The sequence below is a fragment of the Epilithonimonas lactis genome, assembly GCF_900110605.1.
GTDB lineage: Bacteria > Bacteroidota > Bacteroidia > Flavobacteriales > Weeksellaceae > Epilithonimonas > Epilithonimonas lactis.
The window spans coordinates 115,343-173,013 of sequence record NZ_FOFI01000006.1 but is presented as its reverse complement, the minus strand read 5'-3'; the positions used below and the strand labels follow the sequence as shown (position 1 = coordinate 173,013).

Below are 57,671 nucleotides of genomic sequence, written 5' to 3'. Positions count from 1 at the left end.
AAGTTTCGCAAAGTGATTTTATGCCTTCTTTTATTTCATTAGTTGTCATTAGCTTATCGTAAATTTTGTCAGAGTTTTATTATTTACAAAAGATTTTTGAAGATTATTTACAGTATTAAGTTTTCAATTTGAGCTCTCCATGCATCTGGGAAATATGGTGTCAGAAAAAACACATGTACTAAATCTTTCATCAATGGAAATCCAGCATTATCAGTTCTATAAGAATATTCAAACTCATCTTTTGAACTTAGCACATATTTTTTAAACTCATCAAAACTCAAATCCCCGTTCAAATTGAAATTTTTATAATCAATTTTTTTTAGAGACAGGTCTCGCTGATAGCCTTCATTAAAAAAGGGTTTTGAAAATAATTGTTCTTCAAAATCATTTTCAACATCTTCAATTAGATGTTTTGAAATAGAATTAATTCCAAAATGTGGAACAAAATAACCAAGGTCAATTTGTTTTTCTAAAACGAATTCTCGTAATTCCTTATATTCTTTTTCTAGATCTAAAATAGCAATATAGATAAAAATGGTCGCCAATAGTGGGGATGTAGAATCAGAATAAAAGATAGGTTTTGTCCCGGTCATTTTAAATTTAATAACATTCTCAATACTATTGTTAGCATCAGGTAAAAAATTATTGTCTGCTTTCCTTCTGCGTAAATTACTAATTGTAACCTTTAAATAGTTTCTCGCACTTTCTAAGTCATCTAACTCTATAAATAAATTAATAACAGAACAAATAATATTAGAATGATAATCAAGCAAAGGCTTCATACAAACTTTATTTTGATTTATAATTTCAGCTAACATCAGTCTTGTACTTTCCTTATTATAAATATTGTTATTGCTCGTTAAACAATATTTAATATAAATCACATAAAACTCTAAAAAATCAAATGATCTGAGATTATATCCAATTTCCTCATACATTCCACCGTTCTCAAAATAAAGACCGTCTTTCTTAAGCGCAATTGGTAAGGTCTTTTCAAAATAATCCAGCAAAACTTCGTCAAAGTAAAACTGGTATAATTGCTCAAAATACTTTAAAGCGAATTTATTTTCTTCTAGTTTATTTTTAAGTGTCCAATGCCAAACTTTAATCAACAAGCACAGAAGGTATTTCTTAGCAATATTTAGATTGTTATATCTTTTTGACTCAGTAAAAACAATGAATGAGATTAACTTGAAAGTCTCAAATATCATCTGATTATTTCTATTTGTACAAAGCTTTTTCTTATCAAATTGAAATACTGACAACAAGTTCTCTAACAATTTTACAAACTCAGCCGAAACATGTTCATCCGCATCGAGATTTATAAGAGTTTTGTTGAACAATCTTACATTAACATCATCTGTCAAAAGGTAAGCGTTGAAAAGGTTTTCAGTGAATATTTTAGTTAATCTTGAAATATCCCATCGCTCAAAAGATGTTTCATGTAGAGATTTTTCCAGAATTAAAAACATCCCCTCTAACGTACTTTGAATTTTACCTTCAATTGTACCATTATGAACAATAATCACCTTCAACGGGAGTTTATCAAATTGAGGATATGCTGATAGAAAAGGATTGTATGTTGCTTGAGAAAGCGAATCCTGAATACCGTCTTTTCCATAAAACTTTTTTTCAGTTATATTTCTATCTACACCACCTTTTAATTCAAAATAAAATCTTTTTTTTATATTATCTTCAGGATCATCGCCAATAGCTACTATATCTTTTCCATATTCTTTAAGTCCTAAATTTTCAGTTGGTTTAGTTAAAATTTCGAATCCTTGAGCTTCCAAGAGAATTGGAAATATTTTATTCAATTCATCTTTTTCGGTTAGCGATTCTAAATATTCTTTAACTATTAAATTTCTAATTTCCATTTTCAAAATTATTTAAAGACATTTCAAAAGCTTCGGGATCTTTATAAGCCCTTTTATCAATCATTGCGCTAACACTTACTTTTCCCATTGAATTAATTTCTTTATCTCCTATCTTAAAAGAGTTACCTCTCACAATAATTTTGGTGCTTGCAAACTGACCAAATATTGATTTTTTATCAGCGTTTTTGCTAGCTTTAGATTGACTTTCATTTTGTAATCTATAATATAAGTTTAAGTGTTCATCCTCATTTAAATAAGGATTAAATTCATTTATACTTTCTCGCTCAACTTTATCAATCAGGTATTCATCTAATGCAATACTTATTTTCTCTAAAAATATCTTATCAGCTTTAGACTTTGTGATTTGTGATTCAATTAACTCATATAATGTTTTACCATATGCTTCTTTTATCAATATTGATAATTGTAAAATCAAACAATCTTTAATTTTACTTGATTTGGAGTTTCTCAATGGTAATATTAACGGCAGAAGTAATTCAAAAAAGATTGGATATTTACTACAAGCCACAATCGCATTTAGTTGCTGAATATTTGTTGATTTTTTTAAGTCAACATTATATGGTTTGGAATAACCAGACATTATTACTTGCACACCTAATAAACTATGCTTTCTACTGTTAAATAGCTCGAATATACAACGCTCCATCTCTTCATTCTTGATATTCCAAAAATTTTGCAGAGCACTATCATAAAGTTCAGTAGCAGAGCGCCATCCTGTTGTAGTAGATGTCATGACCATAAGATGGAACAAATACTTTGGATCACTAAAATTGTGAAAGAAACTTTGTATTACTGAAAAATTTTGTGTTCTTGACAAGTATTGATGGAGTAATTTATACTTTTCTTCATCATTATCTTTCAAATGAAAAGTAATAGTATGAAAAACTGCATTTAAAAGATTGTCTTCGATTGACGCTATTAAATCACTTAATCTTTCAAAATATTTATTCTTTATCAGTTCTGGTGTAGATTTATTCATTATAAGCTTGCAGAGATAGTAGCTGTATTCAGAAATCTGATTATCGGAAAATTTTGAATTATCTACAATCTTATCAACTTCTATAATATCGTCCTCATTGGTAAATGGTATCCTGCCAAAAATAAATAGAGCTGTAGTGGGTAAGCTCACAAATATTTTTTTTGCTTCTTCAAAAACAAAGTCTAAATCAATATTTATAAAATTGTATAGTATTTTCGCCAAAAAGAAATGTTTCATATCAGTACTTTCCTCGAGTACGGAATTATATAATTCCATCGCCAAATTGGGATTTAATCTTGGCAAATCTCCTACAAAAGCATCAGCTTCATAATTTTTGGAGGAGTTAGCAAGTTCTATTATGCATTTTTTTAAATCACTTAAACTTGCAAATTTTGAGATTGCAAACAAATAGGACAATCTAAAATCTATAATGTGCGGCTTTAGTTCCTCCTCTTTTTCTAATATTTTAAAGATTTCATGAATATCTAAACCATTTTCCAAAAAATTTTTCAAAATGTAGGATAATAAGCCTTGAGTTATTTCTCTAGCTCCACTCCAAAGATAATTTCCATTATATATATTAATCTTATTGAAGAAGTCGTCTACAAATTGATATGCTTCAGGTAGATTTGTAGGCACTTTTTTACACAAAATATCTTCTGAGTAGACTGAAAGTTTTTTGTTGAAAAAATCTGAGTGAAAATTAATCTCATACACTTCTAAAGTTTCGCTTTCAATTTTTATAAGAACTCCAGAATCAATTAATTTTTTTGTGACGACAGTATTTGTTGAACTATATTGGGTAGTGTGGGTTGTGAAACAATGATTAATAAGTATATTAAGATCTCTTTCCATAAATATTAATTTACTAGCTAATTAAATAATAGTGTTTGCTCGTAATTTACCCATTGATTCAAATTCAAAATATTTGGTATTACAGTATTGCTCTGGAAGTTTATTTTGCAGTAATTTGAAAAATTTTTCGTCATGTGTAGATATGATGATTTGTTTGTTTTGTTCAGTTATTAATGTTCTTAACAAATCAATAAATGACAATACATTTATATCACTTAGATTTTGAATGGGATCATCCATAAAAATGGTTTCTATTTCTTTATTTCCATATTCAAAACATCTAGCTAAAAAAATACTTAATGATAATACATTAACTTGCCCAGCACTTAAAAATAAAATGGGATTAACTTGTCCTTCTTCATTGCCAGTTGTAATTAAAAGTCTTGGTTCGCCACGATCATTAAAATCTGTGAAAAAATCAATTTTTGTTAACTTAGGATGAGGCTCTATTCTACCATATATTAGGTTAATTACATCCTTGTTAAAATAATCATTGATACCAGTTTGAATATATTCCATGCAATCTTTCCTAACCGAAGAGACTTTCTCAGTAGTTCTTATCAGTGGAGGAATCTCACTTTCTAACTCTAGAATCCCATTCGATAAATCATTTGCAATTACATTATCCTTGATAAGTTCCAAGTCTATTCCAAAAGAGTTTAATTCGTTTTTTAAATTAGTAAGTTTTTCATGTTCACTATTGATATTTTTTATAAAATCGGAAATGACATCACTTGAAATAGTTTCACTATTTATATATTTATTAAAACGTGCTAAGTAGTTTTCTAGAAAATCTTTAAACAATTTAATTTGTGATTCCGAATTACTTATTTCTCCATCAATATTTGGCTCGGAAATTTTTAATTCTTCAGATTCTAAAACTTCTAGAAAATCTCTTACTATAACTGAAATCTCATTATTTTTGGCACTTTTTTCTTTTAGATTTTCTTCAAATTCTTTAATAATTCTGTTTAGATATTCAATATTGACATTAGAATTATCAATATTGAGTAGTAGAATTAAACTTTCAAATCTCTTTAAATATTCTTGAGCTTCAATATATTCTAAATTATTCTTATTAGTTTCTATAACAGAACTATTTTCAATCAATTTTAAATTGATAGCTTTAAGTTGAGCTTCTTTTTTTTCTATGATAATTTTCAATCGATTTTCCTTTTCACTTAACTTAATTATTTCCTCTTTGATATTTTTTTCAATTATCTTAATATTATTGTTATCAATAACTAATAAAGTGGAATCTATTTCTTTGAAGAAAGTTAAATGCTCATTAAAATCAAAACTTAAACTTTTAATAGATTTTTCGCAATCAATAATTTTTGTAGATAGTTTATTTTTGGTTTCTTGTAAAGACGATATTTCATCAATGAGTTTAGTTCTTTCTATATTTATCTTGGAGATAATACTTTTCTCTATTTCAGCTGATTTAGAAGTCAAATCTTTAATTTCTCTTTCAATATCATCAACTATTTTCTGTTGTTCAACAATCTTTAAAGCTCCTAATCTTTCTAAATCAATTTTTGACAATATCTCTTGGAATGAATTAAAAGTTGTCTTACACAAAGGGCAATCTGAACTTTCTGTTTTAATTAGATAACCTTTACCATACATTATTACTTTATCTAGATCATCATTAAAGCTGAGTAGCGTATTTAATTCATTCTTTTCTGATGTTAATTTGCTATTAAAATCGATAAGTTTATTGGTTATGATTTCAAATTCGTCACAAGAAGCCTTTATATCAATATTGGCATTTAAAAGTGTATTTGAAAAATTTTTTTTATCAATTATTAAAGAATATGATTGATTTAGCTCTTGTAATTCGTTAATCTTTTTATTATTTTTTTCAAAATGTTCTTTGAATTCAATTAATTCCTGTTTACGCTTTTCTAAATTGTCATAAGTAGATTCAAATTCAGAAAATACTTTTTGAAGATCCTTCTCTTTAGACTTCTTATCTGAAAGAACTGAATTGTGTTTTAGCAAAGATTCATTAAAATTAATTATTGAATTTTGTGCATACTTTTTATACTCTAAAAATTTAGAATTTTCTTTTAATAGGGTTTGTTCAACTAATCTTAGTTGGTTTATTTTTTCTACATCTAATAAATAATTATCTAAATGATTTAAAAGAAAATGATAATCTCCAATTTTTACTTTTAAAATTTCAATTTCTTTTAATATTTGACTTTCAAGCTCTTTCGATTTACGTAGATTTAAATAATTTGATTTTCTAGTTTGAAGCTGTTTTACACTAGCTTCAAGAGATTTTAACTTACTTGTACTATTTATATAATTCTCAACTTCTTTAATTAAGTAATCAAGATCACTCTTCGTTTTTTCAAGATTCTCAATATCTATGTGAATCTGTTTAATATTTCTAGAGTTTTCTTTATGAATTTTTTCAAAATTCTCTTTTGAAATACTTTTATCTATTTTTTCAACTGAATATTTTGTAAATTTAGTATAGTCTACCTTAGTCAATTTATCAAGCCATATATTTACTTTAGAAATATTCTCTTCATTGCCATTAAGTTTTGCAAGTTCCTCGTCATTTTTTTTAATAGCAAAATCAATAGACTCTCTTTTTTTATTTAATGTTTTAAGTAAATCAGATAATTGCTTCAATCTCTCAGTTGCTTCAAAACTCTGAGGCCAAAAATCTTTTAATTCATTAAATCTTTCTTCAGGAGTTTTGAATCGTAAAAAACTATCAATTTGATCTTGAGTTAAAACATTACTAGATGGCACAGCACTAAAATCAGAAGTAATTGATCCATCGGATAAATTGCCCTGACGATAATCGTTATAATAGATTGTACCCGGTTTTTTATATCTACTTACTAATTTTCCGACAAATTGACTATTATCAAGTTCAATATTAACTTTTCCCTGGATTCTTTTTTTATAACTATCGCTATTAGTTAACAAAATAGTATTTTCTGTTTCACTTTTGATAGCTTTTTTTGTAAAATCATTTTCAAATCTTTTTATTTTATTACTAAAAGTCCACTCAATTGCATCAAAAAATGATGTTTTTCCATAACCATTAGGAGCATATATCGCCACTAGATTCGCTACGTAATCTTTTTTCTCCAGATTAAACTCTGAGGTTCCCTCATATATCCTAAAATCAGAAATTTCAATTTTTTTAATTTTACTCATGATCTAAAGTAGTTATTAGTTCTTCTGCAGTTAGTTGTTTACCTAAGATTGCGATGACTTCATCATGCTTTTTATCTACTAAAAAGGTATCGACAGAATCGCTCGCAAGACTCCTCCTACTAATTGTAAAATTAAATAGTTCTTCATCAATTATAGAAATAACCTCGTCATCACTAAGTTCTTTCTCCAAATCATCATGAATAATTTTCCGAGTAGAAAACTTATCTTGCTCAATCAATTGTTTTGTCACTTCATCAATCTTATCTTTTATAAAGAAAAACTGGTAAATATTCCATCTTTCTACATTTTTTTCTAAGAATTGACTTTGGAAGTAGATTGCTATATAATCTCTAAGCTCCTCATGAACTTTTAATAGCTCATCCTTATCTAAAAATTGAATACAGAATATATAAATATTGTACTCCTTTTCTTCTTTAATCCAACATTCAAGTCCTTCAAATGTTATGCTTTCATCCTTCTCTTTTAAGGAAGTTATTATGTGATTTGCTTTATTTAATGGCATCTTCAAAAATCTTTTTTAAATTGATACTAACATCAGCTAATGAATTGCTATCTATGACAGCTCTATTTATTTGATTCAAACTAAGAGCTCCGATTTTTATATTTGGAATACTTGGCCCTGAATGTTCAGGATTACTTATATCAACTACAAGTTTATTTGTATTACCAAACTGATCTATATTTGAATTGAAAATATTACAGGTGTGCTTTGCAATTTGATTCTTTTTATTTTCATGAATAGACATCTTAGCTATATTGAAATAGTTTTTTTCTTCAGTTAAGTAAAAATTAAGATATAATTCGATAGGTACGTCTCTTTTGCGACTGAAGATTCCAAAAACATTAGATAGTTCTTTTGATGTTACATTGATACTTATATGATTTGCGTCACTATAATCTCCTTTAAGTATTTCAACGTATGTTAGTATTTGTATCCAACCTTTCCATAGTTTATCATTAACATTTTTATCCTTTCTTAAATGTTTTATTAGTTCTTTTAAATCAAAATTTTTCCTTGGATAAAATATATCATCTCTTTTTGATTCAATGATTACCTTTGGGGAAAGATTATTAATTGGATTATTCGATTCTACCACGCACTCGCTCTCCCTATCACCAAAACCTACAAATACATCATTCTTAAATAAATCAAATGATACAATTTGATCATGCTTTACATTGATGCCATTTCTCTCTAAAAATGTTTTAGCCTTTCTTATACTCACAGAACTAAGATTACGAACTGCCTGATACTTAACAATAGATGTAACTTGGAAATAATCGTTAACTACAGCAGATCCTGAGAAAGCATCATAATTAGAGTTTTGTGCATAATTTAATATGCTCAAAGAAACATCTTGAATTAAGTTTTGACCTTGTATTTCTCTATCTATTGATCCTTTAAGTCTTTCCCCTGCACTTTGACCTTGATTATCTATTGAATATCCGAATATTGTAATGTTTTCTTCCTCGACAATTTCTGAATCACATAACTCTAAAAAATATTCACTTTCAAAAGCCTCATTTAGCTCTAATAAAGCATAGTCAGTTAGTTCACAACTATCTATTACTTTAGCTGTCAACATTAAGCCATTTTGATTATGACAATTTTCCAAAATAATATTTCCATCCACATTTTCAATTACATGTTTACAAGTTAAAATTTGATATTTACTAATAAAAAAACCAGTTCCTTTTTCTGTGTAAATTCCTTGTTGTGTTTGTACAGTAATCTTACAAGTGGAATTTTCTATTAAATTCATAATTCCGTAACTAATTGATTTTTGATTTTATAGCTAAATTCTTCTTCTAATTCCTTCGTCTTGAAATCATTCAAATGCTCTAAATCATAATTAAAAATAAGTTCCCTAAACTCAACATCTTTTGGTAAATTTCTATTGATTATGCATGAAATAGTATCTATATCTGGATGAACATGTTTAGGGTGTTTTCCATTTGTTGAAAATAAAAATTTATCCGAATCAATTATTTCGAAAAGCTCTGGCTTATTATTTCTAAAGCTACCATGATGAGAAACCTTTATTAAATCAAAAAATATTGGATATTCATCTTTGTTCGGATATATCATTTCTAATCTACTAATAACATCTTCTGCAAATGCATCAGCTAAAAAAAGCATTTTTTTACCTTCCGCTTCTATTACAAAGGATATAGAACTGCCATTACCTACAGAATCATCTTTTAAATAGTTTCCACCTTTACTAAAAGTGTTGATATTATTAGAATTGATAACATAACTGCTTGAACTTATATTTCCTTCGTTAGAATTTTGTACATTATTTTCCCTAGTCAATAATTCAAAAGCATCATCAAAAATTTCATCAGCATTTGTTTCAAATCCTAATTTTTTAAGGTCTTTAATAAACTCCTTTTCTAAGTTTTCTAACCTTTCTTTACTAGGGGTCAATAATGTAAATTTTACTGAATCATCCTTAATATTCTCAGGCATATTTTCAATACAAATCGCTTCTCCTTTTGAATCAAAGTTCCAAGGATAATCATACTTCAGAATTGTTTTACCCAATAGTGTTGCTTGCTTTGCGCCAATATCACCTTCATTATCTTCAATAGGCAATTCAGAAAGTTTTTTAGTAATAAGTTCTTGGATCTGTTCTTTTGTGTCCTGATTTAATACTTGATTTGCCCTTTTTGAGAATTGTAAATGTTTAAAAGTATTTAGCCAAATCTGCTCTATCTTAACCATTTGAGGATTATTGTAATCTCCATTGTCTTCAAGAAATTTTGATGCTGAAGTTATATGATCACTATCGTAATGAGTAATAATGAATTTATTAATTTTTTTATCTTTAAATTTTGTGTTGACAAAGTTTAATAAGCCATCCTTATATCCAAATCCACAATCAATTAAGAGATTATATTCATTTGTTTTATTCTCAATTTGAACAAGTATAGTATCACCGTAACCAGCTCTGAACATAACTATTTTTATCATAACTGCTATATTTCTATTGTCCGCTTATATCAAAAAACCTATCAAAATAAGCCTTCAATTTTTCCAAAACAGTTTCCTTTTTCTTCATCAAATCTCCGGTGGGAGAAAATCGGGAAACAGGAGGTAAGATTTTTGCGAAAGCAGTTCCTGCTGATTGGATTTCACCATTTTTGAAGGAGTTACTGATAAAAGTTTTCGTTTCTTCTTCTTTTAGTTTTTCTTCAATGATAATTTTTTCAAGCTCAGCTTTTTTCTCTTCTTCAACATAACTGCTCCATTCATCGTCTACATTAGACGTTGGCGTAAGGGAAGCGACAAACTTTTCAATGAGCTCTTTTTTGTTTCGCAGATCAACACTGGAATCGATGGCTTTGCTGATGTTGACAACAATTTCTTTGTCCTGTAAATGACTTTCATGATATTTGCGAATAAGCATCAGAATGTAATCAATATTGATTTCAACTTGCTTGATCAATTCCATTTCAAATTCAATGTCGTCGTTTACATTTTCCCTATCTCCACCGCCTTGTGTTCTAAACTCATTATATAACTCGATGTACATTCCATGGTAGTCCTGGAAATCTCTGTCACTGAGAACTTCTTTACCTTCGAATTCATCAAAAGATTTTAGAATGTTCATCAGCTTTAGAATAGCACCGTACAAACGAATGAAGTCTTTTTTATCCTCTTCACCTATGATAGCAGTTCCAATAGGGAATTTCTCCAACAGTTCATTTACCAAATCGTAGTAACCTATAACATCTTTTTTACCATCATTATATCCGTAATAATATTCCTCAAATGTTTTTAAAAGTACAATTCCTCCAGCTTCTTTGTTTCCAAATAGTGCTAAACTTTGGTTTGTAGCTTCTTCCAAGTTTCGGAAACAAACTATGTTACCAAAAGTTTTAATTGAATTCAATATACGGTTTGTTCTAGAAAATGCTTGTAGCAAACCATGCATTTTCAAGTTTTTATCTACCCAAAGAGTATTTAGCGTTGTCGCATCAAAACCTGTTAAAAACATATTAACCACTATTAAAAGATCTATCTCTCGATTTTTCATTCTTAAGGATACATCTTTATAATAATTCTGGAATTTCTCCGGAGAAGTATCATAAGTGGTTTTGAAATCCAAGTTATAGTCAATTATTGCACTATCTAGAAAGTCTCTATCACTAGCGCTTAATCCTTCTGTAGATTCTGAGTTGTCATCTTCTACACCATCTTGCTCGGCATCATTTTGCCCAAAACTGAAAATCGTTGCAATTTTCAATTTACGTAATTCAGGAATATCTTTTTGTTGACGTTTAAACTCCTGATAATACAATTTTGCTGCTTCGATGGATGAAACTGCAAATATAGAATTGAAACCATTTCTTCTAATTTTTTCTCTGATTTCCTCTATTTTATTGCGGTCTCTAGCGGATGCTACCTCCTGCACATTCGCCAAAGTAGTCATGTAATACGGTTTGGTGTTCCGACTTGTCTTCTGGTCGAAATGCTTCAGGATGTAACCCACTGTATTGGTTAAACGAACATGTGAGAGTAATGCTCGTTCTCGGTCTATATCCCGAACCTGCTGTTCTGTAATGTCTTCCTTTTCTTTCATCGTACTAATGTAATCTACACGAAATGGAAGAACATTCTTATCAGCTATTGCATCTATAACGGTGTATGTATGTATTGCTGATTGATGATTTTCTTGAGGACAGTTTTTTGGATCACCGTGAAAAGAACAACCAAAAGCTTGTACTGTAGTTTTCAAGTGTGCTTTTCCACCACTACTAGAATTTTTTGCAAAAATTGGCGTACCTGTAAACCCAAAAAGAAAATATTTTTTGAAGGTATTGGTTATCGCCTCATGCATATCACCAAATTGTGAACGATGGCATTCATCAAAAATGAAAACAATTGGCTTGTTGTATGCCGAGTGAGTTTTTTGTTTTTTAATTAGGATTGATAATTTCTGAATCGTGGTGATGATGATTTTAGCATTAGGATCATCAAGCTGCTTTTTTAGAACAGCAGTATTAGTATTACTATTAGCTGCTCCTTTCTCAAATTTATCATATTCTTTCATGGTTTGATAATCCAGATCTTTACGATCTACCACAAATATTACTTTCTTGATAAAATCTAATTTGCTTGCAAGTTGAGCTGTTTTAAAAGATGTCAATGTTTTACCACTGCCTGTTGTATGCCACACGAAGCCACCTGCTTCTATGCTTCCATACTTTTTATAATTGTTTGACGTGTTTATCTTCGTTAAAATACGTTCAGTAGCAATGATTTGATACGGCCTCATCACAAGTAGTAGCTTATCCGAAGTGAAAATGCTATATTTTGTCAAGATATTTAGTAATGAATGTTTAGTGAAAAATGTTTTACCAAAATCCATCAAATCTAAAATAGGTTTATTGCTCCCATCCGCCCACCAAGAAGTAAATTCGTAGCTGTTGCTCGTTTTTGATTTCTTGGTTCCTTGCTTTTCTTTTTCTTTGATGTGCGTGTAACGGGTTGTGTTGCTATAATACTTCGTTAAAGTCCCATTAGAAATAACAAACAGCTGAATGTATTCATACAAACCACTATCTGCCCAAAATGATTCTCTCGTATATCTGTCAATTTGATTAAACGCTTCCTGCAGACTTACACCACGCTTTTTCAGTTCAATATGAACCAAGGGTAAACCATTGACCAATATGGTTACATCATAACGGGTAGCACGTTTACCTTCTTCGGTTTCATATTGATTAATAACCTGAAGCTGATTGTTGTGAATGTTTTTTTTATCAATTAAATATATGTTGCGCAATGAACCATCTTCACACTTCAAGGCCTGAATGTAATCTTCCTGAATTAAACGTGTTTTGTCTTCTATATTACTGTTGGGATTCGCTATTTTACTTTCAAAAAAATACTTCCATTCCTTTTCAGTAAATTGATAATTGTTTAGCTTTTCTAATTGCAAACGTAGATTATTGACTAAATCTTTATCTGTTCTGATGTTAAGAAAAGTATAAGCCTGTTTTTCTAACAGCTCAATAAAGGCTTTCTCCAATTCTGATTCAGATTGGTAGGAAGTTTCTTTTTTATACTCTGATTGATATTCTGCAACTACGGTTGATTCTGTATTTTCTGAAATGAGTTTATAATGGGTCATAGTTTTTTAGAGTTTTTAAGAATGTACTAGTGGTTGAAAGGTCAACAGTTTTCCTCTGTAATATTCGTACTGCGCTCTTCTTGCCTTTATTTCTGCCGGTAAGCCAACTGAAATATCATTGACCAAAGCATCAAACTGGTCTAAAATCTTAACGATACGTTCTTGTTCTTCAAAGGATGGGATTGGGATTTTAATTGAACTATATTGTTTTGCGTTTATATTTGGTTGAGAACCCGTACTCTTATTGTTTTCAACAAAAGAGGTAAATAAATTTGATTTTGTAAAATGATAAACATATTTTGATAAAACTTGCTTTTTATCAGCTACAAATCGAATTAGATAGCCAGCATATATCGCTTTCTCCTCTGTTTTTTTATAATGAAAAGTTTTTCCTACAGTAGCTCCACTTCGGGCAATTAATATATCTCCATCATTTAGAATATATTTTTCCTCAATTTCACTGGGAGATTTTTTGTCGACAATTAAATTGCCATCATCTTTAATATCAGTAATTCTTATATAGCGGATATTATCAAAATAATCAACTGCTGATGCCCCGGAGCCATAAGCTAACTGAGAGGATGCTACTTGTCCCAAAGTTTTCCATTCTACTTTTTTCCCTTCAAAAGCAAGCAATTGGTTTCTATAATATTCATATTGGCGAGTACGCGCCTCGAGCTCCGCCTCGAGCTCCGCCTCGAGCTCCGCCTCGAGCTGAGTGAATTTGTCAAGAATTTTTACAATTTCTTCTTGAACTGGAAGTGGTGGGATTGGAATTGAAATTCCTGCAACTTTCTGTGTATTAATTGTAGGAACACCACCTTCACTCTGCATGTCAATTATTTTATCTTCATAATTTTTCAGATAATAAAAGAGATATTTTTTATTAAGTACATCTTTCGGAATAACCGAAAAACATTTGTCATTTAAATAAAATTTATCTTTTATAAAACTAACAAATCCAGCATTTGCTCCGACTCTGGATATTGTTACATTGTTTGCGTCCCTATTGTAAAAGTCGAAATATCCCATAGGTTGTTTACCTCCGCTTATAATAGGATACAAACCGTTGATATTTCCTTGGATTTTAGTGATACCTTTACCTGTTTTTATCTCACAAAATTCGCCTAGTTGTTTCCATTCCGCTCCATTGGGACAAAATTTAGCAATCAACTTCTCAATTTTACTCATACCTCAACATTTTCTAAATCATTAACAATAGCATCAATCGCTTTTCGCAATTCCGTTTGTCTTGCCACAATCTCACCAATGTGCTGGTTCAGCATAATAATGTCAGTGGCGACCGACGTATTTTGCTGCTCGATGTAACTGCTTACGGCAATGTTATAATCATTTGCCTCTATTTCTTTATTATCTACCAGTTTTGCAAAATGATCAACCCCTTCTCTTGCAACAAAAGCGTTTAAAATCTTTTTGCGTTGAGTGTCAGATAATTTATTTTTATTTCCACCACGTGTAAATTCGGCAGACGCATCTATAAATAGAGTAGCATTGTCTTTTTTACTTTTTTTAAGAACAATAATGCAGGTGGCGATGGTGGTTCCAAAGAATAAATCTGGAGGCAACTGGATGACAGCATCAACATAATTATTATCAATCAAATACTTACGGATTTTCTGCTCTGCACCTCCACGGTACAACACACCAGGAAATTCTACAATAGCAGCCGTTCCAGATGTAGCCAACCAAGACAACATGTGCATGGTAAATGCTAAATCAGCTTTAGACTTTGGTGCTAAAACGCCTGCGGGAGAAAAACGGGGATCATTGATCAACAAAGGATTGGCATCACCTTCCCATTTGATAGAATAAGGAGGATTAGAAACAATAGCATCAAATGGTTCATCATCCCAATGCATAGGATCCATCAAAGTATCACCGTGACCAATATTAAATTTCTCAAAATTGATATCGTGTAAAAACATATTGATACGGCAAAGGTTATAAGTTGTGATATTTACCTCTTGACCATAAAAGCCTTGTCGTACATTTTCTTTTCCTAAAACTTTAGCGAATTTCAATAGAAGTGAACCTGAACCACACGCAGGATCATAAACTTTGTTTACAGAAGTTTTTCCTACAACAGTAATTTCAGCAAGTAGCTCAGAAACTTCCTGAGGTGTAAAGAATTCTCCTCCAGACTTTCCTGCATTACTAGCATACATCGTCATCAGATATTCGTAAGCATCACCAAAAGCATCAATATTGTTCTCCTGATAATCACCTAATCTAAGACCCGCAATCGCCTTTAAGATTTTTCCTAATCGTGTATTTCGTTGTTCAACAGTTCCACCAAGTTTGTTACTGTTCACATCCACATCGTCAAACAATCCTTTTAAATCATCTTCACTGTCTGTTCCGTTAGCAGATGATTCAATATCTTTAAATATTCGGTGTAGGTCTACATTCAAATTTGAATTCTTCTCCGCATTAATCTGGATATTGAAAAAAAGTTCTGATGGTAAAATGTAAAAACCTTTTTCGTTTACAGTGTCTTTACGACCAAATTCAGCCTCTTCATCAGAAAGCTTAGCATAATCGAAATCAGTATTTCCTGTTTCCCATTCTGCTTTATTGATATGTGTCTGAAGATTCTCCGAGATAAATCGGTAAAACAAGATTCCCAAAACATAAGATTTAAAATCCCACCCATCTACACTTCCTCTTAAATCATTGGCAATCTGCCATATCGCACGATGTAACTCGTCACGTTCCTGCTCTCTAGTCATTAATTTTTATATAAATATTTTAAAACTTTTAAATATAAGAAAAGCAATTAAAGCAAAAAAACGGAAAACCGTAAATATGTGAATTAAATTCATTACTGTAGAATCTTTGTTAAACATTCCAATGATTTGCAAAATTCAAGTTAATTAACTTCATCAAATGAAAGCAATCAATTATATTTGCGTTAGAAAATATTACATAAAAGCATAAGCTATTATTTTGGTACATAAAGCCGCGAACTTTATTAAATGATAACCAAAAATGATAGACTTATGCTCGTGTCGCTTTGGCACGAGCTGAGTCTTTCTGGTTATCTGGTTCTTCGCGGCACCTATGTACGGATTGGCTTTCAGTCTCGTGCTTTTTCATTTATAATCGAAGTAATTGGACTGATTACTTCAAAGACACAAATGAAATCACAATCATCTCTTGGAAACCAAGACTATTTTGTAGTTCTTGAAAAATTCATCAATTTTTATCTTTTTGGTAATTCAGCAAAACCAAAACTAATTTCGGAAAAAGCTTACCAATTCAATCTTGAGTTTGTAAAACATATTGAAGGAATTACCGCTGATGGCAAATCTGACATTAAGTCGGCAATCTCTTATTTCGAAAATATCTTTAGAAAATTTGTTGTAAAATCAACGAAATCTGACCGTATGAATTTGGTTTTGTGCTATATGGAAAGTAATATCAGAACAGCCAAGAAAATCCTCAAACTTCTGAATCCTAAAAATAATATTAAAGATGATGAGGAATTCCAGGAAATTGAAATGGCGCAGAAGCTAGTTCATCAAAAGGAAATACCTGAGGAGATATTGATGTTTATGAAAGGACATTTTTCCGAAATTCTGAATTTCATTCCAATGAATTCAAGCTATCTCTCAAAGGAGCAGTACAATAAAATAGTACAAAATTTTCTTCGACATACCGACTATGAAGAAATATTGAATCAATACGCTGCTAGAGACACGAAAGCATCTTAAAATTTAACTTAAAAACGTAAATAATGAAATCAAAATTAATTTTAGTATTATCTGCATTTTCCCAAATTCTATTTGCTCAAAAATCAGATTGCTCCGATTTGAAAAATGAACTCAAAAATAAAAAAGACCAAATTACAGAACTCAGCAAGCAAGTTGATTACTATAAAGAAACTTTGAATCTTTTGAAACCAATTCGAACTGTCGATATTGATGGGATGAAATTAGACATTGTAATGGTAAACGGTCATAAAAAGGACAAGACAATCTCTGTCACTTTCATTTATCAGAATACTGAATCTACTGCGAGAAAATCTTTTCAATGTGAAGAAGCTTTTATAATTGATCCACAAGGAAATCAATTCCAAACCTCCGAAGTCCTTGTTGCTCCAAAAAGAATAAGAGCACAAAACATATTACCTGAAGTACCAACTAAAGCGACTATGACATTTGCAGCAGCTGATTTAGCGGAAACTGCTTTCCCACTCATAAAGGTTCTAACAATTAAAATATACGCAAAAGATAGCAAAAATAATCCATACAATGCTGTTTTTGAAAGCATCCCGGTGATCTGGGAATAATATGTTTTCTCTGTCTATAAAATTATAAGTTCAAAATTATGAGCAAGATTAATATGAAATTGGAAGCCGAATCTGATGAAAAAATCATTTTGCTAGCAGTGCGTAGAATTGGATGAAAGTTTTATTTTGTTCTTGCTTCAGTCTCAATATTTCTTTCAGTATTAAATTAAAACTGTCAAAATCGTTCTTCGATAAAAATTTTTGACTGTTTGCTATCCGTGCAATTTGATTGATGTTGTTTTCTACTTTTGCGAAACTGTTATCTTGTTTTTCAATATATGATAATACTTTTCTTCTTTCGTAATTTGGTAATCTTTTTTCTACAGAATCGATAATCATTTCTGATAGAGAAATATTTCTTCTTGTACATATATTTTTCCAAGAAATTTTTCTTTTTACTTCGATTCTGAATTTAATTATTGCTTCTTTATTTGCCATTTTATCAATAAACGTTTTTCTAATGCTTACGCAAAAATGAAGCGTTATTTTATCATTGGCAACAATTAGTTCACTATGCAGTCTAAAGACTAATAATTAATGCTAAATACTACTTTAGGGTTAATTATCATTATGTATTTTGAATTGATTAATTGTTTAGAAATTCCCAGTTTTAATAAAAATACGAGTTCCGAAGTTTTTTTCCCTTTTTGAAAAAAAGGCAAGAAGGTAATTGTGACCAAACTTGAAAAGTTTGTGGGTACAAAGACACATCTTGCTATTCACACCGATTTTTTTATAAACTATTCGCAAAAAAAATTAAGAGATAAGAAAATAATCATAACACAATGATAATCAGTGTAATAATTTTCTATTTTTATTTTATAAAATGTCGGAAATTTAAAATAAGATAAAAAGAATGCGGAAAAAAGAAAAAATAATTAATTGGTTTTTTATAACTCTAAAAAACACATCTACTTGGCTATTAAATTGTTAGTATTGTAACCTTGCACTTTTTTAGGCAGGTTGGGGAGTATCAACCTGGTACTATATTAGGCAGGTTTTGTAAGAAACCTTGTACTATTTTAGGCAGGGTAGGGATTAGCAACCTTGTACTATTTTAGGCAGGTTTGAGATTAGCAACCTTGTACTATTTTAGGCAGGTTTGAGATTAGCAACCTTGTACTTTTTTAGGCAGGTTAGGGATTAGCAACCTTGTACTATTTTAGGCAGGTTTGAGATTAGCAACCTTGTACTATTTTAGGCAGGTTAGGGATTAGCAACCTAATACTCTTTTAGGCAGGTAGTGAATTACAACTGTGTACTTTTTCGAGCACGCTTTGAAAATAAATTTTACTTTTTTCGGCTAGGTTAATAAATTTGCACAGCGAATTTTTTCGAACATTATTATAATTATGCAATTATTTTTTTTCTTCCGCATCTTTCTTTAGAGTTGCGCCTCGAAGTTTCTTAGTATAAAAGTTATCCACAGTAGATTTTATCCACAATTTCCTTTTATTAAAAAAAAAAACTTTTTAATACTTTTATAATTACTTTTATAAAGTACGGAAAATACTTTACTGGAGGTGGCTAGAAGCTTTTTCGGTAGGAGTGCAATTCCGAATCAGCAAGGAGTTGTAATCCTAGTATCCAGAGTGCAAATCCTAAAATGTGATGCAAAGCAAAGGAGTGCAAATCCCACTTCCTGTGTGGAAAATAGAATTTTGAATAAATGAAATACTTTTTCGAAAATTGAGATGAGTTGGTGCGCAATTCAGATAGCACAAAAGTAGTTTTTAACCTGTTTTTAGTAGTATTTAGACTTTAACCAATTGATTCTCTTGTGTATTATATTATCAATACTGACTTTTGTCTCATTAAAACAAACAAGTGTTAAAATGAGCAAAGACGAAATCATCATGACAATACTCAATCAACTTCTTCAAGAAGTCTCAGAGTTAAAGGAAAGACTTTATTTATCAAAAAAGGTTTTTAATGTTAAAGACTTTAGTTTTTACAGCGGATTCAAAGAATCACATATTTACAAACTTACATCCAAAGATGAAATTGACTATTCCAAGCCTAATGGCAAAATGGTATTTTTTGATAAAGAAAAGATTGATGAGTATTTATTGAAAAATCCAGTAAAAGCAAAAACATCAATTGAAAATATTGCCCTTGAATATTCCTTCAGAAAAAAAATCTAGATATGAATTCTAATTCCGAAAATAGAAAAGTTAGGAAGACATACTTTTGGAAAAATTCTAGCGTAGATTATATTTATTTTCCAAATGAATTCTATGATGATTATTTGATGAAAGACGGGAGTTTTGTCGACATACCTATTACGGCATTACGTATAATTTTTAGTATTGTTTTCTCAGTTAAAAATCAACAATTTAGACCGGAAGATAGACCCAAACAGCTATCTTTATTTGAGAATGAATTTGAAACAGAAAATAATGTATTTGTACAATTGAGTATTAAAAATGCTGAAATATCGCCATCTCAAAGTAGCGATCAAATTTTAAAAGCTTATGAATTTTTAGTCAAATACAAGATGAAGTGGTATAAATCATTAAATTCCAAAGGTATAGAAATAAAAAGTTATGGAGGATTAATATCAAACCCATCATACAAGCAGAGAGGATATACTGTATTTTTAATAAGCCAATATTGGTTTAGAAAAATAATTGTTATGTCGGAGTATAATACAGTTTTATATAAACTGGCTTATAATTTAAAAAATAGTAAGCCCGTTTTATTTGCATTATGGTTGAATAGAATACCTGATAAGAATTTACCTATAAATGGGTTACCTATTCTTCTCAGTACTTTTAATAAAAAATTTAATTTAAATTATTCTACAGCTGGAGATTTTTGTACCAAGTTTTTATATCAGGTGAAGAAAAACCTGGATAGAACACCGTGGATTTCTTTTACCTATAGCTTTACAAAGAATAAAATCTACATTAAGCCTATAAGGTCACAAAAACCTAAAAGTGAGAATCTGATTGATGATATGCAAATTGTCAGCAATGTCAAATACAGATTAGGATATTTTCAAAGAAGGTTTGATATTCTTGATACGAGTTTTGAAAAATTCACACGTGAGTACACTTTGTTTCCAATACACAGGAAACTAATTGAAACATCTTACAAACAATTTATTAAAAATTGTAGAAAGCAAAAATTAAATTCCACAAGTTTTAAAGACAAGCTTTTTCTAGAGGAGCTACAGAGTATTTTGATTGAAGAATATCTGAAGACACCAACGGGAAAAAAATTCCCGAATGGCATACCAGTATTATTTTAAAATCAATACTTAGTTTTCGGATTTGCACTCCTTGATTTTAATATTTTTGTAGATGTAATGTTCTATGCCTATTAATATTTATAATCCTAATAAAAATTAAATTTCAATATTTAATTCCGGTATCATCTCAGCCGCTTCTTTCATTTTCTTATCCACTATTTTGGCATAAATAGCAGTTGTTCTAATTTCACGATGTCCCAATCTTTTTGACACCGTATAAATATCTGCTCCGTTTTCTAATAGCAACACGGCATTCGTATGACGAGCGGAATGGAAAGTAATATGTTTAGGAACTCCTGCACGATTGCACCAGCGAATAATTTCAGTATTGTAGGTCATTCCATATTTTAAGCCTTTGAAAACTCTGTCTTGTTGACCTTGCCTTTCTCCGAGCAATTCTCTCGCTTGTTTTGATATATATAAATATTCAACACCATCAGTTTTTTCTTGGCGGAAATTCACTTTAGTCACATCTCCTTCATCACGTACTTCTGACCAAATCAATGTATTAATATCCGACCAACGTAATCCAGATAAACAAGAAAATAGAAAAGCTTTTTTCAAAACCGGATATTTACATTTCGCTTTTGCTAAACGTTGTAATTCATCAAAAATCAGATATTCTCGCTGGCTTTCAGCTTGTTCAAATGATTTTATTTTAGAAGCATAATTGATAGTCAAATAACCATCGTCAAAAGCATTTCTAAGCGCAGCTTTGAATTTATTAAAATATGAATATTTGGAATTCTGAGAGAGTGGTAACTCACTTTTTGTGCGAGCTACATTATCAAAATAGTTCCTTACTTTCTTAACTAGATTTTCATCAATCTCATCGAAGGTCAGATTTTTTGAAATAACCTTTTTTAAATGTTGGTGCGTTGAAAACCAATTGCCGTAATTATTGGAAGAATCTTGCTGTTGTTTCTCTTCAGTTTTCTCAGCAAAATAATTGAGAAAAGTCCTTTTTGATTTGGTCGTATTCTTCAAATCATATTTGCCCTGCACATAATTTGATTTTCGAATTGCAAGAATATTTTCAGCTAATTCTAAAGTTTCCTTATTCTCTTTTTTCTCTTTAGCATTTTTGGGTTCGGCAATCAAGTACATTTTCAGGTACTCAAATTCTCGAAGATGTATTCTTTTGCCATTATTGTCAGTTGATGAACCTTTGTAGAATTCCAAAAAAAGACTGATTCGTCCGTCTTTTAGATTTTTTTGTTTTAAACTTATTTTCATACTATATCTTTAGAGATGTACACTTGTACAACTTTGTACTACTTATAAAAGTAAAGGTGTACAAAAGCTGTAACAAAAGTATAAACAAACTCTGACAAAAGAAAATAAAATTTACATAAAATGCTGTAAATCAAATAAAAGAAATCAAACGAAACTAAAAGAAAACATATTTATTTGCCGATACAAAACTTAGAAAAAATATTCCCCAACACTTCGTCATTGCTGAACTCCCCAGAGATCTCACCGAGATATTCCAAAGCATTTCTAAGTTCGTAGGCTAGGAGTTCCGTCGTGATTTGAGAACTCACAGCTTCTTCCACCTTTCTCACAGAGTCAAGGGATTTATTTAATGCTTCGAAGTGGCGTTGGTTGGTGATAACCACATTACCTTCTTCAGATTTCATGTGTTCTACGAAAGACGACAACTCGTTTTTCAGGTCTTGGATATTCTGATTTTCAACCGCCGAAATTTTTATAAAATCAAATTCAGAATCAATTTCTTTTCGTAAAACCGATTCTACCAGATCATATTTCGTAGGCAAGACTTCATCAATTTTTGTGGCACAGATGATCAGCTTCAGGTCATCTCTGAGCAAAGATTTGATCATGTCGATATCATCAGAAAAATCCGTTGTCGAGGCATCAGCCAAGTAGACCAAGATATCTGCTGTGTCCACTTTTTCCTTCGCTTTCTTCACGCCGATCGCTTCGATTTCATCCTCCGTTTCGCGCAGACCTGCAGTGTCTATCAGGCGGAACGCGTTGCCTTTGATGTGCAAAATTTCCTCGATGGTATCTCTCGTGGTTCCCGCAATGCTGCTTACGATTGCCCGCTCTTCTTTCAACAGAGCATTCAGCAAGGTCGATTTTCCGGCGTTTGGTTTTCCAATGATTGCCACAGCAGTTCCGTTTTTGATTGCGTTGCCATATTGGAAACTATCGATGAGCGAAATTAATTTGACTTCGATTCTGTTGAGTAATTGATTCAAAGCTGTTCTGTCAGCAAATTCCACATCTTCTTCTGCAAAATCGAGTTCCAATTCTATCAGGGAAGTAAAGTTTAGCAGGTCACCGCGCAAGAAAGAAATCTCTTTGGAAATGCCACCTTTCAGTTGGTTCAAGGCTACTTTTCTAGAGGCTTCATTATCAGAAGCGATGAGGTCGGCTATGGATTCCGCTTGCGAAAGGTCGATTCTGCCATTCATAAACGCGCGCATCGTAAATTCCCCAGCTTTTGCCATCCTCGCACCGTTTTTGATCAGGACTTCCAAGATCTTTTTAGCAATGTACGGCGAACCATGGAAAGAGATTTCCACAGAATTTTCTGTCGTGAAAGTTTTTGGAGCCTGGAAAATCGAGACCATCACTTCATCGATCACCTCATTTTCCTCCTTTATAAAACCGTAATGCACCGTGTGGGTATCCACTTTTTCAAGGTTTTTTCCCTCAAAGATTTTATTCACAATTTCAAACGAACGTTCTCCCGAAACTCGAATGATCCCGATTGCGCCGATTCCGTTGGCGGTTGCTAGTGCACAAATTGTATCCTGATTCATCCTGCAAAATTACGTAATTTTAGCACACTCACAGAGTCATCGACGCTTCAAAATTAAAACGATAAAACATTTTAGGAGCCGGGAACCTGCTTTCCATTGCAATTCCTCACAAGCCTGCCTTTCCTTGGCCCGTCGCAAGGCTTGCTGCGGGATTTCCATTTCAATCAGGGCTAGGGATTTCGGTGTAGAAGGGGATTTTAGTCTACAGCAGGAAATGATCGACACATAATATGATTGGATTCAAAAACAAAGAAGGTCTCAAAAATGAAAATCTTACAATAAAGATTGGTTCCAATTCTAGCAACATGAGAGAGCAGGATGCTGTAATTTTCCAAAAGATATACTTTTATAAAAGTGAAATAGTAGAATCATCTCACCAAACAACTAAAAAATAAAATATGATATTTCGATATAGATCAACTTGTCTTTGTTCACTTGTTCTCCTTTTTTTCTTTTCCATAGAAACAAAGGCTCAGGATGTTTGGCCAGACGGAACCAAAATCGATAGGTGGTTTAAAGAAATCAAACCTACAGACATCAACAGATTAGGCAAAAAATACATCTTGACAGCCAACGGCGTGAAGAACGACAGTACAATTCTTCAGACTAAAGAACTTCAGGCAGTGATTGATTTGGCTGCTAAAAATGGCGGCGGAGTTGTGGTGGTGCCAAAAGGTACTTTTCTCATCAGTTCGGTTTTCTTCAAGCAGGGAACACATTTGTATCTGGAAAGTGGAGCAAAATTAAAGGGAAGCGACGATATCAATGACTTTCCAGTTGTTACTACAAGAATGGAAGGTCAGACGGTAAAATATTTTCCGGCTTTAATTAATGCTGACGGATTGGACGGTTTTACGATTTCAGGAAAAGGTACTTTGGACGGTAACGGACTTCGTTTCTGGAAATCTTTCTGGAAAAGACGTGAGTGGAATCCAAAATGTACCAATATGGATGAAATGAGACCTAGAATTATCTACGTTTCCAATTCAAAAAATGTGCAGGTTGAAGGAATTACCATTAAAAATTCTCCGTTCTGGAGCACGCATTATTACAAAAGTGATTTCGTTAAACTGTTAAATCTGACGATTCTCGCTCCGAAAGAACCTGTGAAAGCACCAAGTACGGACGCGGTTGACATCGATGCGTGTACCAATTTCCTGATTAAAAATTGCTATATGTCAGTGAATGACGACGCCATCGCTTTGAAAGGCGGAAAAGGTCCGAAATCCGATAAAGACCCGAACAACGGCGAAAACAGAAACATCCTTATCGAAGACAACAGCTTCGGATTTTGCCACAGCGTTTTGACCTGCGGAAGTGAATCAATTCATAATTACAACGTGATTTTTCGTAACTCTAAAGTGAACGATGCATCGAGATTATTACATTTAAAAATGCGTCCCGACACGCCTCAGCATTACGAATTTCTTACGGTTGAAAACATCACAGGGAATGTAAAAACTTTCTTATATGTGAAAGGCTGGAATCAGTTTTTTGATTTAAAAGGCGAAGAAAGACCGAGAAAAGGTTTGGCGAACAATATCACCATCAAAAATATCGACATCAGTTGTGAAACGGCATTCTCTGTTGAAAAATCTGATTTGTTTGACTTAAAAGATTTTACATTTGAAAACTTCAAAATTAAAGCTCTGAAACCTGAAATGCAAAACCTGAATCACATTCAGAATTTAAAGCAAAAAAATATCAATGTGACGCAAGTCGCTTCTCTCACGCAATCTTACGACAAAAAAGACGATTCCGATATTTCTGCTAAATGAGTTTTTATTCCAAAATATTCGTTCTTTTATGCTTTTGCTCACAGTTTCTGCATTCTCAATCTAAGGAAATCCAATTCCTGAGCGGGACAGATTCTGAGCATACCAAAGAGTGGGATTTTTGGATAACCGGCGGACGGAAATCCGGAAGCTGGGATAAAATAAAGGTTCCTTCACAATGGGAACAGCAGGGATTTGGCTCGTACAACTACGGGCGTGATTACGTTACCTACGGCAAGAATTTTAAATTCAATGATGAAGTAGGTCTGTACAAACACAAATTTCAAGTTCCCAATTCCTGGAAAGGAAAATCAGTCAATATCGTTTTCGAAGGTTCGATGACCGACACAGAGGTGAAAATCAACGGAAGATTGGCCGGAGAAATTCATCAGGGTGCTTTTTATGAATTTAAATATGATATTTCCGACAAAATATTATTTGGGAAAGAAAATATTCTGGAAGTTAAAGTTTCCAAAATGTCTGCGGATAAATCAGTCAACAACGCAGAACGTCTCGCAGATTATTGGGTTTTGGGCGGAATTTTCCGTCCGGTTTATTTAGAAGCTACACCCAAAGAAAATATTTCATCAACATCCATCGATGCCAAGGCAGACGGAACTTTCAGTTCGAATATTCATTTAAAAGGAATCCAATCTGTTAATAGTTTAAAGGTCGAAATTTTTGATGTTAAAAATAATTTAGTTGGAGAATCTCAAGTGACCGTTCAAAAAGGTGATACATTAAAACAGATTCAATTTTCGATTAAAAATCCAAAACTCTGGACGGCCGAAACGCCTAATGTATACAAGGTGAAATTCAGTTTAAATAAAAACAGAAAAAACATCTTTCAAACCGAAGAAAAATTCGGTTTCCGAACAGTTGAAATCCGAAAAGGCGATGGCATTTACATCAACGGAACCAAAATCAAAATGAAAGGCATCAACCGTCACGTTTGGTGGCCTGAAACGGGAAGAGCGGTTAACAAAAACATCGATTTGATGGACGTTCAGCTCATCAAGGAAATGAATATGAATGCCGTTCGCTGTTCTCATTATCCGCCGAATAAATCCTTTCTTCAGATTTGTGATTCTTTGGGTGTATATGTTTTGGATGAATTGGCGGGATGGCAAAAAAAATACAGCACGGAAGTTGGCAAAAAACTCGTGAGAGAAATGGTTACGCGAGATGCCAATCATCCATCCATTATTTTTTGGAGCAATGGAAATGAGGGCGGACATAATTTTGATTTAGATGCAGAATATGCAAAATATGACCTGTCCAACCGTCCTGTCATTCACGCGCATCATAAGCCTGGAAACGCTTTCAACGGCATCGACTGCAATCATTACGAAGATTATTACAGCACCAAAAAAATTCTCGAAGGAGAAAATATTTATATGCCGACCGAGTTTCTGCACGCGCAGGATGACGGCGGTGGTGGAACTTCCTTGGCCGATTACTGGGAATTGCACTGGAATTCCACAAAAGGCGCGGGTGGTTTTCTCTGGGCGTTTGCAGACGAAGGTTTGGTACGAACCGATTTTAATAATCAACTCGATGTGAACGCAATCAACGCTCCGGATGGAGTGGTGGGTCCGCATCGTGAAAAAGAAGGAAGTTTTTACGCCATCCGGGAAATTTACAGTCCGGTAAAAATTGATTTGAAAACGATGCCGGATGATTTTAATGGAACAATTCCTGTTGAAAACCGATATCATTTTACGAATTTGAATGAATGTCAGTTTGAATGGAAATTGGTGAAATTTAAAACACCATTTTCATCTGAATCTGGTTTTGATTTGATTCAAAATGGAAAAGCAGAATCTCCGAATATTAAACCGAATGAAAAAGGAAATATTAAATTAAATCTTCCTCAATACTGGAAAGAAAGTGAAGCTTTAATGCTGACTGCAACAGATTCTTTTGGAAAAGAAATTTATACCTGGACTTGGAAAATTAAATCGAACGATGAAATTTCAAAACAGTTTTCAAAATCATTAATTAAAGAATTTCCGGTTTCAGTTATCGAAAATGATTCCTTATTTGTTTTAAAATCAGACGAAAAAGAATTTTCATTTGGAAAAAAAGATGGATTATTAAAGTCTGTCATTTTAGATAAAAAAGGCAAAAAAATGACCTTCCGAAACGGACCGGTTTTCGTGAATGGAAAAACAGAATTATCAACCATAAAAGCTTTTGCAGAAGGACAAAGTCAAATCATTCAGATTTCCCACAAAGACGGGGAAAAAGCCGTTTGGAAACTGAATCCGAATGGAATTTTAGAATTGAATTATGAATATTCGCTTGCCGGAGATTATCAGTTTGCAGGTGTAACTTTTGACTATCCTGAAAATTATGTCATCGGCGCGAAGTGGCTCGGAAAAGGTCCATATCACGTTTGGAAAAACAGAACTCAGGGACAGACTTACAGCGTTTGGCAAAATCTGAAGAACTCAACCAGAATAGGTTTTTCACCTTGGATTTATCCTGAATTTAAAGGCTATTTCGACGATATTTCGTGGTTGCAACTAAATACTTCTGAAGGAAAAATAACAGTCGGAACGAAAGAAGAAAAATTGTTCGTCAGACTTTTTGATTTTTACGGAATTTACGGAGCTGAAGGGTATCCGAAACTACCGACGGGAAATATTTCTTTCCTCGATGCCATTCCGCCGTTGGGAACCGCCTTGGCGTTTAATATTAATAATGACACTTCGACTTTAGGCCCGGAAAGTGAGCCGAATCATTTGAATGGAACTTTTAAAAGAACCTTATATTTCTACTTTGGTCTGCCTGATTTGGGCGACGAAAATAAGCAGTTTACAATGCCGAAAGAAAATATTTTAACAGATTAAGATGCAGAACTGGATAAAATTTTTGATGCTGTTTTTAGGTTCGTTTTTGTTTGCGCAACAAACGAGTTTCAAGTTTGATTTTGGTACAGACAGAACCGAAAACGGATTTATTCCAATCACATCAACATCGAAATTTGACAAGAAAATCGGCTACGGTTTTATGGATATTTCCGGTTTGAAATCTGTTGATAACGGCGGAAATGCTTTGACGGGAGATTATATTACCAGCGACAAACCATTCTATTTTTCAGTCGCGATTCCTGAAGGAAATTATAATATTACATTGAATCTTGGCGATTCTAAAGGAAGTTCAGAAACAACCGTAAGAGTAGAAAACCGCCGTCTGATGTTAAATGACATCAAAACAAAAAAGGGAGAAATCATTGAAAAACAAATCACGGTTCACGTCAAAGACAGCATTATCCGAAATCAGGAAGGAACTCAAATCGGAATTGTAAAACTGAAACCGAGAGAAAGAAAATATTTACATTGGGACAATTTGCTGACGATTGAATTCAATGACAAAGCTCCGAAAGTTTGTTCGGTCATCGTTCAGCCTAACAAAATGGCGAAAACGATTTATCTGACTGGCGATTCTACAGTTGTGGATGCGCAGTACGAACCTTGGGCGTCGTGGGGACAGATGTTGCCGTATTTTTTCGTTCCGAATGAAGTCGTGATTGCCAACTACGCCGAAAGCGGAGAAACCCTGAAAGCCTTTGAAGACCGCCACCGAATCGATAAAATCTGGAATAAAATAAAGCCCGGAGATTATCTGTTCATTCAGTTCGGGCACAACGACCAAAAAGCGGGCAACAGTACAAAATCCGGCTATAGAAAGAGATTAAAGGAATGGATTTTAAAAGCAAAAGAATTGGAAGCAATTCCGGTTTTGGTTACTTCAATGAACCGCAGAGTTTTTGACGAGAACAATAAAATCGTCAATACTTTAGATGATTTTCCTGATGCAATGCGTGAGATTGCGAAACAGGAAAAAGTCGATTTAATCGATTTGAATGCATTGAGCAAAACCTTATTCGAAGCGATGGGACCGGAAGAAGCAAAAAAAGCATTCGTGCATTATCCAGCAAATTCCTATCCCAACCAACCAACTGCTTTGGCGGATGATACGCACTTCAACACGTATGGCGCTTACGAATTGGCAAAATGTGTCGTGAAATCAATCGAAGACCAAAATTTAACTTTAAAGAAATATATTTCAAAAAATTATAAAAGTTTTAACCCCAATAAACCTGATAAAATTGAAGACTTCCACTGGCCGGAATCTGTTTTTATGGAATCTTTGAAACCAGATGGTAATTAGGATTTAAGAGTGATTCGAAAAGAAATTTTGTTTGCTCCAGCCCTAAAGGAAGCAAAATTTCTAAGAGAGTTATGAGAAAATAATTCCTTTCATTCTGAGTATACTCAAGGAAAAAGTTAATAGAAATAATGTATATGAAATTGGTAGTCCTGAAAGGACGTTATCAAAAGCATTGGGTGAAGCCCAATGATAAAGTGAAAGAAATAGCAAACAAGCCCTGAAAGGGCAAATCAGAAACGTATCAAAAAAATCTTTGATTTTTAAAAACTAATGTGCTCTTTTCAAAAGCCGAATCGCCTACTATAAAATAACTAATGTGTCTAAAAAATCTTTTGTGACTTTTGTGGTGAATTAAACAGTCAAAAATGAAAATTAAAAATATAGTCAGCCTCAGTCTCATCTGTTTTGCCTTCGGAAATATCTCCGCACAAAACCCGTGGCCACAAACCACCGAGACCGCAAAACCGTGGACCCGATGGTGGTGGATGGGAAATGCAGCCGACGAAAAAGGTTTGGACAAACAACTGACCACTTTAAATAAAGCAGGTTTTGGAGGTGTGGAAATCGTGCCGATTTATGGCGCAAAAGGTTTTGAAAAACAATACCTCACTTACCTTTCTCCGGAGTGGATGAAAATGCTTCAATTCACGACCAGCAAAGCCAAAAGCCTAAGTATGGGCGTTGATATGTCGGTCGGAACAGGTTGGCCGATTGGCGGACCGCAAGTTGATGAACAGGATGCCGCGACAAAAATGATTGTTCAGACCTACACGATTTCATCAGGTGAAAAATTTTCAGATAAAATCGTTCTGAAAGATGAGAAACAAAAGAATTTAAAAACAGTAAAACTCAATATTGTTACAGCTTACAATGAAAAAAATGAAGCTGTAGTTTTAACTGATAAAATCAATGCTGACGGAACTTTGAACTGGAAACCAGGTTCAGGAAAATGGACGGTTTACGCAGTTTTCGTAGGTAAAACTTTACAAAAGGTAAAACGTGCTGCGCCAGGTGGCGAAGGTTACACTTTAGACCACTTTTCGCCGGAAGCAACAAAAGATTACCTGAAAACTTTTGATAAAGCTTTTGGAAATTCCAATTATGGAATCAGGTCTTTTTTCAATGACAGTTATGAGGTTTACAACGCTGACTGGACGCCGGATTTTTTAAATGAATTCAAAAAAAGAAGAGGATATGACTTAAGTCCGTTCATAAAATATCTCGTGAGCAACGAGGAAAATGAAACTGCAGGAAGAGTAAAATCGGATTACAGAGAGACTCTGAATGAATTGATTTTAACCAATTTCACCAAAGATTTTACCAACTGGGCGCATTCCAAAAACTCAAAAAATACCAATCAGGCACACGGTTCGCCAGGGAATTTGTTGGATTTGTACGCAGCGGTCGATATTCCCGAATCTGAAACTTTCGGAAGTTCGATTTTTGAAATTCCGGGGTTGAAAAGAGATACTGCGGATATTCAAAAATCAGATATGCCTGATTTTAATATGTTGAAATTTGCATCTTCGGCAGCAAATGTGACGGGCAAAAAATTAACTTCCAACGAAACTTTTACCTGGCTGACAGAACATTTCAAAACCTCGTGGTCACAGGCAAAACCGGAAGTAGAGCAGGTGTTTTTATCAGGAATCAATCACGTTTTTTACCACGGTACGACGTACACGCCAGCGGACGTGAAGTTTCCGGGATGGCTGTTTTATGCGTCGGTAAATTTCGTTCCTGAAAACAGTTTGTGGCCAAATATTAAAGGCTTAAATTCTTACATCGAACGCACGCAATCTGTTTTGCAAAGCGGAAAATCGGATAATGAACTGCTGATGTACTGGCCAATTTACGACCAGTGGGCGAGTCCGAAAGGGAAGGATGTGACGTTCAAAGTTCATAACGTGGAAAAATGGTTGGTGCCGACTCCGATGTACGAAAATATGAATAAGCTCAGTAAAATGGGGTATTCTCTCGATATGATTTCGGATAAAATGATTGGTGAATCAAAGTCGGAAAATCAGAAAATTCAGGTTTCTAAGGAAGGCTCGGCTTATCAGGTTTTAATTATTCCTGAACTGACGTATCTGCCGGAATCCACTTTAAAAAGCATAATAGATTTAGCTCAAAACGGCGCATCTGTCATATTTCAAAACGAACCCATAGATATTCCCGGAAACTTTGAAGTGGATAAAAGAAGAATGCTGTTAAAGTCTTTATGGAATCAGATTCCGTTTCAAAACCAGGCTGGAAATATGAAATTTGCCAGCATCGGAAAAGGAAAAATTGTTTTAAGTTCTGATGTTGTAAAAGCTTTGGAATATTTAAAAATCGAAAGAGAAAAACTGACCGACACCGGATTGAAATTTGTCAGAAGACAGTTCGACGGCGGAAAATATTATTACATCGTCAACCATACTTCAAAGGAAATCAATCAAAATATTCCGTTGAATTTTGTCGGAAAACAAGTGACGTTGATGAATCCTGAAAATGGAAATTATGGACTTGCAGAGACTCAGAATAATTCAGTTAAAGTTCAGTTGAAATCAGGACAATCCTTAATTATAAAAAATACCGAAGATATTTATACCTCGATTCCCAATTGGTATTACGCTGAAAAAACCGATGCTCCGATTCTCTTAAATCAACCTTGGCAACTCACTTTCAAAGAAGGCGGTCCCGAACTTCCGAGGACCAAAAATTTGAAGAAGCTGGAACCATGGACCAACTTCACAGAAGATGCTTCAACCCAAAGTTTTTCCGGAACCGGAGTCTACACGACGACGTTAAAATTAAAAAAGAAAAACGCCGACGATTATCTTCTGAAATTTGATAAGCTTTACGAAAGTGCAAAAGTGATTGTCAACGGTCAGGATGCCGGAATTGTCTGGAGTCTGCCTTATGAAATCAACATCGGAAAATATCTGAAGAAAGAGAAAAATACAATCCAAATCGAAGTCTGCAACCTGATGGCGAACCGAATCCGTGATATGGACCAGAAGAAAATCCAATGGCGAAATTACCACGAAATTAATTTTGTGAACATTAACTACAAGCCGTTTGACGCATCCAACTGGAAAGTTCAGCCTTCCGGTTTGGACGGAGAAATTCAATTAATCCCAATTCATTATTCAAAATAAAAATTAATTATGACTAAAAATATCATAAAAACATTCGCATTAGGAACATTGCTGACCTTCAGTTTTTCCAATGCTCAGCAGAAACCTAAAGTCGTTTTAGACAACTTTTTCAACAACGAAAAAAAGGAAAATAAAGAAACGAAAGTTCTGGAGTTGTGGCATTACACGTGGAATGACACCAGCAATGGTGGGTTTTCTTTACTGGGAGAAATCTTCACAAAACAAGGTGCCGAAATCAGTACTTTGACAACTGCTCCGTCCAAAAAAGATTTGAAAAATGCCAATATTTACATCATTGTCGATGCCGATATTGACAAAGAAGCATACGGCGGAAAGGCGAATCTGATTGACCCGACAAGCATCAAAAACCTGACAGATTGGGTGAAAAAAGGTGGTGTTTTGGTCTTGATGAGCAACGACAAGGGAAATTCTGAGTTTGAACATTTCAATAAACTGGCAGGAGAATTTGGCATTCATTTCAATGAAGACAGTTACAACCGCGTTCAGAAAAGAGAATTTGAGCAGGGAAAAGTGATGGTTACGGCAGGCAATGAAATTTTCTCCGAACAAAAATTATATATGAAGGAAGTGGCAACGGTTTCCGTGAAAAGTCCGGCGAAAGAATTGCTTTCTGCGGAAGGCAAAAACATCGCAGCCATAGCAAAAATAGGCAAAGGAACTGTTTTCGCACTAGGCGACCCGTGGTGCTACAACGAGTATATCGACGGCAAAAAACTTCCTGCAGATTTCACCAATTATCAAGGAACTGAAGAGTGGGTGAAATGGTTGTTGAAACAGACTTCTAAAAAATAATTTTTTTAAAGTGCAATCGGTTGAAGTTGTTTAGGAAGATTTATTTGGGCAGCTTAATCCGCCTTCCACTCCCGCTTTTTTGCTCGTCGTTCCTCCTCACAAAAAGAGCTCCGTTCAAGTCGGGCTGCGAGTGATTCAACGTTTTAAAATTGCTTTTAAATTTTGAAAAACCCTGATAGGGTAATATCAAAAGCATTGGGTGAAGCCCAATGATAGATTAAAGGAAGATTTCACACAGCCCTGAAAGGGCGAAATCAATTAAAGGAACCTTTGGAAATGGCAACCATTAGCCAAAACTTATAAAATCAGAATTATGAATGTAAAATTCAAATTTATTTTAGGTGCAATTCTTTTTTCAGAGCTCCTGTCTGCACAAAGACAAATGGAGTATCTGAAACGTGGAATTGTTGCCATACCTTCAGATTCAGGTATTTTTGTAAGTTGGCGTTTGCTTGGCACAGAAGCTCAGAACACGCATTTTGATTTGTACCGGACTGAAAATAATTCAACCAAAAAGCTGAATGAAAAACCACTTTCAAACGAAACTAATTTTTTAGATAAAACAGCAGACAAAGCAAAAAACTACACCTATTTCGTTAAATCAAATACGCAGGATAAATCAGTTGACAACGATTTTGCAAACTATGTCGCGAATCAAAAACCTTATTTTTCAATTCCTTTAAAAACACCCCAAGGTTATACTCCAAATGACGCATCAGTCGCAGATTTGGACGGAGATGGTGAATATGAAATCATCCTTCATCAAACCGGAAAGTCGAAAGACAACAGCCAGAAAGGAGAAACCGACCCACCAATTATTCAGGCTTACAAAATGGATGGCAAGCTTTTATGGGAAATCAATTTAGGTAAAAACATCAGAGAAGGAGCGCATTACACGCAGTTTTTGGTTTATGATTTAGACCAGGACGGCAAGGCGGAAATCGTAATGAAAACCGCTGACGGTAGCAAAGACGGCAAAGGAAAATTCATAGGCGACCCGACAAAAAATTACGTCAACGAAAACGGAATGATTCTCTCCGGACCGGAATTTATGACTGTTTTTGACGGAAAAACCGGAGCAGAAATTCACACCGTGAATTATGAGGTTCCAAGATTTGCCGGCAGTTTAAATCCAACCGACGAAGAAATGACCGAGACCTGGGGCGACGCGAAAGGAAACCGACTAGACCGATTTTTGGGAGCTGTTGCTTATCTGGATGGAAAAACCCCGAGTGTGATTATGTCGAGAGGTTATTACACTAGAACTGCTATTGCAGCCTGGGATTATAAAGATAAAAAACTGAGTTTACGATGGCTTTTCGATACCGAAAGTTCGGAAGAAAATAAAAAATACCGCGGACAGGGAAATCATAATTTGAGCATTGCAGATGTCGATAACGACGGAAAAGACGAAATTGTTTTCGGAGCAATGACTGTAGATGATGACGGAAAAGTGTTGAACAGCACAGGTTTCGGTCACGGTGATGCTTTGCACGTTGGAGATTTAGACCCATCCAATCCTGGATTGGAAATATTTGATATTCAGGAAAGATTTGATGATGCGGGAGCGCATTTCAGAGATGGGAAAACTGGAAAAGTTTTATGGAAATTACCATCAACGGTTTACAGTGAATCCAGTAAATTTCAAGGCCCGGGACGGGGTTTATCTTTGAATATTGACCCTCGTTATGAAGGTTCGGAATCGTGGGCTGCAGGAGCTGGATTAAAGGGAGTTTATAACACGAAAGGAAAAAAAATAAGCAACAAAAATCCGCCAGCGAATATGGGAATTTATTGGGATGGTGATTTTTTAAGCGAAATTTTGGATGGAACAAACGTATCAAAATGGGACTGGAAAAAAGAAAAATCCAATCTGATTTTTGATGCTAAAAATTTCCAGTGCGAGTCGAACAACGGGACAAAGAAAAATCCTGCTTTGGTGGCTGATTTATTCGGAGACTGGCGTGAAGAGGTGATGTACAGAACGGCCGATAATCAGGAATTGAGAATTTTTTCTACAACAATTCCAACGAAACACAGGCTGTACACTTTGATGCATAATCCGCAATATCGGTTGAGCATTGTCTGGCAAAATGTAGGGTACAATCAGCCTCCGCATACCGATTATTATCTGGATGAATCGATTAAAGAAATGCCAAAACCGAATGTTGAAACTATAAAATAGATTTACTGGAGAGATTTTTAACCACAAAAGGCACAAAAGATTTTGGACACATCAGTTATTTTAAGTTAGTTATTCGGCTTCTGATAAGAACACATCAGTTTTGAAAATCAAAGATTTTAAGCGAAGCGGCTCCGTGAAACAAAAAAAAATAAATAAAAACTCTGCGAACTTCGTGTTCAAAAAAATAAAAGTATTATGAAAATAAAGTTCATGCTTCCAATTTTAGCTTTGATTTTAATTATCGGAGCATCTTTTCAAAAACTTCAGGACAGACCTGTTCTTTACATCATAGGAGATTCGACCGTGCAAAATGGTTCTGGTAAAGGTGCAGACTCACTTTGGGGTTGGGGAAGTTTTATGAATTTATTTTTAGATACAACAAAAATCGAGATTCAGAATCATGCGAAAGGTGGCAGAAGCAGCAGAACTTTTATCACAGAAGGAAGGTGGGATTCGATTATGAAAAGCATTAAAAAAGGCGATTATGTTTTGATGCAGTTTGGTCACAATGATGGAGGTGAACTGGCCGATACTTTAAGAGCAAGAGGGACAATTAAAGGAATTGGAGAAGAGTCTAAGGATATTTACAACCCCATCCGTAAAGTGGACGAAACGGTTTATACTTACGGTCATTACATGAGAAAATATGTGAATGAGGCGAAATCTAAAGGTGCAATTCCCATTGTCGTTTCGCCAATTCCGAGAAATAAATTTAACGAGAAAGGTAAAATTGAAAAAGACCATTACGGAATCTGGTCACAAGAAGTTGCCCAACAAACCGGAGCTTATTTTTTAGATTTAAATACAATGGTCATCAAAAAATATGAAAAAATGGGAGCCGAAAAAGTAAAAGACTTTTTCCCGAAAGACCATACGCATACTAATGAGGCTGGAGCAATTTTTAATGCGGAACTGGTTACAAAAGGTATTAATGATTTAAAGAAATGTGAACTCAGGAATTATTTAAAAAGAAAATAAAAATAAATATATACTTATGAAAAAACTGTTAACAACAGGTTTTTTTGCACTGATCATTGGAGGTTTGACTTCCTGTTCGGTACAGAAGAATGCTTCAGCAAGCAAAGTGGAAATTCCCAACAAAAAAGAGGTTTTGGAAGTTTCAAGAAGAGCGAATCAATATTTTATGAACAAGTGGCCAGATACAGGCAAAGACATCGTCGGTAGAAAGGTTTGGCCAAGTAATCTTTGGACCCGCGCGGTCTACTACGAAGGTTTGATGGCTTTGTACAAAGTGGACCCGAAGAAAGAATATTATGACTACGCAATGTCGTGGGCAAACAATCACAAATGGGATCTGATGCGCGGAACCTATACCAGAAATGCCGATCACCAAGCTTGCGGACAAACCTACATCGACCTGTACGAAATCGATGGGAAAAAACATCCGGAAAGAATTAAGAATATTAAAGCCTCCATGGACAGCATGATTGCAACCTCCAAAGTAGACGACTGGTGGTGGATCGATGCGCTTCAAATGTCGATGCCGATTTTTACCAAATTAGGCAGAATCACGGGTGAGCAAAAATATTTTGACAGAAATTACGAAATGTATGCCTACACCAAGTACAAACATGGCGGAAAAGGATTGTATAACCAAGAGGATAAGATCTGGTGGAGAGATAAAGATTTCGTCCCACCTTACAAAGAACCGAATGGCGAAGATTGCTACTGGAGTCGTGGAAACGGCTGGGTAGTGGCTGCTTTGGCGAAAACGTTGCAAGATACACCAAAATCTGACCCTCATTATAACGAGTATTTGCAGGATTACAAAGATCTACTGGCGGCATTGCTTCCTATCCAAAGAGAAGATGGTTTCTGGAATGTGAGTTTGCATGACCCAACAAATTTCGGTGGAAAAGAAATGACCGGAACCGCACTTTTCGTTTACGGAATGGCGTACGGCGTGAACAATGGACTGATCGACAGAGAAATCTATTTACCAGTTTTAGTCAAAGCATGGAACGCCATTGCAAAAGAATCTGTTCAGCCAAACGGATTTTTAGGTTGGGTTCAGGGAACTGGGAAAGAACCTAAAGATGGTCAGCCACTTTCTATCAGCAAAGAGCCAGATTTTGAAGATTATGGTCTAGGTTGCCTGTTGCTTGCGGGAAGCGAGGTTTATAAATTGAAATAAGCACTAACTATCATTAAAATAACTGTCCCATGAAAACAAAAGAAAATTTAAAGCACATTCACTTTTCTTCAAACAAATTAAATGTTTCGGATAGAAGTTCTTTGAAGGACAAAGGTTTTTCAAATGTTTTAAGAAGGATATTTCTTGCGACAGTTATTTTTTTGTTTAATATTTTTCATTCTCAGCAGTTCTCAAATTCAACTCTGATTATTCCGGCCTCAGATTTTTTGGATGAAATTCCGAAAGGTAATTATATCACTTCGGCCACCGAACAAAAACAGGATTGGCTGTTCAACAATACCGGAATCATCCTCAATTCTCCGACAAATATTATGACAAAAGTAAATGCTCCGGAAGCGGGAGATTACCATTTGTTTGTTCGCAGTAGGGGAAATGGCAAAAGTTCTTTCAAAGTAGCGGTTAATGATAAGGTTACGGATGTTTTCTTTGGTAAAGATGAAATGAGCTGGGCAAATGGAGGCATTTTTAAACTTAAAAAAGGGATCAATGACATCAAAATTACAAGGATCACAAAAGGTGCTGTGTTTGATGTTTTGGCGTTGAGTAAAAATGCTTCTCTTACCGAAAAAGATATTAGTTTAAAGCAATTGCCTGATGATGTTAAATTACTTAAAGAATATAGAATTCCAGAATGTAATGCGGTAAAGTTTGGTGATGTAGATGGCGATGGCAAAACTGATTTTCTGGTATTGGAAAGGGATTTTTCCGCTCATGTTTTTGATCATGAGGGTAAAGAACTCTGGCAATGGAAAGCGCCGGAAGAATATGCGAAGGAACGTTCAGAATTTGAAGCACCCGGCGTTATCTGGGACTTTGATAAAGATGGAAAAAGTGAGATCGCACATTGGCGTCTTATCGATGGCAAAGAATGGCTGGTGATTGCAGATGGAAAAACCGGCGAAATCAAACATAAAACAGAATGGCCTACACAGCCGCTGCCACATGTTTACAATAATTTCAGATTGGCCATTGGGAAATTCAGCAATGCTGTTCCAAACGAACTGGCGGTATTTACAGACATGGGAAACACCATCAATGTGAATGTTTACGACAGTCAGTTAAAGCAGCTCTGGCAACACACAGAGACAAGAAAAAAAGACAATCTCGGTCATTATATTTATCCTGTTGATCTGAATAAAGATGGAATTGATGAAGTATTGGTCGGGTCACTGCTTTTAGATTCAAAAGGAAAAACCATTTGGAACAAGTTTGATCTGATTCCCGATAACCACGATCACGCCGATAGCTATAAGTTTGCGGACATTAATGGCGATGGTAAGTTGGATATCATTACGGCAAACAGCGAAGCAGGAATCTTCATGTATGATGGCATGACGGGTAAAATTATCTGGCAAAATGTCGCAGAACACAGCCAGCAAATACAGGTCGGTCATTTTCTAAAAAACAATCCTGGTTTGCAGGTCGTTGTTGGCGGCAGAACCTATGGCAATCGTCAGCTGGGTGAGCCTTATCTATCGAGTCAATTATATTGGTTCAGTCAGTCCGGAGATTTTCTTTTCAAATGGCCAGGAAATCCCATCAACGGCAATCCCGATTTTTTAAAAGGTGCATGGAATGGAAAAGATGATCAGCTTTTTTGGTATAAATTTAAAATGGAAGACAACGGAAAAGGTAAACTTTATTTCCCCGATCCTGTCTATCACATGTTCGATTTTATGGGTCAAGGAGCCGAGGAAGTTATCACGCTTAGCGACGGTAGCCTCAAAGTTTGGGGCAGCAAAAGTGCTGTTCATAATAACAAAGACCGAAAAAAAGATGTGATGTATTTGAAAAACACGGTCGTTAATCACACACATTATTAAAGTTTTTCCAAATTTTCAAAACACTTAAGAATATAGAGATCAGAGCAATAGTTCTGATTTTCTGTTTTATAGGATAAGTGATCCAGGTCTTTGAGATTGATCATCAAACAAAAAAAGCAATATCAAAGAATCATTTGATACATTGCGAAAATGCCAATATCTTTGAGTTTTTGCTGTGCATGACACTACAAGATGCGCAACCGATTACATCTTGCTAATTTTCAGTTTCAACCAATACAATAATTATGAATGCATTATTAGGAGTTTTATTTCATTTCTTGGGAGGCTTTGCTTCGGGCAGTTTTTATATGCCTTACAAAAAAGTGAAAGGATGGGAGTGGGAAACATTTTGGTTGATCGGAGGAACTTTCTCATGGATCATTGTTCCGCCATTGGCAGCGTATCTTACGATTCCAGGATTTTGGGATATTATTCAGAATGCGAGTTCATCCATCATCGGACTCACGTTTTTGTTCGGTGCCCTGTGGGGAATTGGCGGCTTCATGTATGGTTTAGGTGTTCGTTATCTGGGCGTGGCTTTGGGAAGCAGCATCATGTTGGGTCTTACAATGGTCATTGGCTCACTCGTTCCATCTATTTTTTATGAATTTTCTCCGCAGGCCGGAAAAGACAATATCGGTTTGATGCTTTCCGAAACATGGGGGCAATTTGTTTTACTAGGACTTTTCGTTTGTGTCATCGGGATTATTATCAGTGGAAAAGCTGGTGTGATGAAGGATAAAGAACTTCAAAATGAAACCACAATAGACACACACGGCGCAGCCGTAAAAACAGAATACAAATTTGGTTTAGGTTTGACGGTAGCCATTATTTCAGGGATTTTAAGCGCTTGTTTTAACTTCGGTTTGGAAGCAGGAAAGCCAATGGCGATGGTGGCCAACGAAGCTTGGAAAGTTGCCAATCCGGATCAGGGCGAGTTTCTTTTTCAGAATAATGTGACTTACATCGTAGTTCTCTGGGGCGGAATGGCGTCTAACCTAATTGGTTGCCTTTATCTAGCCTTTAAAAATAAATCTTATACAGATTACACCAAGAAAAATGTGCCTGTAGCAAAAAATATCATTTTCTGTGCATTGGCCGGAACGATGTGGTACTTGCAATTTTTCTTCTACGGAATGGGTGAGAGTAAGTTGGGGAACGGCCCAAGTTCATGGATCTTACACATGGCATTTATTATTTTGATTGCCAACCTTTGGGGCGTGATCATCAAAGAGTGGAAAGGCGTTTCCAAAAAGACGATCACGACCATTTCGGTCGGTATGTTTGTTTTATTGATCTCAATTTTGATTGTTGGATACGGTAATTCATTAAGATAATGATGACAAGGAAGGCCTTCAAAATGTTTCTCAACAAAGGTTCAGAAGCGGAATATCAAAAACGTCACACCGAGATCTGGCCAGAACTTCAAGACTTGCTGAGAGATGCAGGCGTTGCCAATTATTCTATTTTTCTTGATGACGAAACAGGCGTTTTATTCGGTGTTTTAGACTGTCATGATGAGACCAAATATCAAAATCTTCCACTTCAACCGATCATGCAGAAGTGGTGGAATCACATGAAAGATCTGATGCAGACCAATGAAGACAACTCTCCGGTAAGCATTTCTTTGACAGAAGTTTTTTACTTAAAATAAATATTTAAGAGCAATGAATGTTAATTTTAACGATAAAGTAATAGTCATCACGGGCGGTGCCGGAATTTTAGGCGCCGGTTTCAGTAAGGCCTTTGCAAAGCAAGGTGCTAAGGTCGTGATCTTGGGAAGAGATGAGGCCAAAGCTCAAAACTTAGCTTCTCAGATCATAGCCGAAGGCGGAACAGCGATAGGTTTAAGAGCCGACGTGACCAATTTGGATTCTCTCAAAGAAGCGCGAGATTTCATTAATGAAAAATTCGGAAAAACAGATATTCTGATCAACGCCGCTGGAGGAAATCATCCCGACAGCGTTACTTCACACGAGGTTTTTGATATCGAAAACGCTGTGGATAAAGACTTCTTTTCATTAACGGGAGAATCCATCCGGTTTGTAATGGACCTAAATTTTATGGGAACGCTTTTGCCAATCCAGGTTTTTGCAAAAGATATGATCGGGAGAAAAGATTGTTCGATTGTCAATATTTCTTCGGTCGCAGCTTTTCATCCGTTAACGAAAATTCCTGCATACAGCGCAGCAAAAGCAGCGATTGCGAGTTTTACACAGTGGTTGGCTGTTTATTTTGCTAAGGAACAGATTCGTGTCAATGCCATTGCACCTGGATTTTTCTTGACAGAACAAAACCGTTTTCTACTGACGAAAGAAGATGGAAGTCTTACCGAACGAGGCGAGAAAGTGATGCGAAATACACCAATGGGAAGATTCGGAAAACCCGAGGATCTGCAAAGCACTCTGCTTTGGTTATGCCACTCGGATGCGGCATTTGTGACAGGTATAACGGTTCCCGTAGACGGAGGATTTACTGCTTATGGAGTTGTTTGATCATAAAAATTTGGGCATGACGCAAACCTGGAGATGGTTTGGTCCACAAGATCCGGTTTCACTTTCGTTCATCAAAATGGCGGGAGCAACAGGCATCGTGACAGCATTACATCACATTCCAAATGGCGAAATTTGGAGTGTAGATGAGATCTTGAAAAGAAAAAAGATGATTGAGGAAAGCGGATTGATTTGGGAAGTCGTAGAAAGCGTTCCCGTTCATGAAGATATCAAAAAAAGGAAAGACGATTATCAGCTTTATATAGAAAATTATCAGCAGTCAATTCGGAATTTAGCACAATGTGGCATCAAAACGATTTGCTATAATTTTATGCCGATTTTGGACTGGACGCGCACCGACCTGGAATTTGAACTTCCCGACGGCAGCAAAGCGCTTCGTTTTGACCAATTGGAATTTGCAGTTTTTGAATTGTTCATTTTAAAAAGGAAAAACGTAGAAAATGATTACAGTTCAGAGCAGATAGAGAAAGCTGAAGCATTGTTCGGGCAGATGTCTGAAACTTACAAGACCCAACTTTCCAACAACATCATTGCCGGACTTCCCGGTGCCGAAGAAGGTTATCAATTGGACAAATTCAATGATCTCATTGATGAATATTCGGAAATTGGAGAACAGGGATTGCGGGAAAATTTGAGATCATTTTTAAAGGAGATCATTCCAATAGCAGCGGAAAATCAAGTGTTGATGGCCATACATCCCGATGATCCACCTTTCCCGATTTTAGGTTTACCAAGGATTGTCAGCACAGAAGCAGATGCTATGGAAATCCTTCAGACGGTCGATTCTATTTTTAATGGACTCTGTTTTTGCACAGGTTCATTCGGCGTTCGGCCAGATAATGATCTCGTGGGAATGATCGAAAGATTAGGTGATAAAATCAATTTCGTCCATCTAAGATCTACAAAAAGGGACGAAGAAGGAAATTTCTTCGAAGCCGACCATCTTGCTGGTGATGTCGATATGTACGGCGTGGTCAAAGCCTTGCTGATCGAGCAGAAAAATAGAATGATCTCAGGACGAACCGATTATAAATTGCCCATGCGACCAGACCACGGCCATCAAATGCTGGATGATCTGTCGAAAAGATCCAATCCTGGTTACAGTGCCATCGGCAGACTTCGCGGTTTGGCAGAACTCCGCGGTTTGGAGCTGGGAATTCGAAATAGTTTTTAATTAAATAAATTCTTCGACATGAAATATTTTTCAATCAAATCCTCAATTTTATTTTTAATGATTTTGAGTTTATCGTCGCGCATTTCTGCACAGATAAAATTTGACCCCGAAATTCAAAAATATAATTTCAACAGTCAATGGTTGCTGAATGTCGGCGATGTGAATGATGGAAAAGCAATTTCATTCCAAGATCAAAACTTGAAAAAGGTCACCGTTCCACGCGCATTCAATGAAGATGAAGCTTTTAAAGTGGCGATTGACAGCCTTTCAACGTCGATTGTCTGGTACAGAAAACACTTTAAACTTCCGAAACAGGCCAAAGGGAAAAAGATTTTCTTGGAGTTTGAAGGGATTCGTTTCGGTGGCGAATTTTTCATCAATGGACAATCTGTTGGGATCCACGAAAATGGTGTGATGGCTTTCGGTCTGGATATTTCTGACTTTGTAAAATTTGGAAACGAAGACAATGTTTTTGCTGCCCGAATAGATAATTCCTGGAAGTACAAAGAAAAGGCAACCGGCCAAGGCTACCAGTGGAATGATAAAAATTTCAACGCCAATTACGGTGGAATTCCCAAAAACGTCAATTTATATATCAAAGAAAAAATCTATCAGACGCTTCCGCTTTATTCGAATCTTGGAACGACTGGAACTTATATTTACGCCAAAGATTTTGATATTAAAAATAAATCTGCTGTTATTCATGCAGAATCTGAAGTTTTTAATGAATTTTCAGAACTTAAAAATGTCAGATTCGAAACCGTCATCAAAGATCAAAAAGGTAAAGTCATTAAGACCATAAAAGGCACTGAAACCAAAATTTTACCCGGACAAAAAACAATTTTAAAAGCAGAAGCTTTGGTAAATGACCTGGAATTTTGGAGTTGGGGTTACGGTTATTTGTACACGGTCTACACAGATTTATACGTCAATAATAAATTGATTGACAGAGTACAGACCAAAACAGGATTTCGAAAAACGAAATTTGAGAAAGGAATGGTTTACCTCAATGACCGCGTCATCCAATTGAAAGGTTATGCGCAACGAACCAGCAACGAGTGGCCAGCAGTTGGGATGTCTGTTCCAGCTTGGCTGAGTGACTTCTCCAATAAACTAATGGTGGAAAGCAACGCCAATCTCGTTCGCTGGATGCACGTGACGCCTTGGAAACAGGATGTAGAAAGTTGCGACAGAGTAGGATTGATGCAAGCAATGCCTGCTGGTGATGCTGAAAAAGATGTCTCCGATAGACGCTGGCAACAGAGAACTTTGCTGATGCGTGATGCGATCATTTACAACAGAAACAATCCGAGTATTGTTTTCTATGAATCCGGAAACGAATCGATTTCAGAAGAACATATGGCAGAGATGAAAGCCATCCGAAATCAATACGATCCTTTTGGTGGACGAGCCATCGGTTCGCGTGAAATGCTGGACAGCGAAACTGCAGAATATGGCGGCGAAATGCTTTACATCAACAAATCGGCTGATATTCCTATGTGGGCCACAGAATATTGCAGGGACGAAGCACTCAGGAAATATTGGGACGACTATTCTTATCCTTACCACAAAGATGGCGAAGGAACTTCCTACTACAGATCGACAGTAACCAACAAAGTAGAAAAAAGACAGGATGCACAGAACTACAACCGCAACCAGGATACTTTTACCAAAGAGACCGTAACCAGATGGTATGACTACTATCGAGTTCGTCCGGGAACTGGAGACAGAGTCAGTTCGGGTGGTGTTAATATTATTTTTTCTGATACCAATACGCATTACCGTGGGGTTGAAAATTATAGAAGAAGTGGCGAAGTAGATGCGATGCGAATTCCGAAAGATGGTTTTTTTGCCCATCAGGTGATGTGGGACGGCTGGGTTGATGTAGAAAAGTACCGCACGCACATCGTCGGACATTGGAATTATCCTGAGAATACCCAGAAAGATATTGTCGTGGTTTCAAGTGGGGAAAAAGTTGAGCTTTTCATTAATGGAAAATCTTATGGCTTTGGCGAAAAATCAGATGGATTTTGGTTTACTTTTAAGAATATTAAATTCCAACCCGGAAAGATTGAAGCTGTTAGCTATGACAATAAAAATAAGGAATTAAGTCGTGACAAACTTCAAACCGCGGGCAAACCACATTCCATCAAATTAAAAAAATGGAATGCTGCAGATGGTTTCAAAGCCGATGCTGCAGATCTTGTTCTGGTAGAAGTGGAAGTTCTGGATGAGCAAGGCAATCGCTGTCCATTGGCGAATAATTTAATTTCATTTGAATTGAATGGTCCTGCAGAATGGCGTGGTGGAATTGCCCAGGGAAAGGACAACTACATTCTTTCAAAAAACCTTCCTGTAGAAAATGGGATCAACCGAGTTTTGGTGCGGTCAACGCTTGTGAAAGGTGAAATTTATCTCAAAGCAAAAGCTGAAGGTCTGATCTCGGATGAAATTAAATTTAGTTCAATTCAAGTCAGTGAAAAAGATGGTTTGTCAGCTTATAAGAGTGGCGATTTCCAGCCAGTCAATCTTTCGAGAGGCAAAACGCCTTCAACAGCTTCGTATAAAATTTCAAGACGATCTGTCGAAATCCAAAAAGCGGAAGCTGGAAGCAATCCTGAGAAAGCCAAATTCAGTTTTGATGATAATGAATTGAGCGAATGGGAAAGTGAAGGCGATATTTCCAGAGCTTTTCTAACTTACACTTTGAAGAAAGAATCCTTGATCAGTGAAGTCGAAATGAAACTCGTTTCCTGGCGAAACAAAAGCTATCCGGTTAAAATTTCTGTAGACGGTAAACCTGTTTATCAGGGGATGACGCCAAAGACTTTAGGATATTTTTCAATTCCAATTTCAGCGCCTGAAAAAGGCAAAACTGTAAAAATAGAATTGATGGGCGATGTGACGGAAAAAGATGCGTTTGGTGGTGTTGTAGAGATTACTGGAAAAAAGGAATTGCAGGAAAACAAAAAAGAGAATCGCTCTCTCGGCATTGTAGAAATTGAGTTCTACGAAAAACCGAATCAACAGTAGAAATTATCTGCAATAGATTTAAAAAATTGATTCATCTTTAGTGTTTCCTTGGAATGTCAGTTTTTAAAACTTTGTTTTTGTAAATTCGCAAACGATGCTTTTCTATATGGCGCTGATTATTTCAGTGCCTTTTTTATGAAATTAAAATTGAAAGAAGTCGGAAATAAAATTTGTGATATTAATCAGCTTTTTGAATGTAAGAGAATTTTACCTCCTTAAAAATAATTCTTTTATTGTGTATTTTATATTTAATTATTTAAATTAATAATATTTTTTTTAGTTTAAAATTAATATAAATTAAATATTTAGCGATACAGGATATTGCAGGATGCTCAACTTTTTGTAAGGATGTAGTATTGTGATAATAATTTAACATTAATAAAAATTAATATATGTTAAATGTAATAATTGGTTATCCAGTACTTTTCATCAAGATTGATCACCTGAAATGTTATGGTACTTTTTTCTAACAAAATAATTATTAACCCATGAAGAAATCTATAATAACCCTAAGTATTCTAATCAGTACGTCTGGTTTGGTCTTCGCTCAGGAAACACAGACAAATGGCAAGGCCAATGACAGTACGAAAACAAATAAGACCAAAGATATTGAGGAGGTCGTTATTATTGCTTACGGTTCTCAGAAAAAAGGAGAAGTTACAGGTGCTGTAGGCAAAGTTGATACCAAAAGTTTTAAAGACCGTCCGATTGCCAGAGTAGATCAGGCACTTACGGGCCAGATCGCTGGGGTGAAGACCCGTGCAACTAGCGGAAAACCGGGCGAGCCTTTGGAGGTCCGAGTTCGTGGAACGGCTTCTATTTCAGCAAACAATTCACCTGTGTACGTGGTGGACGGAATGGTCGTAGATGATATTGCGAACATTGCACCAGATGATGTGCAATCGATTGACGTCTTGAAAGATGCCGCTTCTACTGCGATGTATGGATCAAGAGGATCAAACGGTGTGGTGATTGTGACCACGAAAAAAGGAACTTCTGGCAAACCTTCATTTAGTTTTTCTCAATATTATGGCGTTCAGACCATCGAGAAGAAACTGGATATCATGACCAGTGCCGAATGGATCGATTACGTGACGGAAGCTACCAACAAGAAATGGGTCGCTCTGAATCCTGCTACCAATTCTGCCTCGGACAGCTATGAGGTGAGAGCAAAGTATTTCAATCTTGCTAATAATTATGATTATAATCTTGCTAACATCAACTACATGCTGGATCCAAGATGGGGAACAAATCAGGTGGCTAATATCGATTGGCAAGATGAGTTTTACCGTCCTGCATCCATCCAAAGTTATCAGTTAGGTGTACAAGGCGGCAGCAAAAATGCCAAGTATGCCATCTCTGCAGGTTACTTTGATCAAGAAGGTTTGGCGATCAACACAGGATTTAGAAGATATAATCTAAGTGCGGTAGTTGACATTAATATTACAGACAAATGGAAAGTTGGGGTTTCATTACGTCCTAGTTTCTCCGAAAGTTATGGTGAGACGGTAGATGGTAAAGATAATCTTGCCCACAAAATGCTTTCTATGGTTCCAATAGCGGAGAACTCTGCAGGTGTCTACACCAACTTCTGGAAAAATACAAGATACAGATGGGCCGGATCCACACAAAGTCCGATCGGATTGATGGAAAACACGACCAACGATACCAATGAATTTAGATTATTGTCCAGTTTATACATGTCATACGACATTATGCCAGGCCTTAATTTCAAAATTTCAGGAGGGGCGACCAACAACTTCAATATCAATAGTGGCTACACGCCGACCTTTGACCTGATTACAAATATCCCGGGACAGGTAAGTATTGCAAGCCGCAGAACGGTAAACTACAACCGATATCTGGGAGAGGCTTTGCTTAATTACAAAAAAACATTCGGAGACCACAGCGTTGCTGCCATCGCAGGTTACAGTGCAGAGAACTACAGAGTGACCACGCAGTACAACAGGAACAAAGGTTTTGCTAATGATGATCTAAAGACTTTCAATTTTACACAGTCTGCATCTGTACTTAACTCAGAATCTACAGCATCAGAATGGATGTTGGTCTCTATGTTCGGCCGTGTGAATTATGATTACAAGAAAAGATATATGTTGTCTGCAAGTATCCGTAGAGATGGATCGTCCAGATTCGGATGGAACAACCTTTGGGGAACTTTCGCGGCATTTGGAGGAGCATGGAACGTCGCTCAGGAAAATTTCCTAAAAGATTCCAGCTGGTTGACGAATATGAAATTCCGATACAGCTGGGGTGAAAATGGAAACAACTCCATTGGAGAGTACAGAGCATTTGGAACATTGGCAGGTGGAAACTATTCATTTGGTGGTGGCTTGACAAATGGTCTGATCCCGAACACAATCCCAAATCCTGATCTGACATGGGAAAAGACAAGGTCTTCAGATTTCGGTTTTGAACTGGGATTGTTCAACAGGATAGATTTTACAGCAGATTATTACATCAAGAAAACGAACGACCTACTTTTGCAACAGCCGATTCCATCTGTCACTGGTTACAACACCATGTGGAAGAATGTGGGCTCTGTAGAGAACAAAGGTGTGGAGTTGGAACTTAGCACAAAGAATTTTGTGGGAGAATTCAGATGGAACACTTCCGCCAACATTGCTTTCAACAACAACAAAGTATTGCAGTTAGGCAGTGACAATGCACCGATTTACACAGGTTTCAGCAATACGACGAATATTATCCAGGTAGGAGAAGAACTCAATTCCTTCTATCTTTACAAAGCCATTGGTGTCCTTTCCAGTGCAGACATCGCAAATGCTGGTGTGGCCAAAACGAATGGTGCTATCGCCGGTGACGTAAAATATTTTGATTACAATGGTGATGGTAAGATCGATGATAAAGACCGACACATCATTGGCGGTCCAACACCAGATTACTATTGGGGATTCACCAATACATTCTCATACAAAAGTTTCGACCTTTCCGTATTTTTCCAAGGTCAGCAAGGTGGTTATAGTTATGCACTCTTAGGACGTGCAATCGACCGTCCGGGAATGGGAACACTGAACAATGCCATGGGAAATTGGGCCAACAGATGGCAGTCGGACGAAAATCCGGGCGATGGAAAAACACCTAGATTGGATGGGACCACAGGAAGTCTTTTGGACACGAGATGGCTTTATGACGCTAGTTATATCCAGTTGAAAAATATCACATTAGGCTACAATTTTTCTCAGGATCTGATAAACAAATTAAGAATTTCCAATCTAAGGATCTATGTGAGTTTGGAAAATGTATGGAGAAAGGACAACTACTACGGTGGATATAATCCAGAATCTGTACAGTCAGACGGAACCGACTATGGTGCATATCCAAATGCGAAAGTTTATATGATGGGATTGAACTTTAACTTCTAAATTAAAAAAAAATGAAAACGACTTATAATACAAAAACATCTTTTCTAAAAGTAAGCGGTAAAACCTTAACGAAAGCTTTCCTTGTCGGAACTTTGATGATGGGAATGCTAAGCTGCGAAGATGACCTAAGACTGGAACCAGAAAATAATATTACCCAGAACTCCTTCTACACCACCGAATTGCAGATCAACCAAGCCTTGTCTGGTGTTTATTCTGCAATGATAAATGCTTCATCAAGAGGAGGTTATGATGTTAATTTTTACCTTTTAGCATCAGAGGTGCGATCCAATAATTATACGGCACTTTCACAAAACGGAAATAGAGATTATTTTGCGATCAACCGTTTCCAAGATACGTCATCTACAGAAGAGGTGGCGATCCTTTGGGATGATGCCTACCAGCTGATCTCTTATGCGAATGTGATCTTGTCCAGAATTGATGCCGTTCCTTTTGCCAATGCTGCAACCAAAGAACAATACCGTTCAGAGACCCGTTTTTTGAGAGCATATGCTTATTTTGAGTTGATGCGCACCTTTGGAAAAGTGCCACTCATCGATCGTCCCGTAAGTCCAGAGGAGGCTTTGGCGATTCCTAGAACAGATTTGACGGTCCTTTATACCTTCATCACTTCCGAAATCGAAGCTTCAGTAGCTGGACTGAAAGATACTTACGAAGCTAAAGATAAAGGCAGGGTTACAAAAGCGGCAGCTCATGCAATGCTTGGCCGAATTTACCTTACCGGCGCCGGCTATCCGCTTAACAATAATGCCTACGTAGAAAAAGCAAGAACGAATCTACAGGCGGTCATTCAGAAAGAAGGTCAGTTTGTGACTTTTGCGCCCAATTATGCCGATCTTTTCAAAAGTGCCAACGACAACAAGTACCATCTTTTCGAGATCCAACATATCACTGGTGGGCTTTCACAAGGCTCTCTTCTGCCAAGTTATGTTACCCCGAACTTTGGTGTCAACGATCCTTTTTATAACGCACAAAGTAGCTTGTACAGCTCGGGCGAATTAGGTGTTTCCCAGTCGCTTATCAGTTCTTATGAGTCAGGCGACCTGAGATTGCCATTGACGATCAAGACATCATTCATAGCACAAAATGGACAGCCAGATAATCAAAATTTCTTTGTGAAATTCCGTGAAAAAGGAATGGTGATCACCAACCGATACGATTGGCCGATCAACTTCCCAATTATTAGATATGCCGATGTTTTGTTGATGTATGCTGAGGTTCTCAACATGCAGGGCAATACGGCAGGAGCTGTTCCGTACGTCAACAGGATCCGCCAGAGAGCAGGTCTTCCTGCGCTTTCCACTTCATTATCTAGTGCTGATTTTATGACAGCTTTGCGAAGAGAAAGAAGGTCCGAATTTGCAGGCGAAGGTATTTATTGGCATGATCTGGTACGTTGGAACATTGCAGTGGATGTCATCAACCAAGCTGCGGCGGCACTCAATTACAATTATACAATTACGACCAATGACTATCTCTACCAGATTCCTTTGACACAGGTACAAATAGCTGGATACGAGCAAAATCCATAATGTCATTTGTAAAATAATCAAAGCGGGAAATAACAACTATTTCCCGCTTTTTTTTTGCTAAAACCTCAATCTCAAATTATTTTTATTAATATAATCCGAAGTGGAATTTTGCTTCGTTGAATTAATGAAATCTTAATGCTTCAACTATATTTTTTTTAAATAATTACAAATAATTGTATATAAATATTAAATTTTTAATGTTTGCAGGATATGGCAGGATGCGAGAGTTTTTGGAACAGTGTACTTTGGTGACATAATAAATTAGTGTAAATAAAATTTTAATAAAAATTAATATATGTCTCTAATAATCAAACACAAAGATATTAAGCGAATCGTGTTTCCGGCATTTTTGCTTACATCGGGTTTCTTATGGTCGCAGCAGAAGGCAAGTGACACTGCAAAAACGGACATTAAAGATATCGATGAGGTCGTGATCATAGGTTACGGATCGGTGAAAAAGTCAGATCTTACTGGCTCGGTTTCCTCTGTTTCTGCCAAAGATCTCGCAGCTACTCCGGCAATGAATGCTTTACAAGCTTTGCAAGGTAGAGCTGCAGGTCTGAATATCGTGACTGCTGGTGGCGCTCCTGGCGCGGGTGCCAACGTCACCGTTCGTGGTGGTGCGTCTATCACACAAGGGACGGAGCCGCTTTACATTGTTGACGGTTTCCAGTTGGATGGCGCGCTGAATGTCATCAATCCAAATGACATCGAAAGTATTGATGTCTTGAAAGGTGCTTCTGCAATTGCGATCTACGGTGCGCGTGGTTCCAATGGAATTATCGTGATCAAGACGAAAAGTGGGAAGAAGGGAAAGACCACGATCAATTACAACTCTTTCATGAGTTTTGATATGCTTTCGAAAAAACTGGACATGGTTTCCAGCGCTGACCAGTATGTGAAATATCAGTACGAATTGGCCCAGCTCGCAGGGAAAACAACACAATGGAGCAACGTTTTTGATAACAGTCTGGGCATAGATTCACCGGGATTTTATGCAGGTGTGTTTGATAGGATCAACAACAGATACGCGAATGCACCAGCGTTGAACTGGCAAGAAAAGATGCTTGGTGGCACAGGCGTTACTCAAAATCAGAATATCAATATCTCTGTAGGGAACGAGAAAACGCAGGCTTTCATCAGTTATAATTACAATGATCAGCAAGGATTGCTAGCCAACTTCAGTGAAAAACGGAACTCTTTACGTGCTAACATCAAATCAGAACTTTACAAAGGGATCAGGGTAGATTTTGGTTCGATGTTCACGGTCAATTCCACGGATGGTGGCGGTGCATATGGCGGAATGAAAAAAATTCTTCTTCAGCCGATCAATGGTGGAACCAAGTTTACACAAGATGAGTTGTACAATACCCAAACGTACGGTGACTTTTCCGGTTTTGATTCCAATTTTGATACAGAAAATCCATACATAGAAACGAGAGCTTCCACTTCCAACAAACGGTCGAGATCATTTGTGGCAAACGCAGGTATCGAGTTCGATATCATGAAGAATTTTACTTTCAGAACTGCTGGTCAATACCAATGGAACAATAGTAAATCGACCTCTTTTGCAGACGAAAACTCCCGCGCTTTCCTTACCGATCCAGTGAATACGGGAATCAACGGAAGTATTGGAAACAGCGAATCCTACCGCTATCAGCTTACAAATACTTTGACCTACAACAACACCTTCGGGGAAAAACACAGATTGACTGCTTTGATCGGGCAAGAAGCGATCTATCAGGAGTCTGAAAGCAATAATATGAGGCTGATCAAATTCCCAGTGGTCAATTTTGGGTTGGATGATGTGACGAACGCAACAGTCGCAGATAAAGATACGGACCGTTCCAGTACGAGTTTGTCCTCTTATTTCGGACGTGTCAACTACAATTATGACGACCGCTACCTCATTACAGCTACGGTGCGTAGAGATGGTTCTTCCAAATTTGGACCTGTCAATCGTTATGGAACCTTTCCATCGGGTGCATTGGCTTGGCGACTTTCACAAGAAAATTTCTGGAAAGATGGAAAGATCAATAATGTGATCAACGAGATCAAGTTCAGAGGTGAATATGGTGTGACTGGTAATAATGATATTGGAAACAGTTTGTATACCACGAACTTGGTGCTTACAGATTATCCACTGAACAATACGGTTGGTAATCCTGCGTACACCACCAGCAACAGATTGGGAAATCCCTATCTGAAATGGGAAGAGATGAGGTCCACCAATATTGGAGTGGATATGGCTTTTCTTAATAATAGAATAAAATTAACCTCGGAATGGTACAATAACAAAGTGAGTGATATGCTTTTGGATGCCTTGTTACCAGTGTCATCAGGATATGCCAGACAACAGCAGAATATAGGGACCATGCAAAACCGTGGAATGGAATTTACACTAAATACCGTCAATCTGCGCACCGAGAATTTCAGATGGTCAACAGATGCCAATATTGGTTTCAATAAATCAAAAGTATTGTCCCTGGAAAACGGGCAGACCCAGAAAACTTTCAGTGTAGGAAGCAGCAGAGGAGGTTTGGTAACTTATTATGCAACAGTTGGTGAGCAATTGGGAGACATGTATGGTTATGTTTATCAAGGTATTTACACAACTGCAGACTTTACACAGGCGGCCAATGGCACATTGACTTTGAATCCAGGTGTTGTAAAACCAGCTACCGGAACACCTAAACCTGGCGACATGAAATTTGCAGCAGATAATGCTGCGGGAGATCAATTCACAAGAAAAATGGTGAAGATTGGAAATGGGACACCAGACTTTATTGGAGGTATCAGCAATAATTTCTCTTACAAAGGCTTCGACATGGCTGTATTTATGAAATTCAGTGTGGGAGGTGATGTTTACAATGCGACCAAGCAGAGTTTGAGTCCATATGCTTTATATCAAAATGTACCTACAGAATTCGGGAATAATTATTATCATCTGATTGACCCAAATACGGGATTGGCAACAAACAATTTGGTCAGATTGAAAGAACTAAATCCAAACGAGGACGCCAATCTTTGGAGCTTAAGCAATACCAATACCACCAATATCGCTTATCCTTCATCTTACTATGTGGAAGATGGGTCATACTTAAGGATTGCACAGCTGACACTTGGTTATAGTTTGAATAGAGAATTCTTGGAACACGTCTCAGTGGCCAATGCGCGCATCTATGTTACAGTGAACAATCTGGCAACCATTACAGGCTACTCTGGCTACGATCCGGAAGTTTCTGCAGCAAGTGGCGTTACAGTATCTCCTGGCTACGATAGTTCTTCTTTTCCAAGATCCAGAAGTTACGTTCTTGGGATCAACTTAACTTTTTAATTAATTAGAAAAAATGAAAAATATAATGAATAGATCAATTCTTATCAAAAGATTGGTTGTCATTCCTTCTTTTGTAATTGCAGGTTTACTTGCCAATTCTTGTAGCGATGATTTTTTGGATCAGCCTGCCTACAACGTCGCCGATACCAATTCTGTCTTTGAAAGTCTTGATACCGCCGATATGTTTGTCCAAGGTTGTTACAGAGGTTTGATCCCTACCGAGATGTACTATCAGCTGGGCGCTGGAGACACCGTGATCCATTCTGCTGAAGATGGCACGACCAACAATTCCAAATACAACATTTGCAACTATCAGTATGATGCAAAGACACCAAATACTGTTACAGGCATCTATGCGGCAATGTATGCCAGCATCGAGAAGACCAACATCGCAATTGCCAGATTATCTTTGATGCCAGCAGGCGAAAAACGAAATTCCTTATTGGCAGAAGTGAAAGCCATTCGTGCATTTTGCTACTACAATCTGATCAGGGTTTATGGCGATGTTCCTGCGGTGTATATTCCTTTGGAAGATGCGGATCCAAATGACCCAAATACCTTATATCCCAAACGCTCGCCTCGAGATGGAATATATGACCGCGTCATAGCAGATATGCAGGAATCCGTTAATGATCTTCCTGTATCTGGGACAACCACAGAGCGCTTGACAAAATCCGGCGGCAATGCCTTATTGGCCAAGATTGCTTTGTATGCGGCAGGTTATTCCCTAAGATGGGATTTGAACACTGGCGCGCCTGGCACAATGTCTCGCCGTAGTGATGCTGCAAGGGTGAGAGAACTTTATCAGATCGCAGACAATGCTGCTTCTGCTGTCATTACAAGTGGAACTGCCAGTCTCGTACAGGCTCAAGGTGGCAAAAGTGGCTTCGAAGCTTTGTGGTACAACTTCTGTCAGAGGAAATTTCCCGTGACCAATACAGAAATGCTTTGGCATATCGCAGAGTACGGACCAAATACCAACTCAGCCTTCGGTGTGTATGCCATGGAGGGATCACGTGGCGGAACTTATGGTTCTAGGAAAGCACTTCAATTTGTGCTTCCAAGTTATTATCTATCATTCAACCAGGGCGATACGCGTCGCGATGTCTCTTGTACATCTTACAGTGTTTACTTCCTGAATGCAGGGGCGGCAACAGATACTTGGGTGAACGCAGGAACCACATTCTCTTGTATATTGGCAGGCAAATTCAGAATGGGATGGTGTGTGGCGCCACAAGCAGCAGATGCGCGTAATCTTAATATTCCAATTCTTAGATATTCTGATGTATTATTGATGTACGCAGAAACTCAAAACTATTTGAATGGTGGCCCTACTGCTGCAGGCACAGCTGCTTTGATGCAAGTCAGAACCAGAGCAGGCATTGGCAATTTGCAAGCACCTACTGGACAGGAAGCATTTGAGAAAGCGATCGTTCAGGAGCGAAAATGGGAATTTGCTGGAGAATTTACACTTCGTACAGATCTGATCAGGATGAACAGGTTGGCAAGTGAAATTGCAGATACCAAACAAGCAATGAAAAACCTGTCAGACCGTACTGGTGCTTACGCCAACACACCTGTTTACCGTCTTTACAAATTCCAAAAAAATGCACAGATCTACGGTGATCCGATCTTACAAGTGCCTTATATTGATCTGACAAATCCTGCTCAAATTGCACAAGTTCAGGCTGTGCCAACCACCACAGCTGGTTACGCGGCTTATCAGTCAACTTTGAGAAGTATTGCAACGGCAAATGGTCAAACTGTGGCGACGGACGACAAATTCTATCCTGCCAATATGTTCCAGGCTTACACAAGTACTTTCAATGGTAATGCAAGAAAGGCAGCAGGATTCACGGGAGGATTCAACGCTCTTCAGATCGGTGCAATTATCTATACAAAACCAACGGCATCGTCGGAAAATGGTGGGAAATATCCCGATTGGATAGAAGGCAATGGCGATGGTCTTTTCTACGGTTTTGTTCCAAATAAAACAGAATTGCTTCCATTTGCTTCCGCATCGGCAGGACATCCTATGGTAGATAATCCAAACCTGACGCAACTACCTGGATATTAATTAAATAATAATATAATTTTCAAAGTGGATTTTTCAATTGAACTCAGCATTTTATTGCTGTTTTGCAAATGTGCTGAGTTTTAATATCATTTAAATGTTAAATTAATTTTAAAAAAATTATTTGTCAGTATAGTACGGGATGCTATAGCAAATTGAACCATCTAATTTTGAGAAAAAATTTAGAAATAAAGAAAAACATGGAAAACGTAAAAACTTTCAAATACGTAGATTATTTATGGGACGAAAGCCACGCCGCATCTCTTGGAGATGATCAGGTTGCTTTGTTTTTGTACCGTTCAAACATATTAGGAGCTGATCTTAGAATTACAAATTACGGTGGCGGCAACACCAGTTGTAAAACGATTGAGAAAGATCCATTGACAAATGAAGAGGTTGAGGTAATGTGGGTGAAAGGTTCAGGTGGAGACATCGGAACTTTGACCAGAAAAGGAATCGCTGGTCTATATACAGAAAGATTGAGAAATCTTAAAAATGTTTATGGCGGTCTGGCAGACGAAGACAGAATGGTTGGTTTGTTTGACCACTGTATTTTCGATCTGGAAAGCAAAGCACCTTCAATCGATACACCACTTCACGGACTTTTACCTTTCAAACATATAGACCACCTTCACCCGGATGCCTTGATTGCTGTAGCTGCAGCTAAAGACAGTGAAGCAATTACCAAGGAAATCTGGGGCGATACAATGGGATGGGTGCCTTGGCAACGTCCTGGTTTTGATCTGGGACTTCAGTTGGAGAAATGTCTAGCTGACAATCCAGGAATCAGAGGGATTGTTTTAGGAAGCCACGGTTTGTTCACTTGGGGCGATACGTCTTATGAATCTTACATCAACAGTTTGGAAGTGATCGAAATGGCTTCTGAATATATCGCTAAAAAAATCGAAGAAAAAGGACAGGTTTTCGGCGGACAAAAAGTAGAATCTCTACCTGCTGAAGAACGTAAAAACAAAGCCGCTCAAATCATGCCTTTGCTAAGAGGTTTAGCCTCTTCTGAAAACAGAATGGTAGGTCATTTTACAGACAGCGATGTTGTTTTGG

Annotated in this window: 36 protein-coding genes (2 of these 36 running past the window's edge); 23 read left to right on the top strand and 13 right to left on the bottom strand. The window is 36.2% G+C overall.

Annotation, left to right across the window (positions count from 1 at the left end; genetic code table 11):
- The 10 genes in view from BMW39_RS17910 to BMW39_RS17865 are tightly spaced (at most 58 nt apart) and all read right to left on the bottom strand, a layout consistent with a single transcriptional unit that may run on beyond the window.
- Positions 1-49: the beginning of an McrB family protein gene (locus BMW39_RS17910; RefSeq protein ID WP_051880061.1), read on the bottom strand. It extends 2,285 nt beyond the left edge of the window; 49 of the gene's 2,334 nt are visible here — the first part of the coding sequence; it begins with the start codon at positions 47-49; its stop codon lies off the left edge, out of view.
- Between the two features lie 58 nt (positions 50-107).
- The gene (locus tag BMW39_RS17905) at positions 108-1,877 is read right to left on the bottom strand and encodes a hypothetical protein (protein WP_034978764.1); all 1,770 of its coding nucleotides are present in this window, start codon (positions 1,875-1,877) and stop codon (positions 108-110) included.
- A complete protein-coding gene (locus tag BMW39_RS17900; RefSeq protein WP_034978765.1) occupies positions 1,867-3,732 on the bottom strand; it encodes a hypothetical protein in 1,866 nt (621 codons plus the stop codon). The genes BMW39_RS17905 and BMW39_RS17900 overlap by 11 nt, the downstream gene beginning before the upstream one ends.
- Positions 3,733-3,753: 21 nt before the next feature.
- The gene (locus tag BMW39_RS17895) at positions 3,754-6,915 is read right to left on the bottom strand and encodes an AAA family ATPase (protein WP_034978766.1); all 3,162 of its coding nucleotides are present in this window, start codon (positions 6,913-6,915) and stop codon (positions 3,754-3,756) included.
- Positions 6,908-7,438, bottom strand: a complete 531-nt coding sequence (locus BMW39_RS17890) for an ABC-three component system middle component 1 (RefSeq protein ID WP_034978767.1) — start codon at positions 7,436-7,438, stop codon at positions 6,908-6,910. Before BMW39_RS17890 ends, BMW39_RS17895 begins: the two co-directional genes overlap by 8 nt.
- The gene (locus BMW39_RS17885) at positions 7,425-8,699 is read right to left on the bottom strand and encodes a S1 family peptidase (RefSeq protein WP_034978768.1); all 1,275 of its coding nucleotides are present in this window, start codon (positions 8,697-8,699) and stop codon (positions 7,425-7,427) included. Before BMW39_RS17885 ends, BMW39_RS17890 begins: the two co-directional genes overlap by 14 nt.
- Positions 8,696-9,910, bottom strand: a complete 1,215-nt coding sequence (locus BMW39_RS17880; protein ID WP_051880062.1) for an MBL fold metallo-hydrolase — start codon at positions 9,908-9,910, stop codon at positions 8,696-8,698. The genes BMW39_RS17885 and BMW39_RS17880 overlap by 4 nt, the downstream gene beginning before the upstream one ends.
- A 13-nt stretch (positions 9,911-9,923) precedes the next feature.
- Positions 9,924-13,076, bottom strand: a complete 3,153-nt coding sequence (locus BMW39_RS17875) for a type I restriction endonuclease subunit R (protein ID WP_034978770.1) — start codon at positions 13,074-13,076, stop codon at positions 9,924-9,926.
- Between the two features lie 15 nt (positions 13,077-13,091).
- Complete coding sequence (locus BMW39_RS17870; RefSeq protein WP_034978772.1) at positions 13,092-14,267, bottom strand: restriction endonuclease subunit S; 1,176 nt, start codon at positions 14,265-14,267, stop codon at positions 13,092-13,094.
- On the bottom strand, positions 14,264-15,826 hold the full coding sequence (locus BMW39_RS17865) for a type I restriction-modification system subunit M (protein WP_034978774.1): 1,563 nt from the start codon (positions 15,824-15,826) through the stop codon (positions 14,264-14,266). The genes BMW39_RS17870 and BMW39_RS17865 overlap by 4 nt, the downstream gene beginning before the upstream one ends.
- Positions 15,827-16,234: 408 nt before the next feature.
- Between BMW39_RS17865 and BMW39_RS17860 the strand changes: the two genes are divergently transcribed.
- Both BMW39_RS17860 and BMW39_RS17855 read left to right on the top strand, forming a co-directional pair.
- Positions 16,235-16,810: a hypothetical protein gene (locus BMW39_RS17860; protein WP_131474366.1), complete on the top strand. Its 576-nt coding sequence runs from the start codon at positions 16,235-16,237 to the stop codon at positions 16,808-16,810.
- Between the two features lie 23 nt (positions 16,811-16,833).
- Positions 16,834-17,388, top strand: a complete 555-nt coding sequence (locus BMW39_RS17855) for a hypothetical protein (RefSeq protein WP_034978777.1) — start codon at positions 16,834-16,836, stop codon at positions 17,386-17,388.
- 84 nt (positions 17,389-17,472) lie between these two features.
- Here BMW39_RS17855 and BMW39_RS17850 read toward each other — a convergent pair whose 3' ends face one another.
- A complete protein-coding gene (locus tag BMW39_RS17850; RefSeq protein ID WP_086045791.1) occupies positions 17,473-17,826 on the bottom strand; it encodes a hypothetical protein in 354 nt (117 codons plus the stop codon).
- A gap of 1,397 nt (positions 17,827-19,223) precedes the next feature.
- Here BMW39_RS17850 and BMW39_RS17845 point away from each other — a divergent pair.
- Together BMW39_RS17845 and BMW39_RS17840 are read left to right on the top strand one after the other, a co-directional pair.
- Complete coding sequence (locus BMW39_RS17845) at positions 19,224-19,532, top strand: hypothetical protein (RefSeq protein ID WP_051259702.1); 309 nt, start codon at positions 19,224-19,226, stop codon at positions 19,530-19,532.
- Positions 19,533-19,534: 2 nt separating this feature from the next.
- Positions 19,535-20,641, top strand: a complete 1,107-nt coding sequence (locus BMW39_RS17840; protein WP_034978781.1) for a hypothetical protein — start codon at positions 19,535-19,537, stop codon at positions 20,639-20,641.
- Positions 20,642-20,737: 96 nt separating this feature from the next.
- Here the strand turns inward: BMW39_RS17840 and BMW39_RS17835 are convergent, their stop codons facing one another.
- Both BMW39_RS17835 and mnmE read right to left on the bottom strand, forming a co-directional pair.
- Entirely contained in the window at positions 20,738-21,877 is a 1,140-nt protein-coding gene (locus tag BMW39_RS17835) for a site-specific integrase (protein ID WP_034978783.1), read from the bottom strand.
- Positions 21,878-22,047: 170 nt separating this feature from the next.
- Positions 22,048-23,433 carry a tRNA uridine-5-carboxymethylaminomethyl(34) synthesis GTPase MnmE gene (gene mnmE / locus BMW39_RS17830; RefSeq protein WP_034978785.1) on the bottom strand — a complete coding sequence of 462 codons (1,386 nt, stop codon included), beginning with the start codon at positions 23,431-23,433 and terminating at the stop codon, positions 22,048-22,050.
- Positions 23,434-23,831: 398 nt separating this feature from the next.
- Between mnmE and BMW39_RS17825 the strand changes: the two genes are divergently transcribed.
- The 19 genes from BMW39_RS17825 to BMW39_RS17735 form a co-directional block, all read left to right on the top strand.
- Positions 23,832-25,211, top strand: coding sequence for a rhamnogalacturonidase (locus BMW39_RS17825; RefSeq protein ID WP_034978787.1), 1,380 nt, complete (start codon positions 23,832-23,834; stop codon positions 25,209-25,211).
- Complete coding sequence (locus BMW39_RS17820) at positions 25,208-28,063, top strand: glycoside hydrolase family 2 protein (RefSeq protein WP_034978789.1); 2,856 nt, start codon at positions 25,208-25,210, stop codon at positions 28,061-28,063. The genes BMW39_RS17825 and BMW39_RS17820 overlap by 4 nt, the downstream gene beginning before the upstream one ends.
- A gap of 1 nt (position 28,064) precedes the next feature.
- Positions 28,065-29,387 carry a rhamnogalacturonan acetylesterase gene (locus BMW39_RS17815; RefSeq protein ID WP_034978792.1) on the top strand — a complete coding sequence of 441 codons (1,323 nt, stop codon included), beginning with the start codon at positions 28,065-28,067 and terminating at the stop codon, positions 29,385-29,387.
- Positions 29,388-29,752: 365 nt separating this feature from the next.
- Positions 29,753-32,530, top strand: coding sequence for a glycosyl hydrolase (locus BMW39_RS17810; RefSeq protein WP_034978793.1), 2,778 nt, complete (start codon positions 29,753-29,755; stop codon positions 32,528-32,530).
- Between the two features lie 9 nt (positions 32,531-32,539).
- Positions 32,540-33,343 (top strand): DUF4350 domain-containing protein, encoded by an 804-nt coding sequence (locus BMW39_RS17805; RefSeq protein ID WP_051880063.1) that lies wholly within the window; start codon positions 32,540-32,542, stop codon positions 33,341-33,343.
- Positions 33,344-33,656: 313 nt separating this feature from the next.
- Complete coding sequence (locus tag BMW39_RS19380) at positions 33,657-35,528, top strand: rhamnogalacturonan lyase (RefSeq protein WP_034978795.1); 1,872 nt, start codon at positions 33,657-33,659, stop codon at positions 35,526-35,528.
- Positions 35,529-35,723: 195 nt separating this feature from the next.
- Positions 35,724-36,506, top strand: a complete 783-nt coding sequence (locus tag BMW39_RS17795) for a rhamnogalacturonan acetylesterase (RefSeq protein WP_034978797.1) — start codon at positions 35,724-35,726, stop codon at positions 36,504-36,506.
- A 16-nt stretch (positions 36,507-36,522) separates the two neighbouring features.
- Entirely contained in the window at positions 36,523-37,683 is a 1,161-nt protein-coding gene (locus BMW39_RS17790; protein ID WP_034978799.1) for a glycoside hydrolase family 88/105 protein, read from the top strand.
- Positions 37,684-37,712: 29 nt separating this feature from the next.
- Positions 37,713-39,527, top strand: a complete 1,815-nt coding sequence (locus tag BMW39_RS17785; protein ID WP_034978801.1) for a hypothetical protein — start codon at positions 37,713-37,715, stop codon at positions 39,525-39,527.
- A 245-nt stretch (positions 39,528-39,772) separates the two neighbouring features.
- A complete protein-coding gene (gene rhaT / locus BMW39_RS17780) occupies positions 39,773-40,864 on the top strand; it encodes an L-rhamnose/proton symporter RhaT (protein WP_034978803.1) in 1,092 nt (363 codons plus the stop codon).
- A complete protein-coding gene (gene rhaM, locus BMW39_RS17775) occupies positions 40,864-41,181 on the top strand; it encodes an L-rhamnose mutarotase (protein ID WP_245750503.1) in 318 nt (105 codons plus the stop codon). Before rhaT ends, rhaM begins: the two co-directional genes overlap by 1 nt.
- Positions 41,182-41,194: 13 nt before the next feature.
- The gene (locus BMW39_RS17770) at positions 41,195-42,022 is read left to right on the top strand and encodes an SDR family oxidoreductase (protein WP_034978805.1); all 828 of its coding nucleotides are present in this window, start codon (positions 41,195-41,197) and stop codon (positions 42,020-42,022) included.
- Between the two features lie 16 nt (positions 42,023-42,038).
- Positions 42,039-43,214: a mannonate dehydratase gene (uxuA, locus tag BMW39_RS17765; protein WP_221406056.1), complete on the top strand. Its 1,176-nt coding sequence runs from the start codon at positions 42,039-42,041 to the stop codon at positions 43,212-43,214.
- 57 nt (positions 43,215-43,271) lie between these two features.
- Positions 43,272-46,247 (top strand): DUF4982 domain-containing protein, encoded by a 2,976-nt coding sequence (locus tag BMW39_RS17760; RefSeq protein WP_245750502.1) that lies wholly within the window; start codon positions 43,272-43,274, stop codon positions 46,245-46,247.
- 488 nt (positions 46,248-46,735) lie between these two features.
- Positions 46,736-49,648 carry a SusC/RagA family TonB-linked outer membrane protein gene (locus BMW39_RS17755; protein WP_051880064.1) on the top strand — a complete coding sequence of 971 codons (2,913 nt, stop codon included), beginning with the start codon at positions 46,736-46,738 and terminating at the stop codon, positions 49,646-49,648.
- Between the two features lie 11 nt (positions 49,649-49,659).
- The gene (locus BMW39_RS17750) at positions 49,660-51,198 is read left to right on the top strand and encodes a RagB/SusD family nutrient uptake outer membrane protein (RefSeq protein ID WP_034978809.1); all 1,539 of its coding nucleotides are present in this window, start codon (positions 49,660-49,662) and stop codon (positions 51,196-51,198) included.
- Positions 51,199-51,493: 295 nt separating this feature from the next.
- On the top strand, positions 51,494-54,535 hold the full coding sequence (locus BMW39_RS17745; protein WP_051880065.1) for a SusC/RagA family TonB-linked outer membrane protein: 3,042 nt from the start codon (positions 51,494-51,496) through the stop codon (positions 54,533-54,535).
- Positions 54,536-54,560: 25 nt separating this feature from the next.
- The gene (locus BMW39_RS17740; protein WP_034978810.1) at positions 54,561-56,612 is read left to right on the top strand and encodes a RagB/SusD family nutrient uptake outer membrane protein; all 2,052 of its coding nucleotides are present in this window, start codon (positions 54,561-54,563) and stop codon (positions 56,610-56,612) included.
- 197 nt (positions 56,613-56,809) lie between these two features.
- On the top strand, positions 56,810-57,671 hold the 5' portion of the coding sequence (locus tag BMW39_RS17735; protein WP_034978812.1) for a bifunctional rhamnulose-1-phosphate aldolase/short-chain dehydrogenase. Its footprint extends 1,241 nt past the window's final position; 862 of the gene's 2,103 nt are visible here — the first part of the coding sequence; it begins with the start codon at positions 56,810-56,812; the stop codon falls past the right edge of the window.

Coding starts and splice junctions, on each gene's coding strand:
- BMW39_RS17815 (WP_034978792.1), top strand. CDS start 28,065: ATGCAGAACTGGATAAAATTTTTGATGCTGTTTTTAGGTTCGTTTTTG.
- BMW39_RS17865 (WP_034978774.1), bottom strand. CDS start 15,826: ATGACTAGAGAGCAGGAACGTGACGAGTTACATCGTGCGATATGGCAG.
- BMW39_RS19380 (WP_034978795.1), top strand. CDS start 33,657: ATGAATGTAAAATTCAAATTTATTTTAGGTGCAATTCTTTTTTCAGAG.
- BMW39_RS17785 (WP_034978801.1), top strand. CDS start 37,713: ATGAAAACAAAAGAAAATTTAAAGCACATTCACTTTTCTTCAAACAAA.
- BMW39_RS17855 (WP_034978777.1), top strand. CDS start 16,834: ATGAAATCAAAATTAATTTTAGTATTATCTGCATTTTCCCAAATTCTA.
- BMW39_RS17740 (WP_034978810.1), top strand. CDS start 54,561: ATGAATAGATCAATTCTTATCAAAAGATTGGTTGTCATTCCTTCTTTT.
- rhaM (WP_245750503.1), top strand. CDS start 40,864: ATGATGACAAGGAAGGCCTTCAAAATGTTTCTCAACAAAGGTTCAGAA.
- BMW39_RS17750 (WP_034978809.1), top strand. CDS start 49,660: ATGAAAACGACTTATAATACAAAAACATCTTTTCTAAAAGTAAGCGGT.
- BMW39_RS17850 (WP_086045791.1), bottom strand. CDS start 17,826: ATGGCAAATAAAGAAGCAATAATTAAATTCAGAATCGAAGTAAAAAGA.
- BMW39_RS17770 (WP_034978805.1), top strand. CDS start 41,195: ATGAATGTTAATTTTAACGATAAAGTAATAGTCATCACGGGCGGTGCC.
- BMW39_RS17875 (WP_034978770.1), bottom strand. CDS start 13,076: ATGACCCATTATAAACTCATTTCAGAAAATACAGAATCAACCGTAGTT.
- BMW39_RS17745 (WP_051880065.1), top strand. CDS start 51,494: ATGTCTCTAATAATCAAACACAAAGATATTAAGCGAATCGTGTTTCCG.
- BMW39_RS17895 (WP_034978766.1), bottom strand. CDS start 6,915: ATGAGTAAAATTAAAAAAATTGAAATTTCTGATTTTAGGATATATGAG.
- BMW39_RS17885 (WP_034978768.1), bottom strand. CDS start 8,699: ATGAATTTAATAGAAAATTCCACTTGTAAGATTACTGTACAAACACAA.
- BMW39_RS17840 (WP_034978781.1), top strand. CDS start 19,535: ATGAATTCTAATTCCGAAAATAGAAAAGTTAGGAAGACATACTTTTGG.
- mnmE (WP_034978785.1), bottom strand. CDS start 23,433: ATGAATCAGGATACAATTTGTGCACTAGCAACCGCCAACGGAATCGGC.
- BMW39_RS17890 (WP_034978767.1), bottom strand. CDS start 7,438: ATGCCATTAAATAAAGCAAATCACATAATAACTTCCTTAAAAGAGAAG.
- BMW39_RS17755 (WP_051880064.1), top strand. CDS start 46,736: ATGAAGAAATCTATAATAACCCTAAGTATTCTAATCAGTACGTCTGGT.
- BMW39_RS17810 (WP_034978793.1), top strand. CDS start 29,753: ATGAAAATTAAAAATATAGTCAGCCTCAGTCTCATCTGTTTTGCCTTC.
- BMW39_RS17900 (WP_034978765.1), bottom strand. CDS start 3,732: ATGGAAAGAGATCTTAATATACTTATTAATCATTGTTTCACAACCCAC.
- BMW39_RS17825 (WP_034978787.1), top strand. CDS start 23,832: ATGATATTTCGATATAGATCAACTTGTCTTTGTTCACTTGTTCTCCTT.
- BMW39_RS17760 (WP_245750502.1), top strand. CDS start 43,272: ATGATTTTGAGTTTATCGTCGCGCATTTCTGCACAGATAAAATTTGAC.
- BMW39_RS17845 (WP_051259702.1), top strand. CDS start 19,224: ATGAGCAAAGACGAAATCATCATGACAATACTCAATCAACTTCTTCAA.
- BMW39_RS17805 (WP_051880063.1), top strand. CDS start 32,540: ATGACTAAAAATATCATAAAAACATTCGCATTAGGAACATTGCTGACC.
- uxuA (WP_221406056.1), top strand. CDS start 42,039: ATGACGCAAACCTGGAGATGGTTTGGTCCACAAGATCCGGTTTCACTT.
- BMW39_RS17880 (WP_051880062.1), bottom strand. CDS start 9,910: ATGATAAAAATAGTTATGTTCAGAGCTGGTTACGGTGATACTATACTT.
- BMW39_RS17795 (WP_034978797.1), top strand. CDS start 35,724: ATGAAAATAAAGTTCATGCTTCCAATTTTAGCTTTGATTTTAATTATC.
- BMW39_RS17905 (WP_034978764.1), bottom strand. CDS start 1,877: ATGGAAATTAGAAATTTAATAGTTAAAGAATATTTAGAATCGCTAACC.
- BMW39_RS17870 (WP_034978772.1), bottom strand. CDS start 14,267: ATGAGTAAAATTGAGAAGTTGATTGCTAAATTTTGTCCCAATGGAGCG.
- BMW39_RS17835 (WP_034978783.1), bottom strand. CDS start 21,877: ATGAAAATAAGTTTAAAACAAAAAAATCTAAAAGACGGACGAATCAGT.
- rhaT (WP_034978803.1), top strand. CDS start 39,773: ATGAATGCATTATTAGGAGTTTTATTTCATTTCTTGGGAGGCTTTGCT.
- BMW39_RS17790 (WP_034978799.1), top strand. CDS start 36,523: ATGAAAAAACTGTTAACAACAGGTTTTTTTGCACTGATCATTGGAGGT.
- BMW39_RS17860 (WP_131474366.1), top strand. CDS start 16,235: ATGAAATCACAATCATCTCTTGGAAACCAAGACTATTTTGTAGTTCTT.
- BMW39_RS17820 (WP_034978789.1), top strand. CDS start 25,208: ATGAGTTTTTATTCCAAAATATTCGTTCTTTTATGCTTTTGCTCACAG.